Genomic DNA, 50067 nt, shown 5'->3' with positions numbered 1-50067 from the left:
GGCGGGCCGCGGGGGGCGCCCCCCGCCCCCCGCCCCCCCCCCCCCGACCAGCCGAACCGGCCGAGCTGGCACTGAAGGGTCCCTCAGAGCGGCTGAGACACCCATGAACGCCAGCCGCAGAGATCCACCGCGCTCCGACGGAACACCCCGCCGACGCGAAGCCCTCCATGAGCGGATATCGACCACCGGAACGAGTGTTGCCGATACCCGAAAACCCTTAACTGCGCGGCCTCGGCCCCTATCCCGTGAACTGTGTCAGCACGTTGGTTATGCCGCCGGTGATGAAGAGGAACACGGTCGGGATGATGAGCAGATAGCCCATGATGAGTCCGGCGACCGCCATGCCGTAGCCGCTCTTCGACCCGTCCTTCGTCTCGCGTAGTCCGAGATGCCCGCACACGACCGCGGCGATGCAGGGCAGGCCGCAAACGCAGAACCCTCCCATCAGGCTGATTATCCCGAGAATCAGCGACGCGATCGCATAGACCGACGATGGCGGCGACTGGACTATGACCACCTGTGGTGGTTCGGCACCGGGAGGCGCCCAGCCGGGCGGTGGTGTCGACTGCGCGTGGGGTGGTGGTGCCGACTGCGCCTGGGGCGGCGGGAAAGGGGCGGAGCCCGGTGAATCCGTGCCGGGCATCGGGCCGACGTTCCGGTGGATGATGGCGTTGATCTCCGCCGGGCTGATCCCGTACCGCTGGGCGATGTCGTCGATGCTGTGGCCAGCGCCGAAATCCGCGACGATGCGGTCTTCGAAGTCGGGCTGGTCGTTCGTCGACATGAGGGGAAGGTACCGAAACCGGCCCCGGCTTTCGGCCTTTCGGCGAACCGAGTGACCAGCGGTGTCACCGTTTCACGGGAGGCCGCCGGTGGCCTCTGGTGCTCCCGTCGTCTCACACTCCGTCGCCGGTGGTGCGCCTTTCGATCTGTGCTGCCTCGGCACGCTCACCGGTGTTCCAGAGCAGCCGTTCAGCCGGGTCGGCACGTGTGTCACGGCGCGTGAGCGCGGTCGGTCCTCACGAGGGCAGCCGGGCGCGGAGGTGGTGCAGGTGGGTTCGTTCGGCGGGATCGTGAGTCAACGCGATGGCGTGGTCGAAAGCGGTCATGGCCTCGGGGAAGCGGCCGAGGCGGGTCAGCAGGTGGGCGCGTGTCGTGGCGGCCGGCTGGAAACGATGGGCGGGTGGGCCGGCCATGGTGAGGAGATCGTCGAGGAGGGCGAGGGCGGCGGCGGGGCCGGTGACCTCGGCGGTGACGGCGGCCAGGGCCACCGCGCCGCCGAGGGACGGGGCCAGCTCCTGTAAGTGCTGGTGGAGATTCAGCAGCGTGGGCCAGTCGGGCGGGGCGGACGCGGTACGGGCGCAGTGGACGGCCTGGATGGTGGCCTCCAACTGGAACCGGCCCAGGTGCGACAGGGCGTGGGCGGCGCGGAGGTGGGCGTGCGCCTGGGCGATCAGGGTGGTGTTCCAGAGGGACGGGTCCTGTTCGGGGAGCGGGACGAAACGGCCCTCGGCGTCGACGCGGGCGGGAGCGCGAGCGGCGGAGAGCTGAACCAGGGCGGCCAGGCCGTGGGCCTCGGGATCGTCCGGGGCGAGCGTGGCCAGGACCTCGGCGAGGTGCACGGCCTCGGAGGGCAGCTCGCGTGGCTGCGGGGCGGTGGTGGACCAGTCGATCACATATGCGCCGTAGACGGCCTCGAGGACGGCAGCCATCCGGGGCGGTAGGCCGGCGCGATCCGGGATCCGGAACGGGATACCGGTCAGCCGGATGCGGCGCTTGGCGCGGACCAGGCGCGTGGCCATGGTGGCGGTGGGCATGACGAAGGCGCGGGCGACCTGCTCCGCGGTGTAGCCGAGCACCGTGTTGAGCATCAGCGGCGTGTGTACCGTGCGGTCGATCGCCGGGTGGGCGCAGACCATCATCAGCTCGAGGCGGCGGTCGGGGATGGCGTCCAGGTCGAGGTCGTCGATGTGGACCGGGGAGTGGCGCTCGATGTCCAGGGTGGTGGTACGCCGCTGCTCGGCCGACTTCCACCAGTCGCGCAGGCGGTTGCGGGCCACGGTGAGTAGCCACGCATCCGGATTGTCGGGTACGCCCTGATGCGGCCAGGTGCGTACGGCCCGCTCGAAGGCGTCGGCGAGTGCGTCCTCGGCGGTGGGCAGGTTGCCGGTGGCGGACGAGAGCAGGGCCAGGAGCCGCCCGTAGCTGTCCCGGGCGGCTCGCTCGGCACCACCCGTCAGCGTGCCCATGCTCCGTCGAGGAAGGATGTGGCGACCGGGCGGATCTCCATCGTTCCCCACTGAGAGCCGGGGCACTTCTCGGCCCAGGCGATGGCGGCGTCCAGGTCGGGCAGTTCCAGCAGGAAGACACCGGCCAGGGCTTCCTTCGTCTCGGCGAACGGCCCGTCCTGGACCTGTAGCGTGCCGTCACGCCGGGTGACGCTGGTGGTGCCGTCGGTGGGGCGCAGTACGTCGGCGGAGAGCAGGACGCCTGCCTTCTGTAGCGCGTGGGCATACGCCCCGAAGGCCTGCTGAGCCTCGGCGACGGCCTCCTCGCTGAGCTCGCCGGCGGCCGGTTCACGGTAGTGCATCAACAATGCGTAGCGCATGACTCTTCTCCTCCTGTGCGAAGTGTGCCGCTTGCACAGGGATGACGAGCGGCCCGCCCCGGAATCGTCAACCTCTTTCCAGTTATCAAAGAACTTTTTCCGCGTACGCGAAAAGGGGTTGGAATCCCCTCCGGAGGCGATCAGCGCAGGCCGGCGGCGAGTAGCGCGAACGCGTCCGTCAGATGCTGCACGTGGGCGGCGGCGATCGTGTCAGCGTCGTAGCCGGCGAGCTGGCGGCGCATCGTGGCGGTGGCGACCGTGCGGTACGTGGCGACCAACAGGGCGGCATGCAGGTGGGCGTCTCCGGAAAACCGCGGGTCGTCGCGGAGGGCCGTGGCCAGATCCGACTCTATCTCGTGCTCGAAGGTGCGCAGCCGGGCGAGGAGCGCGGGCGAGTGGATGACCGTGCGGAGGAACGGGGCGACGTCGGTGTCCAGGCCGGACAGCGGGTGGCGTTGGGCGGCCATGTCGAGAGTGGCCCGGCGGAAGGCCTCGACGACGGTGGTGCCGGTGGGGCGCTCCTGAACGATACCGCGGACCAGGGCGACGACGTCGGGCAGGCGGTCGAGAAGCAGGTCCTCCTTGCGTTCGAAGTGGGCGAAGACGGTCACTTTGGAGACGCCCGCCGCTTTGGCCACTTCGGCGATCGTGACCTGGTCGAAGCCGTGCTCCAGGAAGAGGGCGGTGGCGATCTCGGCGATGCGTGCCCTGGTTTGTGATCCACCTCGGTCACCTCGATTTGGCATATTGCCACGCTACCTTGACCGGCTATGCTGACCGGGTAAGTTTACCGAGTAAGGCATGGAGGGTGTCGTGGATGTAGTCGTCATCGGAGCCGGTCCCGCGGGTCTCCTCGTCGCGGGTGAGCTGGCTCTGCACGGAGCGGAGGTGATCGTCCTGGAGCGGCTCGGCGAGCCGGATCCGACCATCAAGGCGGGCTCTATCAACGTGGCGAGCGCCGAGTTGCTCGCTCGGCGGGGCCTGCTGCCGGCGCTCGAGGGGATACAGGAGGGACTTCTCTCCAAATTGGGAGGTGGTGGCATGCGTGGCCGGCTGGCGGCCCAGAGGTTCCCGGTGGCGGGGCACTTCGCGGGGATGCTGTTCCGGCCGGATCTGGTCGACCAGGGCGATCCGGTCCTGACCGCGCACGCCGGGGTGGCCGGCGCGGTGCTGGTGCCGCAGTTCGACCTCGAGCTGGTGCTGGGCGAGTGGTGCGCCGAGCTCGGGGTGGAAGTCCGGCGGGGTATAGAGGTGCGAGGCGTGCGGAGCCCGGAGGGAGAGAGCGCCGTCGTCGAGACGAGCGCGGGCGAGTTCACCGCGGACTGGGTGGTGGCGGCGGACGGTGGGCGGAGTGTGGTTCGCAGGCGGCTCGGTGTCGGGTTCGAGGGGACGCCGCCGACGCTGGTGGGCTATCAGGCGATCACGGAGATGGAGGATGCGAGCGGGCTGAGGCGTGGCTGGAATTGGACGCCACGAGGGATCTACGCATATGGGCCGGTGCCGGGGCGCATCCTGGTGGCCCGGTTCGGCGAGCAGCCGCCGGACCGGGAGGCGCCGGTCACGGTGGGTGAGTTGCAGGAGGTGGTTCGTGAGGTCACCGGGGTCTCGGTGACGATCACCGGGTTGCGCGGGCGGGCGACGCGGTGGTCGGACAACACGCGGCAGGCGGTCTCCTATCGGCACGGGCGGGTGCTGCTCGCCGGGGACGCCGCCCACGTGCACGCGCCGTTCAGTGGGCAGGGGTTGAATCTCGGTCTCGGTGACGCTGTCAACCTGGGGTGGAAACTGGCGGCGACCATCCCAGGGGTGGGCACCCGAGGGGTTGCTCGACACCTATCAGTCCGAGCGTCACCCGATCGCGGCCGGGGTGCTCGACTGGACACGGGCGCAGGTGGCGCTGATGCGCGGCGACGAGCAGACGGGGCAGCTACGGGCGGTGATGGCGGATCAGCTGTTGACCGTGCCCGGAGTGATGAACCGTCTGGTGGCGCTGACGGCCGGGATCCTGCAGCGCTACGACGTCGCGGAGGACGCCGACGTGCCGGTCGGGACCATCGTGGGCGGCCTGTTCGATCACGGCCACGACGGCGGGTTCGTGCTCGTCGATCGGACAGCCGAGGGCAGCCTCTCCACTGTCAAACCCCGGTTTGTGTACGCGCATGAGCCGCGTACCGGGGAACCGAGCATCCTGGTCCGGCCGGACGGGGTGATCATCTGGGCCGCCATCTCGGACGACGAGGACACCCGTGCCCGGCTCGACAGGGCGCTCGCTCGGTGGGCCGGCAGCGGGGCAGACGCGGAGAGGAGGACTGCGGTTAGCTTCCCGGCATGACGGAACCCTGGTCCTTCGCCACAGCACGCATGCACCACGCGGAGCTCAATCGCGTCACCGAAGGTAGGCAACCACTCGCTAGAGGCTACCTGGAGGGCTACCAGATCGAGCGGTAAGCCAGGAATGCCAGGAAGGCGGCGAACAGGCCGGCGCCGGCGGCCTCGGTGCCGAGACGGAAGACGGAGGTGACCTTGGCGCGGCGGAAGAAGATCCAGGCCGGGGAGACGATCACGTCGACCAGGAGCATGAGGGGGATGAAGAGGAAGACCGAGAACGAGATGCCCCAGGCGAGGTCCTCTGCGGTCGGCGAGACTCCGGTGGCGACGCTGTAGCCGAGGAGGTACGCCAACATCACCAGCGGGATGGTCAGGACTGCCCACCCGGTAGCCACTGCATAGGAGCGCCAGAAACTGATCACTCAGCGACCTTAGTGATCCAATTGGATGGGTGTCGTGGGCCTTTGTGCCCAATGCCCGTCCCGGAAAAGCTGGGCCCCGAAGAGGCGGCCGCCATGGTCGTCACGGCGTCGCTTCGGCTACGGCGGTTGCCAGGTGCAGGCGCGCGGCAGATACGGAGCCAGCTCAGGGCGGAGCCAGCTCAGGGCGGAGCCAGCTCAGGGCGGAGACAGCTCAGGGCGGAGGACGATCCAGGACGGAGAATGGTTGACGATGGAGATGGTCACGGGCGGCGCTGGGAGATGGCCTCCTCGACGGCCAGCATCGCCTTCGGGGGGTGAGGGCTGAAAGGGCCACCGGCGGTCACCATCAGTTGGCAGGGGATGACCTCGAACGTCTCGGTGCCGCAGTGGACACGGAGGAACCAGCGTTTCGATGATGCGTCCCGTTCCACCGCGGTGATCTCGGTGAACGGGACGCGGTGGGCACGGAGGTACCACTGCTGGGTGATGGCCTCGTCGTCGACGATGGTGCGTACGCGGAAGCCGAGCGCCAGGAAACCGATGATCGGGGAGATCAGCAGTAGACCGGTGTACGCGCTCGCCACACTGTTGATGCTGGGTGAACTGATTGCCGTCGCCGCCATACGGACCGCGCCGGAACCGAAGATCAGAAGGAGGAATGAACTCCAGCCGAGCCAGGGCAGATGCCGGTAGGTGGCCGGAGGCATGCGGTGGGTGGCCCGGGGCATACGGGTCAGCGGGCCGGGCTGACTCTCGCGCGGAAGTCGGAGAGCGTTACCGTGGCCGCGTTCAGGCCCTCGACCGGGAAGATGGCGATGTCGGCCTCGTCCTCCTCGAGCTGAGGGAGCCACTCCTTCAGGAAGACCTTCAACGGGATGCGGATGGCCTCCTCACCCGGCTCGTCGCCCTCGTTCTCCAGGCGGGCCACCGTGGCGTGCGGCCAGATCGGCAGCAGGTTGCGGCGGCGGGCGTCCTCGGTGAAGAGGATGTCGCCCTCGTCGCCCCATACCCAGAGTGCGCCGTTGTTGATGATCGCGTCGAAAGTCGTGGCCACCCGCGCGGCGTCGTCCAGTTGGCGAAGCCGTTCCGCCTGCCCGCGCGCGATGTCGTCCCGTGCCACGTGTCCTCCGATGATCAGATCGCCTGCCGCGGCCTGCGCCGCCGCCTCACTCGATTCTCATCGTACGGGTGAGCAAACCCGGCCCTCGCGGGTGATCAGCCCAGCGCGTCATCATGCGGGCGCTGGGCGCCTTCGGCTGGGCGCCTTCGGCTGGGCGCCTTCGGCTGGGCGCCTTCGGCTGGGCGCGGATCAGGTCAGCGCGTCGCGAGGGGCGGTGGTGAGGCCGCGGGCGTGCTGCTCGTCGAAGCGGGTGGGGCCGAGCGCTTCGAGGGCTGCCGCGCGGACCAGGGCCAGGTCGGCGGCGTCGTCGGGATCCGGGACCTGGCCGAGCGCCGCGAACGCCGCGTCGGTCACCCCGACAAGAAACGCTGCCCGTTCCTGATCAGTCTCGACGGCGGGAAGGGAAGCCGTGGAAAGAGAGGCCTCTGCGGAGGCGAGCGCGGCGTAGGCCAGGCAGACGTAGGGCACGAAATCGGTCCAGCCCTCGTGGAAAACCCGATCCCGGCCGGCCGTGAAGAGGTTCCGGGCTGCCCCGATGTTGCCGAGCTTCAACTCGCAGAAGGCGAGGTTGTGGTATTCCGAGTTGACCGTGAGCGCGTTGCCGAGGGCCTCGTTCAGGGCGATGCTCTCGCGGTACAGGTCGCGGGCGCGGAGCAGGTCGCCGGAGATCCGGGCCACCGCGGCCAGCATGTGGCGGGGGCGTTCCTCCAGCGCGCGGTCGCCGGAGTCGAGGGCCACCTCCAGGGCCTGCCCGGCCAGCTTCTCACCGGTGGGCAGGTCGCCGCCGCGGATCGCCACCCGGGCCAGGCTGTACAGCGCCTCCACCTCGCCCGCCGGATCGCCGGCCGCGCGGGCCCGCGCGATCTCGGCCTCGCTCATCCGGACGACGACCTCGTTCTCGCCACGCCGGAACGCCGAGCGCACCTCGTCGCTGAAGCCCATCCCATGTCCCCTCGACTGACTAAGTATTGACGCTGAACTATATTCATTCCTAGGCTGGCCGCATGATCGGCCGTCGCCTCGTCGCCGTCGTCGTGCTGCTTCTCGCCGGCGTCGTGCTGCCCACCCCATCCGCCTCCGCGGCCACGGCCGTCGAGATTACCGTCGATGCCGCGGATGTCGCCGCCGGGAACGTCAACGGGCTGACCTTCAAGGGGTTCGGCGTGCTGAGCGCCAACAGCACCAGCGCTCTGCTCCTGGACTACAAGGCCCAGCACCCCGAGGCTTACGTACGGCTGCTCCGCGTGCTCTTCGGTGGGGCGCATCCGGTGATGAGCCATGTGAAGATCGAGATGGGTGACGACCGGAACAACTCGACCGGGTCGGATCCGGCGACCAAACGGTGGGCGGACGAGCCGGCGAACGTGGCGCGGCACCCCGGGTTCCAGCTCGCGGCGGACGCCAAGAAGGTGAACCCGGACCTCAAGGTGAGCATCCTGCGCTGGAACGCGCCGAAGTGGGCGGACACCAACGACAAGATCTACGCCTGGTACAAGGAGACGATTCTCGCGGCGTACCGCACGTACGGGTACATGGTCGACTACGTGAACCCCGGCGTGAACGAGGCGGCCGCGGACCTCACCTGGACGAAGGCGTACGCCAAGAAGGTGTTGACCGATGATGTTGACTTTCAGCCCGGGGAGGCGGAGCTCTATCACCGGATCAAGGTGGTGATCTCGGACGAGGCCGGGATCGGGAGCTTCGGCGGCGCGCTGACCGGGGACGCGGACCTGCTCAGCGCGGTGACGGCGGCGGGATATCACTACAACACCGACGATGACAGCGCCGGGAACTTCACGCGGCTGGCCGAACAGTACGACAAGGAGGTCTGGAACAGCGAGGCGCAGGCGACGTTCAGCAACTCGGCGTTCCGGCCGAACAACAACACGGCGGATCCGAGCGTGGCGGGGACCGGGCTGGGCGGCTCGGGCAGCGCGCTGGAGATGGCGAACACGATCGTCAAGGGATTCGTGAAGTCGCGGCGGACGCACTTCATCTATCAGCCGGCGATCGGCTCGTTCTATGAGGGCGGACAGTACTCCTACAAGGAGCTCATCTCGGCGCGCGACCCGTGGTCAGGGTGGATGCACTACGACGCGGGACTCGCCGTGCTGCAACATTTCAGCAGTTTCGCCACGACCGGCTGGGAGAACGACACCAACACCGCAGGCATCTGGCGGGTGGTGCCGCAGGCGAGCGCGTCGACCGCCACCGGCACCAATCCCGTGGTCGGGCGCAACGGGCTGCCGGACTACCTGACGATGGCCGCGCCGGACGCCTCGGACTTCTCCACGGTCCTGGTCAACGACTCTGAGTACCCGGCCACCTACACCATCACGCCGACCGGTTTCGACCTCGGCACCGATCCGACCCTCGCGGTCTGGCAGACGAACGCGGCGGCCGGTGGGCAGGCGTTCAACGCCGGGTACAAGCGGCACGTCGCGGACATCGCCCCGGGCGGCACGGTGACCGTGGCGCCGTACTCGATCGCGACCGTGACCTCGCTCGACGTCAGCCACGACCCGGAGTGGACCGCACCGCTGCCGGTCGAGGGGAAGCGCACCGTGCTGGACGCGGACCCGAAGCACGGGACGCTCTGGGCCGACGACTTCGACTACGAACAGGGCTTCGTCGACGAGCGCGGTGGCGACACCGGTGCGATCCCGCTCTACACCTGGGACCGGAACGGATCATTCGAGGCGGTCACCGAGGACGGGAACCGGGTACTGCGCCAGCAGGTGGACCGGGACGTGACCGGGGTCGGTGGCGCCTGGAACAACGCGGACCCGATCACCGGGGTCGGCGACCTGCGCTGGACCGACTACCAGACCTCCGTCGACGTGCGCTTTGACCGAGAGGTATCAGCGGACAACTATGCCGCGATCGGCGCCCGGTCGACCGGCGGTAGCGCGTCGCACAGTCTCGCCGGGACCCCGTACGCGCTGCGCCTCGGCTCGGACGGGGGCTGGCAGTTCCTGCGTACCGGAAGTGTCACCGCGAGCGGAGCGGTCAGCGCCTTCGACGCGGCCGCGTGGCACCACCTCGCGATCCGGGTGACCGGGGCGGACGTGACCGGTTTCGTCGACGGGACCCAGGTCTTCGCCTGGGCCGACCCGAAGCCCTTCCTCTCCGGGCGCGTCGACCTGGCCAGCGGTTTCCACTACACCAGCTTCGACAATCTGCGGGTCGAGCGGGTCTCCGGGTACCCGCCGTACTACAGCGAGCTGCTCGACAACCTGGAGATGACCGATCTGGCCCAGGTACCGAACACGAAGCTCGTCTACGCCGGGACGTGGCAGCACAGCAACGGGCGCGGCATGTACGAGTACCAGCGCTCGGCCTCGATCACCAAGACCCCCGGTTCGACGCTGACCTACACCTTCTCGGGTACGGGCCTGGACCTGCTCGGCGTGAACGACGGCACGGCCCGCCTGACGGTGACCGTGGACGGCGTGGTGACCGGAACCGATCTGGCGACCCGGGTGTCCACGAACTACCAGCAGACGTTCGGCCTGCGGGGTCTCGCGTGCGGCCGGCACACGGTGACCGTCGAGGTGACCTCGGGAACGCTGCTGGTCGACGCGGCCGGTGTGCTCGGCACACCGGCCCGGTAGTCCGCCGGAGTGCAATTCCGGAAATAGGCATTCCCGTGACGAGGGGGGTGCGTGAAACCCGCGTTCCCCCGATCAAGGAAATGACCAGCGGAGGTTCCGCCGAAAGGCGGGTGAACCGCTCCGGACGGGCGACCCGGAACGAGGAGCGCGGCAGATCGGTGCGCGTTTTCCGGTCTTTTTAGACTCCATAATGATGGCAGCTCTTGAAGGTGTTTCGCTTCACACGGACGACGGGCGGAGCCGTGACGCGACAGACGCCGCCCGGCAGGGACGGGCCGGGGAATGAGATGGACCGGCCGGTTCCTCAAGGACTGGCGATCGGCGCTGCTCGGCGTCTACTGGGTGGGCGCGCTCATCGGAACGGTCGCGAACGGCATCCAGATCCTGACGGCCGGCCGGGCGACCACCGAGGGCCTCGTGATCGCGGCGTTCATCATCTTCGCCGCGGCGCTGCCCCTGGCGTATCAGATCGGGCGGCGCACGGGCGGGGCCGCCGTGCCCCACGATGACCTCCTCGGCCAGGTGAAGGACGCGGACAACACTCGACGCGTGCTGGGTGGAACGCTCGGCACCTATCGGCCCTACTCCGAGGACTGGCGGATCATCTTCGACATCGGCGAGAGCAAGGGTGACGACACCGTCGAGGAGATCCACACCACGAGGCCGTATCTCGCCGAACGCGTCTACTGGTGTCTGTTCGAGGCGTTCAACCGTGGGCGGGACCACCAGCTCGGCTGGGAGGACATCGACCTGCACGTGACCCGGCCGCCGGCCAGCACGGGGGAGCCGCAGCAGGTCAAGGTGGTGAAGCTGGACGGCAAGTCCGTCCCCCGGGCGCTGATCACCTTCGCGCCGCCGCACCACGAGGTGACCTGGATGGCGAGCTACCGTGCGCCGGGGTACTGGGATCCGCTGCGCCAGTCCGCGCACGTCCAGTACTTCGAATGGCTGCCGCCGGCGGTCGGCCTGGACGAGGACGGTGACCGCCGCAGCCCGGTCGGGTCCGCGGTCTTCGTCTTCCGGGTGCCGAACGGGGTGGGGACGCTCGTACCGCAGGGATTGCCGCCCGGGGTCACCTTCCGGGAGAAGCCGAACGGCCTGGCCTCGATGCGGGAGTACGAGTTCTCCGTCGCCGCCGAGACCATCGCGCAGGCCATGGAGCCGATCGGCTGGAACCTGCGGCTCAAGCGGATGAGTCTGGCGTGATGGTCACGTCGGACGCGTTCCGGGAGAAGGTCCGGCGACTCGCCGGGGCCGCGTCGGCGCCGACCTGGGCCACCGCGGGGACCGTGGCGGCCCTCAACCTGATGCTGATCGTCGGCGCCAGCGTCGGGTTCCGCACCACGTCCGTGGTCGTGGTGCTGATCGCGCTGATCGTCGTCGCCGGGGTACACACCGGCCGGTCGGCGAGACCGCCGGCGAGCCGGGGTCACTCCGCTCTGAATCGACCGGAGGCCGTGCGACCCGGGTCGGAGGCCTTCGACGAGGACCTCGAACTCGTCATCCACGTCGGGCTCGGGGCCGAGGGCGACCGGGTCGTCGAGCACCGGGTGACCCGGCGCCGGCACGCGCACGCCATCGGTTACCGGAAGCTCACCTTGATCTCGGCGTACGTGGGGTCGGACACCGAGGAGGTCTCGGTCGTTCCGGAGCTGACCGTGCACGATCAGGACATCAAGGCGGACTGGCTGCCGTTGGACATCACCGGCCGGGGCGCGGTGATCTTCATGCCGCCCGTCTTCGTTCCGGTGCTCCGCTGGGAACTCGGCTATGCGGTGCCGAACGGGATCTGGAATCCCCTTCGTGAAGTCGGTATCGACAATCTGCGGTACGATCTGCGCACTTTCCCGATCCGCCGATTCACCGTTCGGTTCGTGATCCATCCACGGGCGAAAGCATTCGTGGTGCGCGAGCGCAATCGCCTGGGCACCATGCGTGACGACGAGTGGGACGCGAATGGCAATCTCGTCGTCTGCTGGCAGGCGGAGGATCCGGCCGTGCAGACCCGCTATGAATGGGATCTTCGCGCGGAATGGCAGTAAATCTTGATAACCTCGCTGCGGCAGAAGCAAACGTTATCGAGGGCGTACATCATGATTGCAACCGGAAGCGTGACGGGCCGCGGCGGAGAAGGATCCGGCGGGTAGGCGTCATCGCGCATCGCTCTCGAAAGGCCGGTGCTGGTCCGGGCGGACGGGCCACCGGCCTTTCGTGTACCCCGGGCGCGGTGCCGGGGCGGTACCGTCACTGGCGTGACTGACGAGCCGGAGGCGTTCTATCTGCCGGTCGGGGACGGGGAGTTCGAGTCCACCCCGGCGACCGCGAGCCCGTGGGACGAGGAGATGCAGCACGGTGGGCCGCCCACCGGGTTGCTCGCCCGGGCGGTGGAGCTGACCCGGCCCGATCCCGGGATGCCGATCGCCCGGCTGACCGCCGACTTCCACGGGGCCATCCCGCAGGGCCGGGTGCGGACCGAGGCGCGGATCGTGCGGCCGGGCCGGCGGATCGAGATGGTCGAGGCGGCGCTCTCGGTGAACGGGAAGGTCGCGGTCACCGCGACGGCGTGGCGGATCAAGAGCGACCGGGAGGCGACCGCGGGGCAGGCGAGCACCGCGACGCCCCCGCCGCTGCCGGACGCGCAGCCGCCGGTCGTGATCCCCGGGGTCAGCCCGTCGTGGGGGTACGGCCGGGCGCTGGAGTGGCGGTTCGTCGAGGGGTCGTACGCGGAACCCGGCCCGGTCAGCCTCTGGGCGCGGGTCCGGCTGCCCCTGGTGGCGGGAGAGAAAACGGTCGGGGAGGGGCCGTCGACGGTCCAGCACCTGGCCGTCCTGGCGGACTCCACCAACGGGGTGTCGGCGGAGCTGCCGTTCACCGAGTGGTTCTTCATCCCGCCGACGGTGACGCTGACGATCGCGCGGCCGCCGGAGGGGGAGTGGCTGCACCTGGCCGGCCGGACCACGATCACGCCGCACGGCACCGGGGTGGCCCAGGGTGAGATCTCCGACGAGCGGGGCCTGGTCGCCCTGGTCGGTCAGCCGTTGCTGGTGGCGCCGCGCGGCTGAGGCTCGGGCCCGGTGACCGCCGGCGTCTCGGGCGGCAGGAGCACCCGGTCGCCGATCGTCATCCCGGCGTCGGCGGGTTCGTCCGCGCCGGTGGGTGCGACCTGGAGTGCCCAGGTGCCGAAGGTCGCTCCGGCGACCAGGCCGAGCCCGGCTTTCGTCTTCATGGTCCGGCCTTTCGCGTCGGTGGTGGCGGACCCCTCCAGGTTGACCACGGCCGGCGCCCACGGGTGACGGAACCGTGCGCGCATGGGCCGTTCGGCTGAATCTTCCGTCCGGAGGGCCGCGATGTAGCCGTCCGCGAGACAGCGTCGTCCTCTCCGAAACTTCCGGAAACAAAACGAGGCAGTCTGGGGCATTCGATACCCTTAAATCCCTATACATGGGATGACTGGGAGCGTGACCAACGTAAACGGCACGTTGAGATTTCCGGAAGCCGGGGCTATGTTCCGATCGATGAGATTCAATCTTCGAGGAGGGCCCTGATGAAGAGACTTCTGGCCGCGTTCGCCGCGCTGGCGGCGATCGTCCTCGGCGTGGCGCTGCCGTCCTCGCCCGCGGCCGCCGCCTCGCTGCAGGAGATCACCGGCTTCGGCACCAACCCGACCGGCCTGCGGATGTACCTGTACGTCCCCGACCGCCTCGCCGCCTCCCCAGGCCTGCTGGTGGCCGTGCACTACTGCACCGGCTCCGGGCCCGCGTTCTACTCCGGCACCGAGTTCGCCTCGCTCGCCGACACGTACGGCTTCATCGTGATCTACCCGTCCACCACCCGGTCCGGCAACTGCTACGACAACTCCTCCGCGAGCGCCCTGACCCACGACGGCAACAGTGACCCGGTCGGCATCGTCTCGATGGTGAAGTACGTCCAGGCGAACTACGGCACCGACGTGGACCGCACCTTCGTCACCGGCGCCTCCTCCGGCGGGATGATGACCAACGTCCTGCTCGGCGACTACCCGGACGTCTTCGCGGCCGGTTCCGCGTTCATGGGCGTGCCGTTCGGCTGTTTCGCCGCCACCGCGGGCGATCCCACCGATCCGGCGAACCAGGCCGGCTGGAACAGTGCCTGCGCCAACGGCCAGGTCGTCAAGACCGCGGCGGAGTGGGGCGACGCGGTCCGGGCCGCGTACCCCGGATACACCGGCCGCCGCCCGCGCATGCAGGTCGTCCACGGCACCGCCGACACCACGCTCTACTACGCCAACTTCGGCGAGGAGATCAAGCAGTGGACGAACGTGCAGGGCGTGAGCCAGACCCCGGTCCTCACCGACACGCCGCAGTCCGGCTGGACCCGCACCCGATACGGTTCCAGTGACACGCAGGCCCCGGTCGAGGGCATCAGCGTCGCGGGCGTCGGCCACTCCCTGCCCCTCTCCGGTCAGGCGAAGCTGGCCATCTCCTTCTTCGGCCTCGACACCACGTCACCCACGACCTCACCCACCGCATCGCCGTCCACCACGTCCACCACGGTCCCGCCCTCCGGCGGCTGCGCGGTGACCAGCGCGATCAGCGCGTGGAACACCGGCCTGACCAACAACGTGACGATCACCAACACCGGCACCACGACGATCAGCGGCTGGCGTCTCGCCTTCACCCTGCCCACCGGCCAGACCATCACCAACGGCTGGAACGCCACCTACAGCCCCACGTCGGGAACGGTCACCGCGACCAACGTCTCCTACAACGGCACCATCGCGCCCGGCGCCTCGGTCACCCTTGGCTACCAGGCCACCCACACCGGCAACAGCACCGCCCCGACCGCGTTCACCCTCAACGGCTCCGCCTGCGGATAGATCAAAATCAGGATGTCGTAGCGGGGTGGTGGGTACAGACCGTCGCTCCCGCCGAGGGCCCCTGCGGGCCGGGCTGGCCGCTGGCGCGTCCAGGACGCCCGGCCCTCCCGGGCGACCTGCGTGCGTGGTCACGCCCCCTCCGGCCGCAGTCTCCGCCGTCGCCCGGGGGACCGCATCGAGGTGGCCGGCGACGGTGTCACCGCCTGACTCCGGGCGTACCCCCGAGGAAGCCGGCGCCGGAAGACGTAGGTCTCCCCGCGCCCGTGGGTCAGGCGGAGCCGGTGGGGAGGCCCGCCCAGCCGTCGAGGGAGAAGGGCCGGCCCGCGGTGATCTGGGCCAGGGCCGCGGCGGTGTACGGGACCGTGTCGGCGGGTGGCGCGGACGGGTCGGCCCAGACCAGGCGGGCGCACTTGTGCGGCTCGCGGGGGATCGCCGAGCCGGTGTTCGCGCGCTCCATCAGCAGGACGTGGCCGTCGGCCCGGCACCGCAGGACGTGGCCGTCGGCGATGCTGCGATGGCGATCGGCCATCAGGCGTCGCCGAGGTACGGGTCGGCCCAGGCGCTGATCACGCGGGCGGCGCGCTGAGGTTGTCCGGGAGTGGTCAGCAGGTGGTCGGAGCCCTCCAGGGCGATGAAGCTGCGCGGGTGCCGGGCGGTGCGGAAGATGCGGCTGGCGTTCTCGACACTCACCGTGGCATCGGTGGGTGAGTGCATCACCAGCAGGGGCAGACCCAGCGCGACCACGTGGTGGTACAGCTCCGCCTTGCGGAAGTCCTCCACCAGGCTGCGCTTGAGGATCAGCGCCTTACCGCCGATCAGCCACTCGGCGTGGCCCTCCTCGAGGACGCGGTTGACGACCGCCTCGTAGTGCCGCTCGACGTTCTTGGGCTCGAACGGGGCGCCGATCGTGGCGACCGCGCGGACGCTCGGGATCCGGTTGGCGGCGGCGATCACCGCGGCGCCGCCGAGCGAGTGGCCGACCAGGATGTCGGGGGGTGTGCCGCGTGCGGTCAGGAACTCGGCGGCCTGGACGGTGTCGTCGACCTTCACCTCGAAGGAGCCGTCACCCCAGTCGCCCTCGGAATCGCCGAGCCCCAGGTTGTCGAAGCGCAGCATGCCGATGCCCTCGGAGGCGAGCTGCTTGCAGGTCCGGGAGGCGGCGGGGGAGTCCTTGCTGAGCGCGAAGCCGTGCGCGAACACTCCCCAGCCCCGCACCGGCTCGGCGGGCGGGTCGATGAGACCGGCCAGTGCGGGCCCGCGGCTGCTGGCGAATCGGACGCGCTCGGCCATACCGCCGATCCTAGAACCGGGCCGGCGCGGAGCCGGGCCTGATCTAGACTTTTGTGCCGCTCGGCACGTTGGGGGATGGGATGGCGCGGAGGCAGATCGAGGTCGTCCTGGGGGACGACCCCCTACCTGTGTCGCTTCCGGCCGGTATCGACCGTTATATCCGTAAATTTCCGGTTGTCGGGCGAGACTCGCTGCGGTTCCTCTGGCGGGACGGGGCGGTCTGGCTCGCCGTACACCTGATCCGGGAGGGCGGGGACCGGATCGTCGTGCGCGCCGCCGAGGCGGATCTGCCGCGCGGCGTGACCGCTCGCGAGGTCGACGTGCTCACGCTGCTGGCGCTGGGGCTGACCAACCACGGCATCGCGGACCGGCTGGGCACCAGCGCCCGCACCGTCTCCACGCAGATCGAACGCCTCCTCGACAAGCTGGACCAGGCGACCCGGGGCGGCCTGGCGGCGCTGGCGGTCGACACCGGGCTGCTCTGCCTGCCGCTGCCCGGCGGTCCGGCCGAGGACGCCCCCGCGATCGGGATCGTCGAGCTGGAGGCGGCGGTGTCGGGTCGTCCGGTCACCCCGCCGAAGCGGGTGTCGCCGCGCTACCCGGGCAGGAAGCCGCTGCGGGTCGGCGTGCTGCTGCCGGTGGCGGCCGCGGCGGCGGACGGTGCCGAGGTGCTGCGGGGGGCCACGCTCGCCGTGGAGGAGCTCAACGGCGTCGGCGGGGCGGCCGGGCGGCGACTGGAGCTGGTCACCGCCGAGGTCGACGTGTTCAGCCGGGACAGCGTGCAGACCGGTCTGGCCGGTCTCTTCGGCGCGGAGGTGGACGCGATCACCACCAGCTACGGCAACGGGCAGGACGCCGCCGACATCGCGATGGTCGCCGAGTACGGGCGTCCGTTCCTGCACACCGCGACCTTCGACGAGCAGGTGCGGTTCGCCGAGTCCGATCCGCAGCAGTACGGCGCCGTGCTGCAGACCTGCGCCTCCGAGACGTACTACGGCGCCGGCCTGATCCGGCTGCTGACCGAGCTGGAGGCGCGATCGCTCCTCGCGCCCCGCAACCGCCGCCTGGTCAGCATCGAGGCGGACACCATGAGCACCCACGTCACCACCGAGGGGTTCGTCGCGACGGCGGGCCGGGCCGGATGGTCGCTGGCCGAGGTGATCCGGGTGCCGGTGGGCGCGGCCGACTGGCCCGCGGTCGTACGCCGGCTGCAGGACCTCGACCCCGAGGTGGTGATGCTGACGCACTTCCTCGCCCAGGAGGTCACCGCCTTCCAGCGGGAGTTCCTCGGCAGCGGCCTGGAGTCACTGGTGTACGGCGTCTACGGCCCGTCGATCCCGGACTTCCAGCACTCGATCGGCCCCGGCGCCGACGGGGTGATCTGGTCGACCACCACCGGGACGTACGACGACGTGCTCGGGCGCCGGTTCCGGCACCAGTTCGCGGCCCGGTTCGGCCGGCACGCCGGGTGGTCGCAGGCGGGTGCGGCGTACGACCAGGTGCGGCTGCTGGCGGCGGCGTGGGCGGCGACCGGGGTACGCGACGCCCGCGAGGTCGTCGGCTACCTGCGGCACTGGCCGCACCGCGGGGTCAACGGCGTCTACTACTTCGGCGAGTCGAGCCAGTCGACGCTGTCGTACCCGGACGTCACCCCGGACCCGTCGATGGGCCAGGCCCACATGATCTACCAGATCCAGGACGGCCGGCACCGCCCGATCGCCCCGGAGCCGTTCGGTTCCGTCGCGACCTTCCGGTTGCCGCCGTGGCGTACCTCCGCGCCGTCGGGCTGAGGCGCGCCTCTCAGGATCGCGGCCCGACCGGTGCCGGCCGCAGCACGTCGAGCACCAGGCGCCACGCGTTCGTCGGGAGGAACGCCCAGGCCCACAGGAACGGTTCGACGACCAGGCGCATCAGGCGTGCCCGGTCGGTGTCGAGGCCGAAGCCGTCGACGTGGTCCAGGTACTGGGCGATGTTGCCCGGGAAGACCGCGACGAGGAACGCCGTCATCACCAGGCCGGTCAGAGCCCGCCAGCGGCGCAGCACGACGACGGCCCCGCCGATCAGGATCTCCAGTACGCCGGAGACCAGCACCACGGCGTCGGGTTCGGCGGGGAACCACGACGGCACCTGAGCCTGGAACTCGGTCCGCGCGACGGTCAGGTGGGTGATGCCCGCGAAGAGCAGCATCAGCCCCGCGGAGACCCGCAGGGCGGCCGCGAACCAGCGCTCCCGCCGCCCGGACGCGGATCGGGCGGCCTCGAGGAATTTGTTCACGTGTGCAAATTATCAGACGTCGAGGGTGGGCACCATCGATCGCCGAAGGGGGTCGCGCCCTATACGACCGCCGTGCGGACGCCGTGCGGACGCCGTGCGGTCGCTCTGCACCTGTCGCCCGGCCGCCGCAGGGACCGCCCTACGCCTGTCGCCCGGCCGCCGCAGGGACCGCCCTACGCCTGTCGCCCGGCCGCCGCAGGGCCGCCCTCGATTCCGGCGGCGGCGAAGTCGGCCAGCCGTTCCACGAAGGCGGCGTCGAGCCCGGCGCCCGGTGCGCCGCGCACCCCGCCGACCTGCTCGGGGCTCACCAGCAGGGCGAGGACGGAGAAGACCGCGATGCCGACCCGGCTGGCCACCTCATGCCGGTCGCGGTCCGGCAGCACCCGCGCCGCCACCGCGGCGAGCAACTCGTCCAGCTTCGGCCCGCCGCTGACCGCGGCCACCCAGGAGGGGTCCTCCGCCAGTTGCAGCCGCGCGATGATGCGCATCCAGCGCAGGCCGCCCACCGGATCGGCCTGGATCAGGGCGACGGCCGGCAGCAGCACCGCCTCGACCAGTTCCCGCGGCGCGACCTCGCCGTCCCGCTCCAGCAGCGCACCGAGGCGGCGGCCGATGTCCTCGCCGACGAGGGTCATCCGGCGGTCGACGACCGCGGCGACCAGGGCGGTCTTGCCGTCGGGGAAGTGGTACGCGAGCGCTCCGGGCGCCACACCGGCCTCACGGGCCACGGCCCGGGCCGACACCGGGTCCAGGCCCTGCTCACCGAACATCCGCTCGGCCACCGCCACCAGCCGGGCGCGGACGTCGACGTCGGTGCGCGGGCCCCGCCGCCGCCCGGGACCGAGGTCGGGGCCGGTCGTCACACGCCCAGTCTATGCATCCCACTCCCCGCCCTCGCGCACCAGCCGCACCGGTTCAGCTGGTCCTCACGGGTCCCTCACCCGGCCGAAGGCACCCGCCAGCACCCGCCAGCACCCGCCAGCACCCGCCATGACCGTGCACGAGCGTCGGCCGCCTGCTCCTGGCTGGCTCAGGGGTGTCTCGACGGCTCCGAGGCACCCCCTGGTCAATTCCGGCGGGATCGTCACCGGTGGGGTCGCGGGGTGGGCGTTCTCGGTCATGGTCCGGGTTGGGGGTTATCCACAGCCGGGGTTTGTCCACAGGGCCCCGGGCCAAGATCACCGTTTTCTGCCACTGTTCCGTTAGGGATGGGGGTTTCCCCCGGTTGGGGTGGGCCCCGTCTGGCCGGACTTGATCAACATTTCATGATCAACTGCGGTGATGATCTTGGTGGCTGGCGTTCTGGGGTGTGTCGGCGGGCTTGAGTGACCCGTGAGCGCCAGCTTTCCCGGCGTGGCTGGCGTTCACGGGTCTCTCGGGCGCCCGAGACACCCCTGACCACCAGCCGACCGGCCTGAGACACCCCGGATCGCCAGCCGACCGGGGCCGAGGCACCCCGGATCGCCAGCCGGACCGGCCGAGGCGCCCTGGACGGCCCGGCCCACCGCCTGCGGGCACCGCCGCCCGGCGGGCCCGCGACCGAAACCTGGCCGACCGAAACCTGGCCGACGGAATCGGCGATCCACGGGCGGCGAGTGTTTCGGACGGGCACTCGCCGCGGGATCCGGCGTCCCACTCGTGCGGTCCAGCATCGACCAGCAGGGTCACCCCTGGACGCCAGCCAAGAGCTGACGCCAGCCAAGAGCTGACGCCGGCGCGCTGGGCTGGGGGCGGGTGGGTGGGGTCAGGCGATCGCGGTGCCGCCGTCGACCGGGATGATTGCCCCGCTCACGTATGTGGCGGCCCCGGAGGCGAGGAACAGGCAGACCCGGGCGACCTCCTCGGCGGTGCCGATGCGGCGCAGCGGGACCCGGCTCTCGAAGAACGCGGCGGCGGCCGAGGGGTCGTCGGTGAGGCTGGTCATGGCGGTGGCGATGACGCCGGGGGAGACGGCGTTCACGCGGATGCCGTATGGGCCCCACTCGGCCGCGAGTTGCCGGGTCAGCGAGACGATCGCGCCCTTGGACGCCGAGTAGGCCGCGCTCGGCTCGTGGGCGTCGCCGCGGACCGCACCGAGACTCGACATCAGCACGATCGAGCGATCGCCGGGCTGGTCGCGCATCCGGCGGGCGGACTCCCGGGCCACCAGGAAGGAGCCGCGGGCGTTCACCCGGAAGACCCGGTCCCAGGACTCCGTGGTGTCGTCCAGTGTCGGGTGGACCTGGTAGACGCCCGCGGAGTGGACGACCGCCGTCGGGCCCTCCGGCCACACCTCGTCCAACTGCTCGAACGCCGCGAGCGTCGACCGCTCGTCGGCCAGGTCGGCGGTGAGTACGGCGTCCAGGCCGTCCCGCGCGGGGACACGGTCGAGTCCGGCGACCTGCCAGCCTCGATCGAGGGCCTCCCGGACGACGGCCGCGCCGATCCCGTTCGCGGCTCCGGTCACCAGCAACCTCATGACACCCGGCAACCTCATGACACCCGGCAGACTCATGAGGCCAGGATCCCGCCGTTGACGTTCAGGGTCTGGCCGGTCACGTACGCCGCGTCCGGGGAGAGCAGGAACGCGATCGCCGCGGCGACGTCCTCCGGTGTCCCGTGCCGGCCGAGGGGTACCCGGGAGCGGTGCGCCTCGATCTGGTGCTCCAGCGTGGTGCCCTCCGCCGCGGCGCGGAAGATCATCTCCTCGCGGTGCATCTCGGTCATGATGTAGCCCGGCGCGACCGCGTTCACGGTGACGTCCGGGGCCAGTTCCAGGGCGAGGGCGTGCATCAGGCCGATCACGGCTCCCTTCGAGGCGATGTACGGTCCGGCGCCGGGCACCGGTTGCTGGGCGAAGACGGACCCGAGCACGACGATCCGCCCCGATCCGCCGGCCCGCAGCAGGGGTGCCGCGGCCCGGGCGCAGCGCAGCGTGCCGCCGAAGTTCACGTCGACCACGTGGTCGACGGCCGGGGCCGGGGTGTCGAGGACGGGGGTGGAGGGTCCGCCGACGCCGGCGTTGGCGACGAGGGCGTCCAGCCCGCCGAACCGGTCCCGGACGGCCGCGACGGCCCGGGTGACGTCGTCGTCCGAGGTGACGTCGGCGACGATGCCGAGGGCGCCCAGCGACGCGGCGGCGTCGAGCACGTCCCCGGTGCGGTCGGTGAGGCCGACGTTCCAGCCGTCGGCGGCGAGCCGTTGCGCGGTGGCCAGCCCGAGACCCCGCGCGGCGCCGGTTACCAGTGCGGTCCTCATCGCAGGCTCGCAGCCAGGTCACCGGCGGTGGAGAGGGCGAGGCCGGAACGCCCGCGCGCCCAGGTGAGGAACTCGCGCAGCATCCTCAGCCGGGACGGCCGCCCGATGATCTGCGGGTGCATGGTCAGCGTGACGAGCCCGCCGAGGTCCCAGATCGCCGCGGCCTCCTCGCGCCAGATCGCGGCGACCTCGCCGGCCGAGCGGATGGTCTTGTCCCAGGAGGAGGTGTCGAACCAGAAGTGCGGGGCGTCGTCGAGCAGCCAGTGCACCGGCAGCTCGACCAGGTCGTGCTCCGCGTGCCGGTACGGGTGCACCGCGTCCATCATGTTGGACGAGTACGCGAAGCCGTGCCGCTGGAGCAGCCCGAGCGTGCTGGACCCGAAGTCCCAGGACGGCGAGCGGTACCCGGCGACCCGGTCGGTGTGCCGGTGCAGCGCGGTGAGCCCGTCGACGATCTCGGCCTCCTCCTGCTCCGCGGTCATGGTGTGCGGGGAGCGGTGGCTGAAACCGTGGTGGCCGATCTCGAAGCCGCCCGCCGCGATGGCGTCCACCGCGTGCGGGTGCCGTTCGGCGTCCCCGCCGCATACGAAGAAGGTGGCCGGGACGTCGAGCTCCCGGAACATCGCGAGCAGCGCCGGCACCGCGACCTGGACGCCGTACCGGGCCTGCGAGAGGACACCCGGACGGCGGGCGTTCTCCGGGTCCTCGGCCAGCCACAGCTCCTCGGCGTCGAAGTCCACGGTGACCACGAGCTGAGCCGCGTTGTGCACGTCCACGGGCATCTCCTCATCCATGATCGAAAGGGGGTCGGCCTCGCAGCGTGCCAGGGCCGGGCCGTTGCGCGCATGCGTCGTCCGACGTACGTGAAATGACGGATTGACCAGGCATGCACCTGGCCGGAAGGTGTCTCGGATCACCGGATCTGTCGAAAGGAACGGCGAGGATGTCTGTCTCGTTGACCTCACCCCCATCGCTACGGCGCGTCCTCGGCCTGCCCTCGCTCGTCCTGTTCGGGTTGACCTACATGTCGCCGGTCGCCGTGTTCACCACCTACGGACTGGTCCAGCAGCAGACGAACGGGCATCTGCCGGCCGCGTACGTGGTGGCGACCGTGGCCATGCTGCTCACGGCGCACAGCTACGGCCGGATGGTGGCGGCCTTCCCCGCCGCCGGATCGGCCTACCGGTACGCCCGCAGCGTCTTCGGCCCGCACCTGGGCTTCCTCTCCGGCTGGACGCTGATGCTCGACTACCTGTTCCTGCCGATGGTGAGCTTCCTGCTGGCCGGGATCTACCTGAACTCGCAGTTCCCGGGCGTACCCGGATGGACCTTCAGTCTGGGTCTGCTCCTGATCGTGCTGGTCCTCAACGTCCTGGGCGTGAAGGTGCTCAGCGGCGTCTCCGCGATCGTCATGGGCATCACCGCGGTGGTCATCGGGATCTTCGTGGTGCTGGCGTTCGGGCACAGCGCGGCCCCCGCCGGTGACGCCCTGACCTCGTTCCTGCCGGGTTCCTCCGAGGTCTCGCTGATCCTCGGCGGTGCGGCGATCCTGGCCTTCAGCTTCCTGGGCTTCGACGGGGTCTCGACGATGGCCGAGGAGGCCCGCGACCCGCGGCGGACGGTGCCCCGCGGCATCATGCTGGCCACCCTGATCGGCGGCCTGCTCTTCATCGTCGTGGCCTGGTCCGGCAGCCTGGCCCACCCGTCCACGGACTTCGAGAACGTCGACGCGGCCGGGGTCGAGCTGATGGTCGCGCTCGGCGGCAAGGTGTTCAGCGGGATCTTCGTCGCCGTCTACGTGCTCGGCTGCTTCGGCTCGGCCCTGGTCTCGCAGGCCAGCGTGGCCCGCATCCTGTACGCGATGGGCCGCGACCGCCTGCTCCCGGCACCGCTCGGCCGGGTGCACCCGCGCTGGCAGACCCCGGTCGTCGCGCTCGTCCTGGTCTCGGTCGTCGGCCTGCTCTCGCTGGTGCTCAGTCTCGAACAGGCCGTCGTGATGATCAACTTCGGTGCGCTGGTGGCCTTCTCGGTGGTCAACCTCGCGGTGATCAAGCACTACCTGATCGACGAGCGGGACCGTACGCCGCGCTCCCTGGTCATCAACGTGCTGATCCCGGCCCTGGGCTTCGTCTCCACCGCCTGGCTCTGGACCGGGCTGACCGGCGAGACGTTCGTCGTCGGCTTCGTCTGGGTCGCCGTTGGCCTCGCCTACCTCGCCGTCACCACCCGCCTCTTCACCCGCCCGCCGGCCGAAGTCGACTTCTCCGAGTGAGCGACCTGATCGTCACCCGCGTCCGCGTCCACGACCGGCCCGGCGTCACCGCGCTCGCGGCGCGCGACGGCGTCATCGTGGCGCTGGGCGGCGAGGCCGAGGCCCGGCGCGCCGTCTCGCCCGGCGCCGAGCACCTGGACGGCCGGGGCGGGACCCTCACCCCGGGCCTGATCGACTCGCACGCCCATCCGCACCACGCCGCCGGTCTGGCCGGGGCCGTCGACTTCGGAACCGTCCACACCTGGGACGACTTCCTGGCCCGGCTGCGCGCGCTGGCCCGGCGGCACCCGGACTCGTGGCTGCACGTCTGGAATCTGGATTACGCGATCTTCGCGGGTCGGGCCATCCGCGGCGGCGACATCGCCGATGCCACCTTCGGGCTTCCGGTGTACGGGCTGTTCTTCGACGGGCACACCGCGATCGCCTCGCCGAGGGCGCTCGAATTGGCCGGTGTGACCGGAAGGGAACAGTTCAGCGACACCTCGGTCGTGGTCGTGGACGAGCATGGCGTGCCGACCGGGGAGCTCAAGGAACGGTCGGCCTTCCAGTTGGTCGCCGCCCATCTGCCCCCGGTCAGCCGGGAGCAGGCCCGGGCGGCGGTGCTGGACACCATGCGGCGGATGGCCGCGACCGGGCTGACCGGCGCGGTCTCGATGGACGGCACCCGGGCGAGCCTCGACCTCTTCGAGGACATCGACCGGACCGAGGGCCTGCCGATCCGGCTGCAGACCGCGCTGACCCACCGGCCGCACTTCGGGGCCGACGAGATCGCCGACATCGTCGCCCAGCGCGACCGGCACGGACGGCGGTGGCGCACCGGGCTGATCAAACTCTTCCACGACGGCGTGATCGACACCGGGACCGGCTGGCTCTACGAGCCCGACACCCTCGGCGACGGCCTGGCCTCCTTCTGGCCGGATCCGGCGCGGTATCGCGAGGTGGTCACGGCGTACGCGAAAAAGGGTTTTCAAATCGCCACGCATGCCATCGGGGATCGTGCGGTGGGTGAGACCATCGACGCCTATCTCGCGGTCGGGGTGCGGACGCCGGCCGGTGCGCCGCACCGCATCGAACATCTGGAGACGCTGACCGATAACGATCTGCGGCGGGCGGCCGGGGCGGGGATCGCGGTCTCCATGCAGCCGCTGCACATGCAGTGGCGGCACGAGGACCATTCGGACTCATGGGCGCATCGGCTGGGGCGGGTGCGCAGCGCGAGGGGTTGGCGGGCAGCCGATGTGCTGCGCGCCGGCGCTCTGCTGGCGCTCGGGTCCGACTGGCCGGTGGCGCAGTTCGATCCGCGGATCGGGATGGCCTGGGCCGTGCTCCGGAGGGAACCCGGACGGCCGGACGCGCCGGTCTTCGACGGACACCTGAGGCTGACCAGGGAGGATGTCCTGCACGGCTACACCCGGGCAGCCGCCGACGCGATGGGGGACACCCGGGTGGGACGGCTGGAGGTGGGCGCCCTCGCCGACCTCACGGTCTTCGCCGACGATCCGGCCTCCGTCGACGGCGACACCCTCGCGAGCCTTCCCGTGGTCGGCACGGTGGTCGACGGCGAGGTGGTGCACCGGCTCGCGGGATATTGATCGCTGTTGTCATCATGGGCGGATGCCGCGACATGACCCGCCGAACCGCTTCACCGCGGCGCCGACACCGTGGCGATTCGTCGTCGGCGTCGCGGCGCTCACGCTGGTCCTGCTCTCCGCGGGCGTGTCGATGGCCGTCGGCGTGTTCGTCGTCAAGTTCGGCTCGGCGGCCAAGGCGCAGCACCTCGCCCGGGAAGGTGCTGCCGTCGAGGCGGTCCTGAGCGGCTACCGGGAAGGGCGGAGGCTGTCCTCCACGGTCTGGCTGACGTACGAGTACGCGGGCGGCGCCTATCGCGTTCAGGTGGAGTGCGACGACCGCGAGCGGTGCGACCCGCAGTACAGCCGCACCCTGGCGATCCGGGTGGACCCGGCGGACCCGGGCGAGCTGGTCACCGTCCTGGGCGCTACCGACGACTCCACCAGCCTGCTGAACAGCTGGGTCCGGCTCGTCCACGCCGCGATCGTTATCGCTTTCGGCGGCGTCGGCGCCTACCTCTGGTGGCAGCTGCACCGTCAGGCCCGCGCGGAGCGGCGGACCTCCACGTTCCGGCGGCAGTGAGGGCGGTCGCCGGTCTGCAGGGCCGGGTGCGTGGCGCGCGGTGGCTCCTGCACCCGGGCCCGCTCAACCAGCGTTGCGACAGGAAGGGATCAGTGCGGGGAACTCTCCCCGAGTGGAGCCACCAACCCCGGCCGCCGGTCGTCCGATGGACGCCGAGGCTGGGCCAGGCGAGTCCATCTGTGCATCTCGTCCCGCTCGATTGCGTGTGCGGCGTCGCGTACGGTGCGACCGTGACGAACCGGATGAGAGCGTCCTGGCCGGACATCGTGGCCGCGATCGTCGTGGTCGCCGTGTTCTGGGCCGGGTCGCCGCTCGGGGTGGTCCTGGCGCTCGCCACCGGGGCGGCCATGGTCGCCCGGCGGCGGGCACCGCTGACGGCCACCCTGGTCGCGGGCGTCGCCACTCTAACCGGCACGCTGCTCGGCGTCTGTCAGGACCCGATGCTCGCCACCGCCTGGTGCCTCTACCCGCTCGCCGTCGAACGGGCCGCGCGCACCCGCCTGGTCGCCGCCGTGCCGGTCGGCCTCTTCGGGGCGTTGGCGCTGGTCACCGGCGTACCCGAAGATGGTCTCGGTGAACGGCTCGTGGTGGCGGTCGCCGCGCTGAGCGCGGCCTGGCTGCTCGGCCTCGCGGTGGGCCGGCAGATGGCCGCCGCGCGGGAGGCCGAACGGGCCCGCGTGCAGCTGGCCGTGGCCCGCGACGTGCACGACGTGGTCGGGCACGCGCTCGGCGTGATCGTGGCCGAGGCCGGGGTGGTCCTGAGCCTGCCCGACGTCCGGGAGGACGAGTTGCGCGAGACGCTGACCGCCGTCGAGTGCCATGCCCGCACCGCCCTGGCCGACGTGCAGGGACTGGTCCGTACGCTGCGTACCGACGGCGCCGCACCGGGCACGGAGGACCTTCCGGCGCTCTTCGCCGCCGTGCGCGCCGCCGGGGTACGCCTGGAGACGACCGTCGACATCGGCGAGTTCGACCATGCGGCGACGCTGTTCCGGATCGTCCAGGAGGCGCTGCACAACGTGGTCCGGCACGCGCCCGGCACGACCTGCGCGGTGGACGTGAGACGAGAGAAGGGCGAGGTGACCGTGCTGATCCGCGACGACGGCGGGGCGGGAGCGGTGCCCGCGTCACCCGGCAGCGGCCTCGGCCTGACCGGCATGCGGGAGCGGGCCCGGCTGGCCGGCGGCAGCGTGACCTGGGGCGCCCGTCCGGAGGGCGGATTCCAGGTCCGGGCCAGCTTGCCCCTCGCGGGTGACCGATGATCTCGGTCTTCCTCGCGGACGACGACCCCGGGATCCGCGCCGCCTACCGCAAGCTCTTCGAGCGCACCGAGGGCTTCCGGTTCGCGGGCGAGGCCGCCGACGGCGACGAGGCCGCCCGGCTGGTCGCCCGGCGCGGTCCGGACGTGGCCCTGCTCGACGTGCAGATGCCCGGCACCGACGGTCTGACGGCGGCCCGGCGCATCCTCGCCACCGGCGAGACCCGGGTGATCATGTTGACCACCTTCGACCTGGACGAGTACGTCCACGAGGCGCTCACCCTCGGCGCGTCCGGCTTCCTGCTCAAGAACGTCACCCCGCCCGAGGTGCTGCGGGCGGTGCGGACCGTCCATGAGGGCCACGCGATGCTCGCGCCGGAGGTGACCGCCCGCCTGCTGGAGCAGTTCGCGCCACGGCGTCCGGTGCGGCGGCACCCGTTCGCCGGTCAGGTGCTCTCCGCCCGGGAGCTGGAGGTGATCCGGCTGGTCGCCCGTGGCCGGTCCAACCAGGAGATCGCCGACGAGTTGTTCCTGAGCGTGGAGACGGTGCGGACCTATCTGCGCCGGATGTTCGCCAAGCTCGGCGTCCACGACCGGACCCGGCTGGCGGTGCTGGCCCACCAGGCCGGGCTGTTGTGACTGTCTCCTTCCGGGGGACGCGCCGGGATCGGCGGGACACGCAGGCTGAGGCCATGATCGAGATCACCGGGCTGACCAAGGGCTACGGCGCCACGGTCGCCGTCGACGACGTCGGTTTCACCGTACGACCGGGCCGCGTCACCGGCTTCCTCGGCCCCAACGGCGCGGGCAAGTCGACCACCCTGCGGATGCTGCTCGGACTCGACCACCCGACCAGCGGCACCGCGCTGATCCACGGTAGGCGCTACCGGGACCTCCGCTTCCCCCTGCGCACCGTCGGCGCCCTGCTCGACGGCGCCGGGGCGGTGCCCGAGCGGCGGGCGATCGACCACCTGACCTGGATCGCGCAGAGCAACCGGATCCCGCGCGGCCGGGTGCGGGAGGTGCTCGACCGGGTCGGCCTCGCGGACGCCGCCACGCAGCGGGCCGGCCGGTACTCGCTGGGCATGACCCAGCGGCTGGGCATCGCGGCCGCGCTGCTCGGCGATCCGGAGATCCTGGTCCTCGACGAGCCGGTCAACGGCCTGGACCCGCAGGGCATCCGCTGGGTGCGGTCCCTGGTGCGGGAGTACGCGGACGACGGCCGTACGGTGCTGCTCTCCAGCCATCTCATGAGCGAGACCGCCGACATCGCCGACGACGTGGTGGTCATCGCCCGGGGCCGGATCGTCGCCGACGGCACCCTGGAGCAGGTCACCGCCGGTCACGACTCGCTGGAGTCGGCGTTCTTCGAGCTGATCGCGTGATGGGCGCGCTCGCTGCCGTCCGCGCTTCCGTCCGCGCCGAGTTCACCAAGATCATCACGATGCGGTCGGTGTGGATCGCCACCGCGGTCATCCTCGCCCTGCATCTGCTGATTCAGCGGGCCAACCTTGGGAGCAACACGGCGGCCGTCACGGCGATCACCCCGCAGGGCACGATCGAGATCTTCACCGGCGACCCTGAGCCGGCCCGCGGTGCGCTGCTCGACCTGATGGTCGCCGGCTCCTTCCAGATGGTCCTCTTCCTGCCGGTGCTCGCCGCGCTCATCGCCGGCCAGGAGTTCCGCTCCCGCCAGCTGGACCGCACGCTGCTGGCGGTGCCGCACCGGGGCCGGCTGGTGATCGCCAAGACAATCGCCGCCGCCGGCTTCCTGACGGTGGTTGCGGTTTTGATCGCCATGATCAGCATCTTTTTCCTGTACGCAGCAACCCGGGCCTGGGACCCGGGCCTGGCGACCAGCGCCGACGCGCTGTGCGGACAGGCGGGATTCCTGGCCCTCGCGGTCCTGACCGGCCTGGTCGGCCTGGCGTTCACGATGCTCGGCCGCGGTACCCTGGCCGGGATCGGCGCGACCGTCGTGCTGACCGTGCTGACCATGACCCGGCTCCTGGCCCGGCTGTCCCCGGCCCTGGACGCGATGCTGCCGCTCAGCGCGGGCCGCAACCTGCTGCTGAACCCGGCCCAGAACACCCTCTCGTCCGGCCCCGCCCCAGCCCTGATCGTGCTGCTGCTCTGGCCTCTCGTGACGCTGACCGCGACGGGGATCGTGCTGTACCGCCAGGACGCCCGATGACCGGCCTGCTGACCGCGGAGCTCACCAAGATCCGTACGCTCCCGGCCGTCTGGCTCGCCCTCGGTGTCGCGCTGCCGTCCGGCGTGCTGCTGGGCCTGCTGACCGGCGCGGGCGGCTCGGTCTCGATCGGCGCGCCCGGCCTGGTCGCGCTCGTCCCGGCGTACGTGCTGGTGGCGGTCCCGGCCTTCGCCGGCGGCAGCGAGTACCGCCACGGCCAGCTGCGGCTGAGCCTGCTCGCGGTCCCGTCCCGCGGCCACCTCTTCGCCGCGAAGCTGCTGGCGAGCACGGCGGTCACGGTGGCCCTCGCGGTCATCGTGGCCGCCCCCGGCTACCTGCTGGAGCGCGGCGTGTCGGCCACCGCCGCCGGCCTCGGGGCCCGGATCCTGGCCTACGTCCTGCTCGGCCTGATCGGATTCGGACTCGCCGTGCTCACCCGCAGCGCCGTCACCTCGATCGGCGCGCTCGTCCTGCTGCCGGTCCTGGTCTCCACCACCCTCGGCGGCCTGGCACCCGGCCTCGTCCGGGTGCTGCCGCACGAAGCTGTCCTCGCCTTCCTGGGCCTGACCACCGGGCTGCCGCACCCGCTGCCCGCCCCGGCCGGCCTGGCGGTGGTGGCAGCCTGGGCCGCGCTGATGGTGGCCGTGGCCCGCTCGGCCACCATCCGGCGCGACGGCTGACCGTTCACGGTTGTGGGTAGCCGGCCACCAGTTCGGCACCGATCCGGGACAGCTCCGCGCGGACCTCCGGTGGGGAGAGCACCTCCACGGTGGAACCCCAGCCGGCGAGCGTGCGGGCGATGTCGCGAGCGGTGGGCGCGCCGACCCGGACCCGGACGCGGCCGTCGTCCAGGGTCTGTCCCGGCCGGCAGTGCCGTCCGAAGTGCTCCCGCAGCACCCAGAGGAAGCGCTCCGGGATCAGCAGCTCGGCCCACGTGCGGGAGCGTCGTTCCTCCAGCGCCTCGACAACCTCTGCCCAGGCCGTACCCAAAAGGAAGTCGCTCGGTCTTGTGAAGGTCTTGCCGTTCGGGGTGAGGTCGGTGAGGCGATCCAGTCGGAAGGTGCGGCGGCCCTGGTCGGTGCCGGCGAGCAGATACCAGACGCCGTCCTTGTCGATTAGTCCCCACGGGTCGGCGTCACGGGGTCTGCCCTGGTAGGCGAAGGTGACCTGCTGCGCGCCGATGACCGCCTCCTGCAGACGCCGGACCGTCTCGGGCGGGTCGGGCCGGCGAGCACCCCACGGATCCGGGTCGATCAGGGTGGCCCCGGTGGCGGCCTGCGCGCCGGTGCGGTAGGTCTCCGGGAGCGCCCGCAGCAGCTTGCGCAGCGCGGCCTTCACCTCGGGCGACGACGACGCGGCGGGGCCGGCGAGCAGGAACAGGGCCCGGGCCTCGGGCTCGGAGAGGCCGCTCAGATCGGTGCGCGCGCCGCCGACCAGCTGCCAGCCTCCGTGTCGGCCGGGCTGCGGATAGACCGGTACCCCGGCCGTCGCCAGCGCCTCCAGGTCACGGCGGGCGGTGGCGACCGAGACCTCCAGCTCGGCGGCGAGTTCGGCGGCGGTGACCCGCCCCCGGGTCTGCATCAGGAGGAGGACGGCCACGAGACGGTCGGCGCGCATGGGGTCATCCTCCCGGGAAAAGTACTCAGGAGATGCACACTTTACGTCCGACGATGAGGTCATGACTGCTTCGACGACACTGCGCGGGATCACCACCGTCACCGCCTTCGCCGACGACCTCGCCGCGGCCCGGACCTGGTACACCGAGGTCTTCGGTGCCGAGCCGTACTTCGTGCGCGAGGGCGCCTACCTGGAATGGCGGATCGGCGACTATCAGCAGGAGTTCGGCCTGCTGAACACCGGGTTCGCCCCGCACCGGCCCGCCGCCGGGGCGATCGTCTACTGGGCGGTGGACGACGCCGGCGCGGCCTACCGGCGGCTGCTGTCGCTGGGCGCGACCGTGCACGAGGCGCCGACCGAGCGCGGCACCGGGTATGTCACCGCGTCCGTGTTCGACCCCTTCGGCAACATCCTCGGCGTGATGCGCAACCAGCATTACGACGACGTCCGGTCCCGCTCCGGACTCCGGAGCGGGACCGTCCAGTCCGGTTAACGGATCTCGTCGGGGCCGAGGGTGATCGCCGCCGCGCGCAGGTTCTCCTCCAGGTGGGCGATGCTGGACGTGCCGGGGATCGGCAGCACGTTCGGCGCCCGGTGCAGGAGCCAGGCCAGGGCGATCTGGGCCGGGGTGGCGTCGTGCCGCCGGGCCGCCTCGTCCAGGACGCCGCCGGGCTTGGCGAGCTCGCCGGTCGCCATCGGGAACCACGGGATGAACGCCATGCCCTGCTCCCGGGCGTAGTCGAGCACGTCCTCGGCGGCGCGGTTCGCGACGTTGTACATGTTCTGCACCGACACGATCGGCGCGACCTTCTGGGCGGCCTTCAGCTCGTCGACGCTCACCTCGGACATGCCGATGTGCCGGATCTTGCCCTCCCGCTGGAGGGTGAGCAGCTCGCCGATGCTCTCCTCGACCGGCACCAGCGGGTCGATCCGGTGCAGCTGGTACAGGTCGATACGCTCGACGCCGAGGCGGCGCAGCGACATCTCCAGGGCCTGGCGCAGATACTCGGGACGGCCCAGCGGCGGCCACTCGTTCGGGCCGGTGCGCAGCACGCCGCCCTTGGTGGCGATGACCACCTCATTGCGGTACGGGTGCAGCGCCTCCCGGATCAGGTCCTCGGCGACGAACGGCCCGTACGCGTCGGCGGTGTCGATGAGGGTCACCCCGAGCTCGACCGCCCGGCGCAGCACGGCGATCGCCTGCTTGCGGTCCCGGGGCTCGCCCCAGTAGCCCTCGCCGACGATCTGCATGGTGCCGTAGCCGAGCCGGTTGACGGTCAGGTCGCCGCCGATGGTGAAGGTGGTGCTGTCGGATGTCATGCCATTGATCGTGGAAACTTCGCGGCCGGCCATCCAGACCCGCTTCTGCCTACACCTGCCAGGTACAGGCACGGCTGTCCGTGGACGCGCATACTTCATGGTCATGGACGTACGATCGCCGCTCGGCGAGTTCCTGCAGGCCAGGCGATCCCAGATCAGCCCCGCCGACGTCGGGTTGCCCCGGTACGGCGATCGCCGCCGGGTGTCCGGCCTGCGCCGCGAGGAGCTGGCCATGCTCGCCGGGGTCAGCGCCGGCTACTACACCCGCCTGGAGCAGGGCCAGTCCCTCAACGCCTCCACCGAGGTCCTCGACGCGATCGCCACGGCCATGCGCCTGAGCCCGGCCGAACGAGACCACCTGCACCTGCTCTCGGCCACCGCGCCCCGCCGTCCCCGCCCGTCGTCTCCGCCCGACGAGGAAGCCGATGCCGCCCTGCGCACCCTGCTGACCGCGATGCGCGATGTGCCCGCCCTCGTCGTCGGTCGCCGTAACGACGTCCTCGCCTGGAATCGTCCCGGCCACGCCCTGCTCGCCGGCCATCTCGACGCCGACGCCCCGGACAGCCCGGAGACCCGTCCCAACATGTCCCGGATGGTCTTCCTCGACGCCCATACCCGCGCCCTCTACCGCGACTGGGCCGGCAAGGCCCGCGCCGTCGTCGGCAACCTGCGCATCATGACCGCCCATCATCCCGGCGACGCCGGGCTGGCCGCGCTGATCGGCGAGCTGGCGATCGAGAGCACCGAGTTCGCGACACTCTGGGCCGACCACCCGGTCCTGCCGTGCGGCCGCGACGTCTACGAGCTGACACACCCCCTGGTCGGCGACCTCACGGCGACCCAGCAGACGTTGCGCGTCCCCCAGACGCCCCATCAGTCCCTGATCACCATCACCGCCGAGCCGGATTCCCCCTCCTCCGCGGCCTTGACGATGCTGCTCCAGCTCTGCGCCGGCCACAGGTAGGTGTGACGGCATCACGGTTGCTGGAGATGGCGCCCGCGACCGCAGATCATGTCATCGCTTTTCTCGTTGACGCGGAAACGCTGACCCACCCGGACACCCCGATCTTGGTGGTCAAACTCGACGACAACGTGGAGGGCCTGACTGACGAGGGCAAGGGGCCGCGGTACGGAGCGACGTTCCGCGTCGTGCCATCCGAGATGTGGTCGGTGCAGAACAACCTGCCGATCGCCAACATGGCCTGGGAAGAATTCGCCGACAACGTGGACGGCGATGGCATATTCCGTGGCTTTGAGTAACCGGAAACCGGCAGCTGCCCCTTCCGCTCTTTAAGCGCCGCGCCTGCGGATCCGAAAGGGAAGAAATGTCGCGTACCGATAAGGACGGTCCCTGGCATCGGCGGAGCGGCCTTCGGCTTCTTGTGGGAGGCGGAGGGCCGCCGGGCCAGTTCATCAGGGATTACTGGACCAGCCGGGAACGGCAGGTCGTGCGGATCGCGTGCCAGGAGGCTGCCAAGGAGCATCGCGAGAACGGGATCGCCGAGACTCTTCCGAGTGTTCGGCAGCACCGCCACGGCGCGCAGTGGGTCTGGTGGTGATCCGCGGCGGTCGGCGCTATGTCGCGGCGACGGTGCGGAGGTCCTGGTGGGCGGTGGCCAGCAAGGTGGTGAAATCGGTGTCGTCGCCGAGGATCCAGCGAGTGGTGGCCAAGCGGAGGATGGCCGTGCCGATGTCGGTGGCCAGGTGGGCGGTCTGCTCGTCGTGGCCGCGGTCGATCAGGGCGGCGACCAGCTTCTCGGCGAGGGTCACCATTTTGATCAGTTCGCGTTCGCGCAGCGGTGGGGTGGCGGCGATCACCGTGGCGCGTTCGATCAGGAACTCGCGCGGGCGTAGCACCTGCGGTGTGGCGGCGAAGGCTGTGAGCAGGGTCGGCAGCGCGCCGAGGCCCTCCGGTGCGGCCTGGATCGCGGGCAGGTAGCAGGCCTCCAGGTCGTCGCCGCCGAAGAGGACCTCGCGCTTGTCGGCGAACCAGCGGTAGAAGGATCGCTCGGTCAGGCCGGCCCGCTGTGCGATCTGCGCGACCGTGGTGCGGTCGTAGCCCTGTTCGCGGAACAGGTCCAGCGCGGCGCGTTCGAGGCGTCCCCGTGTGTTGCCCTCCCACCGTGCCATGCCCCGATCATAGTGACGACAGTTTCTGTCGTCACGGTGTACCGTGCATGACGACAGAAACTGTCGTCACTTTCAAGGGGACAACCATGCGCGCACTGCGTTTCCACTCGTACGGCGAACCGGCGGACGTGCTCCGCCTCGACGAGACGGCGACGCCGCCCGAGCCCGGCCCGGGCCAGGTCCGGATCGCCGTCGAGGCCTGCGGGCTGACTCCCGCCGACTGGGCCATCTGCGGCGGCCTGCACGCCGGTGAGCTGCCCCGCGGCATCGGGCTGGAGGCCGCCGGCACCGTCGCGGCGCTCGGTCCCGACGTGACCGGCGTCGCGATCGGTGACCCGGTCTTCGGGCCGACGGTGTACACCGGAGCGTCGGCGGGCGCGGCGGACCAGGTCGTGCTGCGAACCTGGTTCCCGCGTCCCGCCGGGCTGGGCGCGGTCGAGGCGGCGGCGCTACCGATGGCGGTCGAGACCGCCTACCGGGGCCTGGCGGCTCTCGGCGACGTCGCCGGGAAGAGGGTGCTGATCAGCGGCGCGGGCACCACGATCGGGTTCGCGGCGGTGCAGATCGCGGTCCGGCTCGGCGCGCGGGTCGTCGCCAGCGCCGGTAAGACGTACGCCGATGCTCTGGAGGGCTTCGGCGCCGAGGTCGTACCGTACGGCAAAGGTCTGGGAAAGAGGGTCGGCTCTGTCGACCTGGTCCTGGACACCGCGCCGGTCGGCGTCATGCCGGAGCTGCTGACCACCGTGACCGACCCGGCGGACATCGTCACGGTGAGCGATTTCGCCGCGCTGAAGGACCTGGGCGTCCGCAGCACCGACATGAACCTGCGCTACGACGTCCTCGGCGAGTACGCCGCCCTGGCCGCCGCGGGTGGGTTCACCGTGCCGATCGCCGGGACCTACCCCCTGGAGAGCTGGCGCGAGCCCCTCGCGATCAGCCGCTCGGGACAGGCCCGCGGCAAGCACGTGCTCATCCCCTGACGGAGGGGGATCACGTCGCGCAGCTGGGCCCGGGTCGCCACGCCCAGTTTCGGGAACGCGTTGTACAGGTGACTGGAGACGGTGTGGGCGGAGAGGAACAGCACCGAGCCGATCTCCCGGTTCGTCATCCCGGCCGCGGCGAGCCGGACGACCTCCCGTTCCTGACCGGTCAGGCTCGCCTGGCGGGAGGGTTTCGCCGCTCTTGGCGGAAATCGATCAGCGTCTTGCTGAGTGGGAGCGCTCCCGCTTAACATCGGCGCAATCGCACACTGACGTCCCGGAAACCCATCCCCCACCGTCTTCACCGCCGTCTTCCCCAACGTCGAAGCGGTTCGACGGGCGTCCGTGTGAATCCCCCGAGAGATCGGATGGACCATGCGCAGACGTACTCTCGCCCTCTCGCTCGCCGCGACCGCGGCCCTCACTGCCGCAGCCGGAGCGGTCACCGCGCTGCCCGCCTCCGCGGCCGCCGGGTGCACCGTCGCCTACACCGTCACCAGCTCGTGGCCGGGCGGCTTCGGGGCCAACGTCACCGTCACCAACCTCGGTGACGCGCTCAGCTCCTGGACGCTGGTCTGGTCGTACACCGGCGGCCAGACCGTGACGCAGGCCTGGAACACCACGCTCACCCAGAGCGGCACGCAGGTCACCGCGAAGAACGCCTCCTACAACGGTACGGTGGCGACCAACGGGACCGTCTCCTTCGGCTTCAACGGTGCGCTCACCGGGACCACCAACCCGGCGCCGACGGCGTTCACCCTGAACGGCACCGCCTGCACCGGCGCCGTCACCAACCCGACCACATCGCCGACCGCCTCGCCGACCAGCTCGACCGGGACCGGCGTACCGTCCGACGCGGTCTGGTCCGACTCCGGTCAGTGGGCGTCCTGGACCAGCGGCAGCTACACGCTCTACAACAACATCTGGGGCTCCGGCGCCGGCACCCAGACCATCTGGGCCAAGTCACCGGCGAACTGGGGCGTGATCGCGAACCACCCGCGGACCAGCGGGGTGAAGTCGTACCCGAACGTCAGTCTGACCCTGAACCGGACGCTCAGCTCACTCTCCACGCTGAGCAGCTCGTTCAACGTGACGGTGCCCAGCGACGGGGACTACACCACGGCGTACGACATCTGGGCGAACAGCCACGCGTACGAGGTCATGATCTGGACCAACCAGGCCGGCGCGGTCGGGCCGATCGCCGAGTCCTACGACTCCAACGGCGCGGTGCCGACCGCGTCCGGCGTGACCGTCGGCGGGCACACCTGGAACGTCTACCGCGGCTCGAACGGGGCCAACGCGGTCTTCTCGTTCGTCCGGACCAACACGAGCTCCGGCACGATCGACGTCCTCGCCGTCCTCAACTGGCTGCGCACCAACGGCTGGTGGGCCGACGTGACGGTGCAGGAGGCCCAGTTCGGCTTCGAGATCACCGGTACGGCGGGGGAGTCCGCGTTCACCGTGAACAACTACTCGCTCAGCTACAGCTGATCCATCGCGGTCACGCCACTCTCTCAGCGGCGTGACCGCGCCGCTTCTCCGCGGCGTGGCCCGCGATCAGCGGGTCAGGCTCTGCGGGCCGAGGACCGAGAGCAGGGCCAGTGCGTCGGCGTCCCGGGAACCGCGCGGGGCGGAGTAGAGCACGACGTACTGGTCCCGGTCCGGCAGCACCAGGGTGTCGCACTCGACGGTGACCGGGCCGACCGCCGGGTGGTGGAACGTCTTGGTGAGCATCGCGGCGGGCTGCACCTCGTGCTGCCCCCACAGCCGGGCGAACTCGGCGCTCTCGGTGAGCAAATCGTCGACGAGCCCGGTGACCAGCGGATCGGACGGATAGCGGGCGAGCGAGGACCGCAGCCGCGCGACCACGCTGTGCCGGAACTCGGTGACGTCCTGGACGCCGTAGAGGGTGGGGCCGGGCCGGAACGCCTTGCGGGCCAGGTTGCGGTCCCCCGGGGCGAAGTCCTCCATCAGCGCGGCCGCGAGCTCGTTCCAGGCGAGCACCTCGAAGATCGCGGACGTCACGAACGCGGCGGTCTGCGGAAGCCGGTCGAGCAGCGCCAGGATGCTCGGGCGTACGTCCCGCCGGTGCAGCCCGGAGCGCAGCGGGGCGGTCCCGGCGAGCAGGTGCAGATGATCGGATTCGGTCTCGGTCAGGCGTAGCGCCCCCGCGATCCCGGCCAGCACCTCGGCGGACGGCCGGGGCGCCCGGCCCTGTTCGAGCCGGACGTAGTACTCCGTGGAGATGTGCGCGAGCACCGCCACCTCCTCGCGGCGCAGCCCCGGGGTCCGGCGCCGCGGCCCCGCCGGAAGACCGGCGTCCTCCGGCCGGAGCCGTTCCCGGCAGTGCCGGAGGAATGCCGCGAGCGCCTGCTTGTCCATGCCCCGAGTGTGCCCGCCGCGCGGCCGCCGATCGTAGTACCGTCTGTGCCTGCCTCCCGCCGGCCATCGCGACCATCGTGGTCGGCATGACAGACACCACCGATATCCGTCCGATCGGCCTGCTCACCGGCAAGGTCGTGGTCATCACCGGCGCCAGCCGGGGCATCGGCGCGGCCGCCGCCCGGCTCTTCGCCCGGGAGGGCGCCGCGGTCGTGCTCGCCTCCCGCGGTGTCGAGGCCCTGGAGAAGATCGTCGCGGAGATCCGCGCCGACGGCGGCACCGCCGACGCGGTCGCCCTGGACCTCGCCGACAGCGCGAGCATCCGGGCCGCGGTCGATCGCGCCGGGGAGTTGCACGGCCGCCTCGACGGCGCGTTCAACAACGGCGCCGCGATCCAGCGGCCCGGCCCGCTCGACACCACCACCGACGAGGACCTCGACGGGCAGTACGCGGTCAACTTCCGCGGTCACTGGACCGCGATGACCGCCGAGGCCGCGCTGATGCGCCGCACCGGCGGCGGCGCGATCGTGAACACCTCCAGCATCGGCAGCCGCCGCGCGAATCCGGCGCTTCCCGCGTACGGCGCGATGAAGCGCGCCCTGAACAGCATCACCGAGACCGCCGCGGTGACCTGGGCGCCGGAGGGCATCCGGGTCAACGGGATCACGCCCGGCGGGACGGCCACCGAGATGATCGACGCGTGGGAGGCGGCCACCCCCGGCGTGCTCGACCGGATCCGGACGTCGATCCCGCTGGGCCGGATGGCCGAGCCCCGCGAGGTCGCCGAGGTGGCCGCCTGGCTGCTCAGCGACCGCGCCGCGATGGTGACCGGCGCGATCATCCCGGTCGACGGCGGCGCGGGCGCCTGAGCGGGTTCTGTTCGGTGACCGATGTCGATAGCGTCGGGGTATGCCTGAGCTGATCGCGCCGACCGTTAGCCTGCACAGCGCCTTCCTGGAGTGCCACGAGGAGTGGGGGCCCGGCCTGCACGAGGACGGGTTCGGGCTACGGGACGGTGACGACGTGCGTACCCCGGAAGGGTTTGCGGTGTGGGTGGGCCGGCGTCTTCGGCTGGACCATCCGAGCAGCGCGCCGTGCCCGGAGGAGCAGCACTGCACCGCGCGGTGGATCGTGGAGGACGGCCGGATCCTCGGCGGGATCGCCCTGCGGCACCGGTACGACGACGACCTCGGCCAGATCGGCTACGGGATCCGCCCGTCCGCGCGCCGCCGCGGCCTGGCGAGCTGGGCGCTGGCCGCGATGCTCGGCGAGGCACGGGCCCGGGACATGGAGCGGGTCCTGGTCCCGTGCCTGGCGAACAACGTCGCGTCGGCCCGCACGATCGAGCGCAACGGCGGCATCCTGGAGTCGATCCGCCACTTCGAGGATTTCGCCGTACGCCGTTACTGGATCACTCTGGACTGGTGAGGCCGGTGGTCCCTACGGCGCGAGCAGATCCCGGTGCTCCCGGGTCCACTCGTATGCTGCCCGCACGGCATCGGCCACGCCCGCATCCCGGAGCCGGACCATTGCGGGCTCGCCCGCCGCGGCGGCCGTCTCGATGCCGGAGCGGCACCGATCCTGCCACCACAGGACCGTGTCGATCAGGGCGGACCGGTCCGCCAGCCCGTAGGCGTCGGCGACGACGCGGACCAGCGACGCCGCCTCCCGGGCGTCCCGGACACCGGGCCCGAGACCGACGAACTGCCAGCAGACGTGCGCGACATCGTTGATCCGCTCGCCGGGCGCGGCGACCACCTCGCTGACGAACCCGCCGTCCAGCGCCCGCTCCGCGGACGAATCCGACACCGCTCACCTCATCCCACGGATCAACCGGAGGCGCTCTACCCTACGGCCAGTGCGTCGAGGCGGGCGACGGCCGCCGGAGGAAGGGCGAGGTCCGCGGCTGCGAGGTTCGCGTCCCGCATCCGGCAGACCGCCGACGAGCGCGCCGAGTTCGAGCGGTCCCTCGTCGCGGACCTGCGGGCGAGCACCGGCCGCTATCCGAACGACCCCGAGCTCGGCGCGCTGGTGACCCGGCTGCTGGGTGTTCCGCGGTTCCGGGAGCTGTGGGATTTGCGCGCGGTCGCCGAGCACGAGACCGCGCGCAAGACCGTCGAGCATCCGCAGGTCGGCGACATCGCCATCGACGCCTACGTGCTGACCACCCAGGGCACCGACCTGCGGATGGTGGTCAGCACCCCGCGACCGGGCACCGACGCGCGCGGCAGGCTCGACCTGGCCGCCACGATCGGCGTTCAGGAGATGCGGGTGAGCAGCCCGGGCCGGTAGGGCAGGAGCCCGTAGTCACCGCCGGAGCCGGGGGCCCGGCCCTGGTAGAGCAGCCGCAGGTTGCACGGGTCGACGGTCATCGTCTGGTCGGCGCCGGTGCGGACCAGCTCACCGTGGCTGATGTCGTCGGTCCAGGTGGCGCCGCTGTTGGCCTTGCCCGCGAACGGGTTGCTCTCGGTGGCGGCCTGCGCGGTCCACGTCCCGCCGAGGCTGGTCGCGGTGAACGACCGGAAGTAGCGGCCGTTGGCCCCGATCGCCTCGACGATCATCAGGTACTGGCTCTGGCCCTGGACCTTGTAGACCTGCGGCGCCTCGAACAGGTTGTTCGTGGTGTCGCTCATGACGATCGTCGAGGTGGTGCCGAAGGTGCCGGGGAAGTTGCCGATCGGCATGCTCGCCCGATAGATCTTGCCGTTGTCCCCGGCGAAGAAGAGGTACATGGTCGTGCCGTCGCCGATGACGGTCTGGTTGATCGGCCCGGTGCCGGAGCCGCTGATCGTTCCGGAGAAGAGCGGCTGCGCGGCCGACCATCCGTTGGCGTTGGCCGGGTCGCTGGAGGTGCGGTAGGAGAACGCGGTGGCGCCCCACTGATAGGTGAGCACCCAGACGCCCTTCGGCGCGAAGTAGAAGAGCGTGGGCGCCACGGTCGCCGAGGTCATGGTGTTCTGGCTGGCCGAGCCCATGTCGGACCAGTTCGTGAAGAGCCCGAAGTTCATCGACCCCCAGGTGGTGCCGGTGTCGTGGGTGGTGGCGTAGACGAGGTTCTGCCCGTTGTAGGGCACCGTGGTGAAGTCCTTGAGCGACACCCAGCCCGACTTGGGGGTGGCCAGCGCGCCGGTCGACGACCAGCGGTAGGTCGAGGGCAGGGCGCAGGCGGCGGCCGCGGGTTCGCTCACCGCGACGGCTCCGCCGCCGGCGAGCAGGATCATCGCGGCGATTCCGGTGCGCCACCATGCGCGGCGCGTCCAGGTGATTGCCATGAGAGCTTCTCCCAACCTTTCTCGGGTACGGGTACGGAACGCCGGTCAGGGCGTGGTCAGGTCGAAACGGTTGACGGTGACCGCGCCACCCAGGGCACTGGTGGCGTAGTCGAAGATGCCGAAGCGGTAGCCCGTGAAGAACCGCCAGTCGTCGGTCAGGGTGAACGGCGGCCCGAGGGTGGTGAAAGCGCCGCCGTCGGTGCTGTAGGAGAAGGTGGCGGTGCGGCCCGCACCCGGGCGGACGTCGGCGCTGACCCGGAGCCGGATCCGGCCGCCGGTCACCGTGGCGCCGGCCTGTTCGGTGCCGGTCCCGGTGGTGCTCCAGTCGGTGGTCGACATGGTCAGCCCGCTGGTCATCGAGACCCGGGTGACGCCGTCGTCCCGGCGCACGCCGATCCAGGCGGACCGGTCCCGGAGCATCGCCAGGCCGGCCCGGTCGCCGTCGGCCATCCGCGAGTAGTCGAGCTCGATCGTCGCGGTGGAGGCGGGTCCCGGAATCCGGTGGGTGAGGGTGTTGCGGGCGTCGTAGAGGTCGCCGGTGACGGTCGCGGTGCTCAGCCGCAGCCCGTCGCCGACGGTGAACCGGCTGGTGTCGGGGTTGTGGTTCCACTCCCACCGGGGTCCGAGCATGGTGCCGGTGAAGGTGTCCGGGCCGCTCATCGGGGCGACGGTCCGGGTGGTGGTGATGGCCGGTTTCGGGTAGGTGGCGCCCCAGGCGCCGTTGACGGTGGTCAGGACCGGCCAGTCGTCGTTCCAGGTGATCGGCGCGAGGGTCGGCACGCGCCCGCCGGGGTAGGCGTCGGTGAACGCCATGTACCACCAGTCGCCCGCCGCGGTCTGCACCAGGCCGCCCTGGTGGGGCACCCCGCCGCCGGAGATCGGGCCGGGCAGGTCGAGCAGGACCTGGCGCTGCTCGTACGGTCCCCAGGGGCTGGTCGAGCGGAGCACGTACTGGCCGTTCGCGGGCCGGGTCAGCCAGATGTAGTAGTACGCGCCGCGCCGGTACATCCGGGAGCCCTCGAGGGTGCCGATGCTCGACGGCGTGGTGTAGACCGCCTGCGTCCGGACCTGCGCGGTCAGATCGGGGGAGAGCTGCGCGACGCTGATCGTCCCGTTGCCGTAGGCGACGTACGGGGTGTCGCCGTCGAAGAGCAGCCCGGCGTCGTAGTAGCAGGTGCCGAGCCGGGCCCGCTTGCTCCAGGCCCCGTCGACCGCCGTGGCGGTGTAGACGTAGGTGCGGTTGAACTCGGTGCACCCCAGCCAGTAATAGGTGCCGTCACTCGGCCGGTAGTTGAACGCCGACGCCCAGATGCCTTTCACGTACGCCCGCCCGCCGGAGAGGTCGTACGCGGCGCTGTCGAAGTCCAGCCGTGGCACCGAGCGGCCGGCGTACTCCCAGTTCACCAGGTCGTAGGAGCGCAGGATCGGCGCGCCCGGCGAGTAGTGCATGGTCGACGCCGAGTAGTAGTAGGCGTCGCCGACCCGGATGACGTCGCCGTCGGCGAAGTCCTGCCACACGACGGGATTGGTGAACGTCCCGGCGTCGAGATTCGTGGCCGATCCATTTTCGGGGACGGTCGACGGAATGGCGAGAACGGCGGCCAGGACGAAGGCAAGACGGTTTCGCATAGTCATCTCCGCACCGTTTTGGGAGCGCTAACATTCGTGAACCGATGTTGCCAGACGATTACGGTGAATTCAAGGACGTCACTGCATTGGCTCGATATAACAGAAACGGGGAAACGATTTTCGCGCGACGCGAGAATATTTTCCGAGGCTTTCTGTTATGCCGGATCGGGCGGGGGAGTCGCCTCAGTCGGCGAGGGGCGGCCGTACCCGAAAGGAACTGTCGGCGCGGAAGGCCGCGCCGGCGACGGCCTGATCGACCCACAGGTCGTCGTTCCGGTGACGCAGGAACCATCCGGGGTAGTTGGCCGATTCGAGGGTCACCGACCCGGTGGCGGCACCCGCGCGGGGGCAGAAGGTGGCGTCGCCGCGGAACAGCGCGGTGCCCTCCTCCTCGGCGACCCGGATCCGCCAGGAGGAGTGGCGCAGGTAGCGGCCGTCGGCGGTGCGGAACGAGAGGCAACCGGGGTCGGCCAGGCCCGCGACGGCCTGGAAGGTCGCCTGCCGCCGGGCGGTCGTGGTGTTGGCCGGGGTGACGGCGGTGAGGACCCCGACGGTGCCGGCCGCGGTGACGTAGCGCCCGGCCGCGTTCACCGACTCCAGCGAGACCGGCCCGGCGCGCAGGAGCGTCGTCCCGCTGGTGGGGGCGCTCGCCGGTGCGGTGCTCCGGCTGGGTGACGTCGTCGCCGGGGCGGCGACGGGCGGCGGCGTGGTCGTCTCCGGCGTGGACACCCGGACCGTGGTGACCGTCGCTCCGACGGCCAGCGCCCCGGCGGCGACGGCGGCGATCACCGGGTGGGCCGCGGCGCCGAGCAGTGCCGCCTTCGTCGCGGTCGTGGCCGTGGCGGCCGCCGTCGCCGCGACGCCGCCGCCGTGCTCGGCCAGGACCGCGCCGGTCAGCGTGGTGGGCGCGGGCAGCAGGATCAGGCTCGGCAGGAGGTGATCGGTGGGCGTCAGCCCGTCGGTGACCCCGGTGCAGGCCGGGCAGGTGCGGATGTGCCGGGCCGCGCGCTTGCGCCACCGTGGTCCGGGTACGGTGTCCCATCCCGTCAGCGCCGCACCCAGCCCGGGGCAGGGCGGCCGGGCCCGCAGGGCGGCCACCACGGTCCGGCTCAGATCGAGCTGCCGGCGCATCCGCTGGATCCGGACGCCGGCGTGCGCCACCGTCACGCCCAGCGCGGACGCCAGCTCGGCGCGGGTCATCCGCCCGGCGACCTCCAGCCACCAGAGCGCCAGCAGCGACCGGTCCGCGGCGTCGAGCCAGCGCCCCGCCTGCCGCACCTGGCGGCGCTGGGCGGAGAGCTCCAGTTCCCTTTCCGGTACGCCGTCGGGCCCGGCCTCGGCCGCCTCGTCCAGCGGGGCCGTCCGCTCGGCGGCCCGCGCCACCCGGTCCCGGTGGGTGCTGATCTGACGCAGCGTGATCGCCGCCAGCCAGGGCCGGAAACTCTCCGGCGTCCGCAGCGCCGGCAGCTTGCGCAGGGCGCGCACCATGACGTCCTGGACGACGTCGTCGACGTCCACATCATCGTCGAGCGCCTGGCCGACCAGCGTGTACACCATCGGCAGACAGTCCGCGACGAGCCCCTCCAGCGCGGCGCGATCCCCGCCTCGCGCGGCCCGAACCCGCTCGGCGCCGTCCGCGCGCATCCGCTGTCACCACCTGTGCTTGTATCGATGACTGCCACTGCGATCCGGTCCTCGACTGTGAACGACGGGATCGATGGCGTCAACGGTCCCGGCAACGCCATGCGCTGCCGGGACCCGTGCCCTGTTCGGTCAGGAGACGTTCGCGTCCGGGTAGGCCCGGACCCGGTCAGGCGGTGACCAGCTGCTGCCAGGCGGTGTAGCCGCCGAGGAGGTCGGTGGTGTCCGGGTGGCCGGTGGCGCGCAGCAGGCTGGCGGCGACCGAGGAGCGGTAGCCGCCAGCGCAGTGCACCACGACCGGGCTGTCGGTGGGGATCTCGGCGGTGCGGCGGGGGAGTTCGGCGAGCGGGATGTGTACCGACCCGGGGATGGCGCCCCGCTCGCGTTCGGCCGCACCGCGCACGTCGAGGATCAGCGGCGGGCGCGCGTCGTCGAGGGCGGCGCGCAGCTCGGTCGCGGTACGCCGCACGGCCGGAGTGAGGTCCGCCGCCATCCGGGGCAGGGTGGCGTCGGGGTCGTCCAGGTAGCCGAGTACCCGGTCGAAGCCGATGCGGGCGAGGCGGGTGACGACCTCCGGCTGGCCGACCACGAGCAGGGTGTCGTCCGGCCGTGCGACGGTTCCGGCGGTCTCGGCGAAACGGCCGTCGGCCGGGATGTTCAGCGCGCCGCGCAGGTGTCCGGCGGCGAACTCGTGCGGGTCGCGGGCGTCGATCACGATGGCCCCGGCGGCGCGTGCGGCGGTGAATGCGTCGACGGGGAGTGCCCGGGGCGGGGTGGTGTGGTCGAACAGGTCGCGGGTGCGGCGGTTGAGGTCGGCGTCGAAGGCGAAATAGCCGGGTGCGGCCGGCTGACCCGCGGTGACCAGGGCGAGGAACCGGTCGACGGGCATCGGGGCGCAGGCGTAGTTGGTGCGGCGCTGCTCGCCGATGGTGGACTGTCGGTCGGGGGAGAGGTTCCGTCCGCAGGCGGAGCCGGCGCCGTGGGCGGGGAAGACCCGCACCTCGTCGGGGAGGCCCATCAGACGGCGCTGCACGCTGTCGTGGAGCATCCGGCCCAGCTCGTCGGCGGTCGTTCCGGTGGAGGCGAGCAGGTCCGGGCGGCCGACGTCGCCGATGAAGAGGGCGTCACCGGTGAGGACGCCGTACGGGACGGTGTCGGCCGCGTGCTCGTGGACCAGCACGCTGATCGACTCCGGGGTGTGGCCGGGTGTCTCCATGATCTGCAGGGTGACGTCGCCGAGGCTGATCCGTGCGCCGTCGGTGAGGCGGCGGATCGGGTACTCGGTCGAAGCGCGGTGGCCGTACCCGATCCAGGCGCCGGTGGCCGCGGCGACCTCCAGGTGGCCGGCGAGGAAGTCGGCGTGGAAGTGGGTGTTGATGACGCCCTCGATGCGCAGGCCGTGGGTCTGGGCATCGGCCAGGTACTCGCCGATGTCGCGGCGCGGGTCGACGAGCACGGCGCGGCCGGTGCCCTCGTCGGCGATCAGGTAGGAGGCCTGGGACAGGCAGTCGAGGTAGTACTGGGTGAAGAGCATGGATCACTCCTTCAGATGTTGGTGATGACGACGAACGCGGCGACGGCGAACACCAGCCAGGCGAAGGCGCGCTGCAGGTGGGTGGTGGGCAGGCGTCCGGCGATCCGTCCGGCGGTCAGGGAACCGGCGACGGCGGCGAGGGCGAACGTTCCGGTGACGCGGTAGTCGAGAGCGGCGTCGCCGGCGTGTGCCACGAAACCGGCCGTGGCGTTGAGCACGATGACGACCAGGGAGGTGGCCACGGCGGCGGGCATGCTCAGGCCGAGGGACAGGACCAGGGCGGGGGTGACGAGGAACCCGCCGCCTACGCCGAACAGGCCGGTGAGGAAGCCGACGGCGAGCCCGGCGGCTACCGAACGGGGCAGGCAGCCGCGCCAGTCGACGCCGCCGCCGGGCAGGGCGCAGGCGCCGCCGGGCTCGTCGCGGGCGCGCAGCATCCGGATCCCGGCGACGACCATCAGGGCGGCGAAGCCGAGGAGGACCAGACGCGGGTCGAGCAGGCGGTTGACGGCGGCCCCGGCGAAGGCCGCGACGGCGCCGGTCCCGCCGATGATCCCGGCGATCCGCCAGCGCACCAGCCCGGCGCGGAGCCGGGGGAGCAGGGCGGTGGCCGAGGAGAGGCCGACGACGAGCAGTGAGGTGGGTACGGCCGCCGCGAGGGTGAGCCCGGCGCCGTAGACGAGCGCGGGGACGGCCAGGATCGAGCCGCCACCGCCGAGTAGGCCGAGCAGTACCCCGATGACCAGGCCGAACCCGAGGGCGGAGATCACGGCTGGTCAGCGACGGTTGTAGGGCAGCGCGGCCAGGAGCGTGCCCAGGGCGCAGGTTCCGGTCAGTGCGGCGACGGCCAGTCCGCCGCCGACCAGGGCGGCGAGCCACTTGGCCGGTTCGACGACGGTGCTGGCGAGGACGGCGGTCACCACGAGGCCGCCGGCGACCAGGCGGACCTGGCGGTCGAGGTCCCAGCGCGGGGCTCCGGTGGTGACCGGAGCGCCGAGGGCCTGCCAGGCGAGGATGCCGCCGGTGAGCACCCGGGAGTGCGGCAGTCCGGCCGCGGCCCGGGTGGCGCGCTGTCCCGAGCGGCAGACGAGCACCACCCGGTCGTCGGGGTCGAGGCGCAGCGCGCCGAGCGGCATGTTGACGGACCCGAGGATGTGCACGGCCGCGAACTCGGCCGGGGTGCGCACGTCGATCATCCGGGGCGCCTGGCCGTTGGTGATCAGGTGGTGCAGGTCGGTGGCATCGATGGTCGCCGGTTTCTTGGTCATCTGTTGACTCCTCTCGGTGCATACCCCGGGGGGTATGTGGAAGGCAGAATGCGGCCGAGGCCGCGGGGTGGTCAGGAGAAAGGGGGCGGGGCGGGTCAGGAGAGGGCGAGGAAGAGCTTCTCCAGCTCCTCGTCGGTCATCGGCGGCTCCTCGCCGCGCGCGTGAGCGGACTGGCACTCGCGCATGCCGGTGGCAATGATCTTGAAGCCGGCCCGGTCGACGGCGCTGGACACCGCGGCGAGCTGGGTGAGGACCCGTTTGCAGTCCTCACCGTTTTCGATCATCGCGATCACCGCGCCGAGCTGCCCCTGCGCTCGCTTCAACCGGGTCAGCGCGTCCTTCAGCAGGACCGGGCTCATCTCCATGACGACCAGCATACCCCAGGGGGTATCAGTCGGCGTTGTGCCGCGTACCCGAAAGAAGAATCAACGAAGCTCGGCGGCCGGCAGACGGCCGCCCTTGCGCTCGAGTTCGGCCACGCGGCTGCGGAGACGGTCCAGCTCGGCGAGCTCGGCCGGGTCGAGGCCGGGCATCGCCGCCGGAGCGGGCACCGACGCGGCGTCGATCTCCATGGCCAGGTCGTAGAGGACGACGTGCTCGTGCTCGTTGCGCTGCCGCTTGATGTGGTACATCGCGACGTCGGCCTGGTGCAGCAGCTCCTGGCCCTCGATCAGCCGGTCCGCCGTCGTGATGCTCACGCCGATGCTGGCGCCGACGCGCACCCGCTCGCCGGCCGCCGTGAACGGGGCCGCGCAGGCCGCCACGATCGACTCGGCGATCTGCAGCGCGGTGGCGGTGTCGTTGACCTCGGGCAGGATGACCACGAACTCGTCGCCGCCGAGCCGCCCCGTGGTGTCGCCGGAGCGGACGCTCGCCCGCAGCACGTCGCCGAAGGCCACCAGCAGCTCGTCGCCGGCGGCGTGCCCGAGACGGTCGTTGACCGGCTTGAACCCGTTCAGGTCGATCAGCAGGACCGCGGTGGGCCGGCCGGTCCGGGTGCTGCGCTCGACCGCCCGGTTGAGGCGGTCGTAGACGGCGACCCGGCTGGCCAGGCCGGTCAGGGCGTCCCGGACCACGAAGTCGTGGTTCTCCCGCAGCGCGATGACCTGCCGTCCGGCGATCGCGCCGGTCAGCACCAGCGCGCCGGCGATCAGGCCGATCCAGAGGCCGGGCTGCGAGGTGAGGGCCGCCGCCATCAGCACGCCGTAGCCGAGTCCGAGGGCCAGGTACGGCAGGATCGTCGGCCGCCGGTGACCGGCCGCCGCGGTGACCTGAACGTCCCGGCCGACGCCGCGCCGGTGCAGCAGGGCGGCGGTGGTCAGCGACAGGATGCCGGCGTGCTGCAGGATGTCGATCGCGGGCATGGAGGGGACGACGTCGTGCCGGGTCAGCACGTATCCGACGGAGATCACGCCGATCCCGAGCGCCACGTTGCCGAAGAGCAGGAAGGTCAGCGGGTGCCGAGGGGTGGTCACCCCGCCGCGCATCATCACCGCGCAGACCACGAAGATGATCACGAGGTTCAGCACCGGCTGGGTGATCGTGATGGTCCGCGGCGAGCCGAGCGTCGAGTGCAGCGCCGGCGCCAGGACCAGGAACCACAGGGCGATGAACCCGCCGCCGCACACCGCCGCCATGTCCAGCCCGAACCGGATCCGCGCCGCCCGGGTCATCGCCCGGACCGGGAACGCCAGCAGGCACGCGAGCATCGGCGCCACCTGCACCGCCCAGGTGATCGCGGCGGCCAGCAGCACGCCCGGCTTCGGCGGATGCCCCGGCCCACCGCTGAACGCGGCGAAGAACAGGACCTGAACGACCAGACCCAGCACCCAGTACGCCCCGAGCAGCAGCCACGGCCGTCGTTCCCGCCGGGTCATCCCGCGCTGGAACGCCGTACGGGCCGTGACCACCAGAGCGAGCACCTGCAACAGCGCGAGGTCGATCGTGTTGATCATCCCGTAGAACGGCAGCCGGCTGATCGAGACCATGAACGCCGCGTTCACCAGCAGCACCGCGACCGGCCACAGCGGCAGCCAACGGGGACCTCGCATCGTCACGTCTTCTCCCCGTCACCGCTCCGGCCCACCCCGACATCCCTCCCGATCGGCCCGGACCGCACCCGATCGAGGGGAACAGCGATTGCCACCTGGTTGCCGACCCGGAGAAACACGGTGCGGAGACGGCGCATCAGCCGCGACGAGCGGTGCGATCAGGTCGGTCTCACACGTGCGCTGTGGGTCAGGCCGCCGCCAACTCGGGCAACAGCCCCTCCCAGGCACGGACCAGAACCTGGGCGGTCAGCATCCGGATCTTCGGCCAGTCCCGGACGAGGAGGTCGCGGTTGATCCATCGGGCCAGGTCGGCGCGCTGGCCGTCACCGATCAGCGTGGTGTACAGGGTCAGGCGCCGGGGTGCGTTCTCGACGTCGAAGGCCGGAACACCGGACCAGAAGATCCGGTTCGGGAGTTCGACGACGCCGGTGCGTGGACCGGTGAACTCATCCCAGGTCGGGATCCGGTCGGTCATGTCCTCGGTCCGGGCCAACCTCTGATTGATACCCACCCGCAAATTCTGGCACCGGGACTGTACAAATAACGGTGTAACTCCTGATCAAGGAGACGCATCTGATGACCATGACAACTGACGCCGTGGATACTGCCGCGGTGGCGAAGAA

52 protein-coding genes and 3 pseudogenes are annotated in these 50067 nt (G+C 71.2%); 24 read left to right on the top strand and 31 right to left on the bottom strand.

Translation table 11 applies throughout. The annotated features are described in order from the left end of the window. Positions 1–238: 238 nt before the first annotated feature. From AB0M08_RS19150 to AB0M08_RS19135, 4 genes are all read right to left on the bottom strand, one after another. On the bottom strand, positions 239–784 hold the full coding sequence (locus AB0M08_RS19150) for a DUF4190 domain-containing protein (RefSeq protein ID WP_364494627.1): 546 nt from the start codon (positions 782–784) through the stop codon (positions 239–241). A gap of 235 nt (positions 785–1019) precedes the next feature. Further along, the gene (locus AB0M08_RS19145; protein WP_364494625.1) at positions 1020–2249 is read right to left on the bottom strand and encodes a DUF6596 domain-containing protein; all 1230 of its coding nucleotides are present in this window, start codon (positions 2247–2249) and stop codon (positions 1020–1022) included. Then, a complete protein-coding gene (locus tag AB0M08_RS19140; RefSeq protein WP_364494622.1) occupies positions 2237–2608 on the bottom strand; it encodes a YciI family protein in 372 nt (123 codons plus the stop codon). Before AB0M08_RS19140 ends, AB0M08_RS19145 begins: the two co-directional genes overlap by 13 nt. Before the next feature lie 140 nt (positions 2609–2748). Continuing rightward, a complete protein-coding gene (locus tag AB0M08_RS19135; RefSeq protein WP_364494619.1) occupies positions 2749–3354 on the bottom strand; it encodes a helix-turn-helix domain-containing protein in 606 nt (201 codons plus the stop codon). Between the two features lie 55 nt (positions 3355–3409). Between AB0M08_RS19135 and AB0M08_RS19130 the strand changes: the two are divergent. Further along, positions 3410–4363 (top strand): annotated as a pseudogene (locus tag AB0M08_RS19130) (FAD-dependent oxidoreductase); the annotation flags it as partial. Positions 4364–4430: 67 nt separating this feature from the next. Beyond that, complete coding sequence (locus AB0M08_RS19125) at positions 4431–4940, top strand: hypothetical protein (RefSeq protein ID WP_364494616.1); 510 nt, start codon at positions 4431–4433, stop codon at positions 4938–4940. Between the two features lie 97 nt (positions 4941–5037). On the opposite strand, the gene AB0M08_RS19120 is transcribed toward AB0M08_RS19125, so the two are convergent. The 4 genes from AB0M08_RS19120 to AB0M08_RS19105 form a co-directional block, all read right to left on the bottom strand. Continuing rightward, positions 5038–5358 (bottom strand): hypothetical protein, encoded by a 321-nt coding sequence (locus AB0M08_RS19120; protein ID WP_364494613.1) that lies wholly within the window; start codon positions 5356–5358, stop codon positions 5038–5040. Positions 5359–5618: 260 nt separating this feature from the next. Beyond that, positions 5619–6065, bottom strand: a complete 447-nt coding sequence (locus tag AB0M08_RS19115; protein WP_364494610.1) for a hypothetical protein — start codon at positions 6063–6065, stop codon at positions 5619–5621. 26 nt (positions 6066–6091) lie between these two features. Then, positions 6092–6478, bottom strand: a complete 387-nt coding sequence (locus AB0M08_RS19110; protein WP_364494607.1) for a DUF2750 domain-containing protein — start codon at positions 6476–6478, stop codon at positions 6092–6094. Positions 6479–6667: 189 nt separating this feature from the next. Then, a complete protein-coding gene (locus AB0M08_RS19105) occupies positions 6668–7420 on the bottom strand; it encodes a tetratricopeptide repeat protein (protein ID WP_364494604.1) in 753 nt (250 codons plus the stop codon). Between the two features lie 62 nt (positions 7421–7482). Between AB0M08_RS19105 and AB0M08_RS19100 the strand changes: the two genes are divergently transcribed. From AB0M08_RS19100 to AB0M08_RS19085, 4 genes are all read left to right on the top strand, one after another. Then, on the top strand, positions 7483–10092 hold the full coding sequence (locus AB0M08_RS19100; protein ID WP_364494601.1) for a sugar-binding protein: 2610 nt from the start codon (positions 7483–7485) through the stop codon (positions 10090–10092). Between the two features lie 282 nt (positions 10093–10374). After that, a complete protein-coding gene (locus tag AB0M08_RS19095; RefSeq protein ID WP_364494598.1) occupies positions 10375–11298 on the top strand; it encodes a hypothetical protein in 924 nt (307 codons plus the stop codon). Beyond that, a complete protein-coding gene (locus tag AB0M08_RS19090) occupies positions 11295–12134 on the top strand; it encodes a hypothetical protein (protein WP_364494595.1) in 840 nt (279 codons plus the stop codon). The genes AB0M08_RS19095 and AB0M08_RS19090 overlap by 4 nt, the downstream gene beginning before the upstream one ends. A 210-nt stretch (positions 12135–12344) precedes the next feature. Next, on the top strand, positions 12345–13154 hold the full coding sequence (locus AB0M08_RS19085; RefSeq protein WP_364494592.1) for a thioesterase family protein: 810 nt from the start codon (positions 12345–12347) through the stop codon (positions 13152–13154). On the opposite strand, the gene AB0M08_RS19080 is transcribed toward AB0M08_RS19085, so the two are convergent. Then, positions 13124–13402: a hypothetical protein gene (locus tag AB0M08_RS19080; protein WP_364494589.1), complete on the bottom strand. Its 279-nt coding sequence runs from the start codon at positions 13400–13402 to the stop codon at positions 13124–13126. The genes AB0M08_RS19085 and AB0M08_RS19080 overlap by 31 nt on opposite strands. 234 nt (positions 13403–13636) lie before the next feature. Between AB0M08_RS19080 and AB0M08_RS19075 the strand changes: the two genes are divergently transcribed. Continuing rightward, entirely contained in the window at positions 13637–14947 is a 1311-nt protein-coding gene (locus AB0M08_RS19075; RefSeq protein WP_364494587.1) for a PHB depolymerase family esterase, read from the top strand. Between the two features lie 268 nt (positions 14948–15215). Here AB0M08_RS19075 and AB0M08_RS19070 read toward each other — a convergent pair whose 3' ends face one another. Continuing rightward, positions 15216–15476, bottom strand: a complete 261-nt coding sequence (locus AB0M08_RS19070) for a hypothetical protein (protein WP_364494585.1) — start codon at positions 15474–15476, stop codon at positions 15216–15218. Next, a complete protein-coding gene (locus AB0M08_RS19065; RefSeq protein ID WP_364494582.1) occupies positions 15476–16237 on the bottom strand; it encodes an alpha/beta fold hydrolase in 762 nt (253 codons plus the stop codon). The genes AB0M08_RS19070 and AB0M08_RS19065 overlap by 1 nt, the downstream gene beginning before the upstream one ends. A gap of 80 nt (positions 16238–16317) precedes the next feature. On the opposite strand from AB0M08_RS19065, the gene AB0M08_RS19060 reads away from it, so the two are divergent. Continuing rightward, the gene (locus AB0M08_RS19060; RefSeq protein ID WP_364494579.1) at positions 16318–18027 is read left to right on the top strand and encodes an ABC transporter substrate-binding protein; all 1710 of its coding nucleotides are present in this window, start codon (positions 16318–16320) and stop codon (positions 18025–18027) included. A 10-nt stretch (positions 18028–18037) separates the two neighbouring features. On the opposite strand, the gene AB0M08_RS19055 is transcribed toward AB0M08_RS19060, so the two are convergent. From AB0M08_RS19055 to AB0M08_RS19035, 5 genes are all read right to left on the bottom strand, one after another. Continuing rightward, positions 18038–18511 carry a hypothetical protein gene (locus AB0M08_RS19055; protein ID WP_364494577.1) on the bottom strand — a complete coding sequence of 158 codons (474 nt, stop codon included), beginning with the start codon at positions 18509–18511 and terminating at the stop codon, positions 18038–18040. 173 nt (positions 18512–18684) lie between these two features. Beyond that, positions 18685–19374, bottom strand: a complete 690-nt coding sequence (locus AB0M08_RS19050) for a TetR/AcrR family transcriptional regulator (RefSeq protein ID WP_364494574.1) — start codon at positions 19372–19374, stop codon at positions 18685–18687. 881 nt (positions 19375–20255) lie between these two features. After that, positions 20256–20969: an SDR family NAD(P)-dependent oxidoreductase gene (locus AB0M08_RS19045; RefSeq protein ID WP_364494572.1), complete on the bottom strand. Its 714-nt coding sequence runs from the start codon at positions 20967–20969 to the stop codon at positions 20256–20258. 32 nt (positions 20970–21001) lie between these two features. After that, positions 21002–21748: an SDR family oxidoreductase gene (locus tag AB0M08_RS19040; RefSeq protein ID WP_364494569.1), complete on the bottom strand. Its 747-nt coding sequence runs from the start codon at positions 21746–21748 to the stop codon at positions 21002–21004. Further along, positions 21745–22542 carry a polysaccharide deacetylase gene (locus tag AB0M08_RS19035; RefSeq protein WP_364494566.1) on the bottom strand — a complete coding sequence of 266 codons (798 nt, stop codon included), beginning with the start codon at positions 22540–22542 and terminating at the stop codon, positions 21745–21747. The genes AB0M08_RS19040 and AB0M08_RS19035 overlap by 4 nt, the downstream gene beginning before the upstream one ends. 149 nt (positions 22543–22691) lie before the next feature. On the opposite strand from AB0M08_RS19035, the gene AB0M08_RS19030 reads away from it, so the two are divergent. The 8 genes and pseudogenes from AB0M08_RS19030 (at position 22692) to AB0M08_RS18995 (ending at position 30300) form a co-directional block, all read left to right on the top strand. Beyond that, complete coding sequence (locus tag AB0M08_RS19030) at positions 22692–24020, top strand: APC family permease (protein WP_364494563.1); 1329 nt, start codon at positions 22692–22694, stop codon at positions 24018–24020. Continuing rightward, positions 24017–25612 (top strand): amidohydrolase family protein, encoded by a 1596-nt coding sequence (locus tag AB0M08_RS19025; protein WP_364494560.1) that lies wholly within the window; start codon positions 24017–24019, stop codon positions 25610–25612. Before AB0M08_RS19030 ends, AB0M08_RS19025 begins: the two co-directional genes overlap by 4 nt. A 22-nt stretch (positions 25613–25634) precedes the next feature. Next, positions 25635–26171 carry a DUF3592 domain-containing protein gene (locus AB0M08_RS19020; RefSeq protein ID WP_364494557.1) on the top strand — a complete coding sequence of 179 codons (537 nt, stop codon included), beginning with the start codon at positions 25635–25637 and terminating at the stop codon, positions 26169–26171. A 230-nt stretch (positions 26172–26401) separates the two neighbouring features. After that, positions 26402–27433 (top strand): sensor histidine kinase, encoded by a 1032-nt coding sequence (locus AB0M08_RS19015; RefSeq protein WP_364494555.1) that lies wholly within the window; start codon positions 26402–26404, stop codon positions 27431–27433. Next, positions 27430–28068, top strand: coding sequence for a response regulator transcription factor (locus AB0M08_RS19010; protein ID WP_364494552.1), 639 nt, complete (start codon positions 27430–27432; stop codon positions 28066–28068). Before AB0M08_RS19015 ends, AB0M08_RS19010 begins: the two co-directional genes overlap by 4 nt. 53 nt (positions 28069–28121) lie before the next feature. Beyond that, positions 28122–28745: pseudogene (locus AB0M08_RS19005) on the top strand (ATP-binding cassette domain-containing protein); the annotation flags it as partial. A gap of 68 nt (positions 28746–28813) precedes the next feature. Further along, a complete protein-coding gene (locus tag AB0M08_RS19000) occupies positions 28814–29623 on the top strand; it encodes a hypothetical protein (protein ID WP_364494550.1) in 810 nt (269 codons plus the stop codon). After that, positions 29620–30300, top strand: a complete 681-nt coding sequence (locus AB0M08_RS18995; RefSeq protein ID WP_364494547.1) for a hypothetical protein — start codon at positions 29620–29622, stop codon at positions 30298–30300. The genes AB0M08_RS19000 and AB0M08_RS18995 overlap by 4 nt, the downstream gene beginning before the upstream one ends. Before the next feature lie 4 nt (positions 30301–30304). On the opposite strand, the gene AB0M08_RS18990 is transcribed toward AB0M08_RS18995, so the two are convergent. After that, positions 30305–31237, bottom strand: a complete 933-nt coding sequence (locus AB0M08_RS18990; protein ID WP_364494545.1) for a WYL domain-containing protein — start codon at positions 31235–31237, stop codon at positions 30305–30307. 61 nt (positions 31238–31298) lie between these two features. On the opposite strand from AB0M08_RS18990, the gene AB0M08_RS18985 reads away from it, so the two are divergent. Beyond that, on the top strand, positions 31299–31730 hold the full coding sequence (locus AB0M08_RS18985; RefSeq protein ID WP_364494542.1) for a VOC family protein: 432 nt from the start codon (positions 31299–31301) through the stop codon (positions 31728–31730). Here the strand turns inward: AB0M08_RS18985 and AB0M08_RS18980 are convergent. Then, positions 31727–32557, bottom strand: coding sequence for an aldo/keto reductase (locus tag AB0M08_RS18980; RefSeq protein ID WP_364494539.1), 831 nt, complete (start codon positions 32555–32557; stop codon positions 31727–31729). The genes AB0M08_RS18985 and AB0M08_RS18980 overlap by 4 nt on opposite strands. A gap of 103 nt (positions 32558–32660) precedes the next feature. Here AB0M08_RS18980 and AB0M08_RS18975 point away from each other — a divergent pair, with 103 nt between their 5' ends. Together AB0M08_RS18975 and AB0M08_RS18970 are read left to right on the top strand one after the other, a co-directional pair. After that, positions 32661–33521, top strand: coding sequence for a helix-turn-helix transcriptional regulator (locus tag AB0M08_RS18975; protein ID WP_364494537.1), 861 nt, complete (start codon positions 32661–32663; stop codon positions 33519–33521). Positions 33522–33547: 26 nt separating this feature from the next. Next, a complete protein-coding gene (locus AB0M08_RS18970) occupies positions 33548–33817 on the top strand; it encodes a hypothetical protein (RefSeq protein WP_364494534.1) in 270 nt (89 codons plus the stop codon). Between the two features lie 315 nt (positions 33818–34132). On the opposite strand, the gene AB0M08_RS18965 is transcribed toward AB0M08_RS18970, so the two are convergent. After that, a complete protein-coding gene (locus AB0M08_RS18965; RefSeq protein ID WP_364494531.1) occupies positions 34133–34687 on the bottom strand; it encodes a helix-turn-helix domain-containing protein in 555 nt (184 codons plus the stop codon). Positions 34688–34773: 86 nt separating this feature from the next. Between AB0M08_RS18965 and AB0M08_RS18960 the strand changes: the two genes are divergently transcribed. Further along, on the top strand, positions 34774–35667 hold the full coding sequence (locus AB0M08_RS18960) for an NADP-dependent oxidoreductase (RefSeq protein WP_364494528.1): 894 nt from the start codon (positions 34774–34776) through the stop codon (positions 35665–35667). Here the strand turns inward: AB0M08_RS18960 and AB0M08_RS18955 are convergent. Beyond that, entirely contained in the window at positions 35586–35921 is a 336-nt protein-coding gene (locus AB0M08_RS18955) for a helix-turn-helix transcriptional regulator (RefSeq protein ID WP_364494525.1), read from the bottom strand. The two genes, AB0M08_RS18960 and AB0M08_RS18955, sit on opposite strands and share 82 nt — an antisense overlap. A 121-nt stretch (positions 35922–36042) precedes the next feature. Between AB0M08_RS18955 and AB0M08_RS18950 the strand changes: the two genes are divergently transcribed. Then, positions 36043–37158, top strand: coding sequence for a cellulose binding domain-containing protein (locus AB0M08_RS18950; protein WP_364494522.1), 1116 nt, complete (start codon positions 36043–36045; stop codon positions 37156–37158). 66 nt (positions 37159–37224) lie between these two features. Here AB0M08_RS18950 and AB0M08_RS18945 read toward each other — a convergent pair whose 3' ends face one another. Continuing rightward, positions 37225–38049 (bottom strand): helix-turn-helix transcriptional regulator, encoded by an 825-nt coding sequence (locus AB0M08_RS18945; RefSeq protein WP_364494519.1) that lies wholly within the window; start codon positions 38047–38049, stop codon positions 37225–37227. An 86-nt stretch (positions 38050–38135) separates the two neighbouring features. On the opposite strand from AB0M08_RS18945, the gene AB0M08_RS18940 reads away from it, so the two are divergent. After that, complete coding sequence (locus AB0M08_RS18940) at positions 38136–38918, top strand: SDR family oxidoreductase (RefSeq protein WP_364494517.1); 783 nt, start codon at positions 38136–38138, stop codon at positions 38916–38918. A gap of 40 nt (positions 38919–38958) precedes the next feature. After that, positions 38959–39477 (top strand): GNAT family N-acetyltransferase, encoded by a 519-nt coding sequence (locus AB0M08_RS18935; protein ID WP_364494515.1) that lies wholly within the window; start codon positions 38959–38961, stop codon positions 39475–39477. Positions 39478–39489: 12 nt separating this feature from the next. Here the strand turns inward: AB0M08_RS18935 and AB0M08_RS18930 are convergent, their stop codons facing one another. Beyond that, positions 39490–39858: a hypothetical protein gene (locus tag AB0M08_RS18930; RefSeq protein WP_364494878.1), complete on the bottom strand. Its 369-nt coding sequence runs from the start codon at positions 39856–39858 to the stop codon at positions 39490–39492. On the opposite strand from AB0M08_RS18930, the gene AB0M08_RS18925 reads away from it, so the two are divergent. Next, positions 39766–40341, top strand: coding sequence for a hypothetical protein (locus AB0M08_RS18925; protein WP_364494512.1), 576 nt, complete (start codon positions 39766–39768; stop codon positions 40339–40341). The two genes, AB0M08_RS18930 and AB0M08_RS18925, sit on opposite strands and share 93 nt — an antisense overlap. Here the strand turns inward: AB0M08_RS18925 and AB0M08_RS18920 are convergent. The 9 genes and pseudogenes from AB0M08_RS18920 to AB0M08_RS18880 form a co-directional block, all read right to left on the bottom strand. After that, positions 40308–41207: pseudogene (locus AB0M08_RS18920) on the bottom strand (non-reducing end alpha-L-arabinofuranosidase family hydrolase); the annotation flags it as partial. The gene AB0M08_RS18925 and the pseudogene AB0M08_RS18920 sit on opposite strands and share 34 nt — an antisense overlap. A 159-nt stretch (positions 41208–41366) precedes the next feature. Continuing rightward, positions 41367–42950 carry a glycoside hydrolase 43 family protein gene (locus AB0M08_RS18915; RefSeq protein WP_364494509.1) on the bottom strand — a complete coding sequence of 528 codons (1584 nt, stop codon included), beginning with the start codon at positions 42948–42950 and terminating at the stop codon, positions 41367–41369. Positions 42951–43133: 183 nt separating this feature from the next. Beyond that, positions 43134–44594 carry a sigma-70 family RNA polymerase sigma factor gene (locus AB0M08_RS18910; RefSeq protein WP_364494506.1) on the bottom strand — a complete coding sequence of 487 codons (1461 nt, stop codon included), beginning with the start codon at positions 44592–44594 and terminating at the stop codon, positions 43134–43136. A gap of 166 nt (positions 44595–44760) precedes the next feature. After that, the gene (locus tag AB0M08_RS18905) at positions 44761–46125 is read right to left on the bottom strand and encodes a rhodanese-like domain-containing protein (RefSeq protein ID WP_364494503.1); all 1365 of its coding nucleotides are present in this window, start codon (positions 46123–46125) and stop codon (positions 44761–44763) included. Between the two features lie 11 nt (positions 46126–46136). Beyond that, positions 46137–46895: a sulfite exporter TauE/SafE family protein gene (locus AB0M08_RS18900; RefSeq protein WP_364494500.1), complete on the bottom strand. Its 759-nt coding sequence runs from the start codon at positions 46893–46895 to the stop codon at positions 46137–46139. 6 nt (positions 46896–46901) lie between these two features. After that, positions 46902–47393: a rhodanese-like domain-containing protein gene (locus tag AB0M08_RS18895; protein WP_364494497.1), complete on the bottom strand. Its 492-nt coding sequence runs from the start codon at positions 47391–47393 to the stop codon at positions 46902–46904. Positions 47394–47488: 95 nt separating this feature from the next. After that, positions 47489–47758, bottom strand: a complete 270-nt coding sequence (locus AB0M08_RS18890) for a metal-sensitive transcriptional regulator (protein WP_364494494.1) — start codon at positions 47756–47758, stop codon at positions 47489–47491. 60 nt (positions 47759–47818) lie between these two features. Continuing rightward, positions 47819–49444, bottom strand: a complete 1626-nt coding sequence (locus AB0M08_RS18885; RefSeq protein WP_364494491.1) for a GGDEF domain-containing protein — start codon at positions 49442–49444, stop codon at positions 47819–47821. A 187-nt stretch (positions 49445–49631) separates the two neighbouring features. Beyond that, positions 49632–49955: a hypothetical protein gene (locus tag AB0M08_RS18880; protein ID WP_364494488.1), complete on the bottom strand. Its 324-nt coding sequence runs from the start codon at positions 49953–49955 to the stop codon at positions 49632–49634. Positions 49956–50067 lie beyond the last annotated feature (112 nt).

The sequence above is a fragment of the Actinoplanes sp. NPDC051851 genome (assembly GCF_040681165.1).
Taxonomy (GTDB): domain Bacteria; phylum Actinomycetota; class Actinomycetes; order Mycobacteriales; family Micromonosporaceae; genus Actinoplanes.
Note: the sequence above shows the minus strand (reverse complement) of the source record. Positions and strands in the feature narration are given on the sequence as shown.

Excerpts from the sequence above, each read along its gene's own strand:
- AB0M08_RS19150 (WP_364494627.1), bottom strand. The coding sequence starts at position 784 with ATGTCGACGAACGACCAGCCCGACTTCGAAGACCGCATCGTCGCGGAT.
- AB0M08_RS19145 (WP_364494625.1), bottom strand. The coding sequence starts at position 2,249 with ATGGGCACGCTGACGGGTGGTGCCGAGCGAGCCGCCCGGGACAGCTAC.
- AB0M08_RS19140 (WP_364494622.1), bottom strand. The coding sequence starts at position 2,608 with ATGCGCTACGCATTGTTGATGCACTACCGTGAACCGGCCGCCGGCGAG.
- AB0M08_RS19135 (WP_364494619.1), bottom strand. The coding sequence starts at position 3,354 with ATGCCAAATCGAGGTGACCGAGGTGGATCACAAACCAGGGCACGCATC.
- AB0M08_RS19115 (WP_364494610.1), bottom strand. The coding sequence starts at position 6,065 with ATGCCTCCGGCCACCTACCGGCATCTGCCCTGGCTCGGCTGGAGTTCA.
- AB0M08_RS19105 (WP_364494604.1), bottom strand. The coding sequence starts at position 7,420 with ATGGGCTTCAGCGACGAGGTGCGCTCGGCGTTCCGGCGTGGCGAGAAC.
- AB0M08_RS19100 (WP_364494601.1), top strand. The coding sequence starts at position 7,483 with ATGATCGGCCGTCGCCTCGTCGCCGTCGTCGTGCTGCTTCTCGCCGGC.
- AB0M08_RS19095 (WP_364494598.1), top strand. The coding sequence starts at position 10,375 with ATGAGATGGACCGGCCGGTTCCTCAAGGACTGGCGATCGGCGCTGCTC.
- AB0M08_RS19080 (WP_364494589.1), bottom strand. The coding sequence starts at position 13,402 with ATGCGCGCACGGTTCCGTCACCCGTGGGCGCCGGCCGTGGTCAACCTG.
- AB0M08_RS19075 (WP_364494587.1), top strand. The coding sequence starts at position 13,637 with ATGAAGAGACTTCTGGCCGCGTTCGCCGCGCTGGCGGCGATCGTCCTC.
- AB0M08_RS19070 (WP_364494585.1), bottom strand. The coding sequence starts at position 15,476 with ATGGCCGATCGCCATCGCAGCATCGCCGACGGCCACGTCCTGCGGTGC.
- AB0M08_RS19065 (WP_364494582.1), bottom strand. The coding sequence starts at position 16,237 with ATGGCCGAGCGCGTCCGATTCGCCAGCAGCCGCGGGCCCGCACTGGCC.
- AB0M08_RS19060 (WP_364494579.1), top strand. The coding sequence starts at position 16,318 with ATGGCGCGGAGGCAGATCGAGGTCGTCCTGGGGGACGACCCCCTACCT.
- AB0M08_RS19045 (WP_364494572.1), bottom strand. The coding sequence starts at position 20,969 with ATGAGGTTGCTGGTGACCGGAGCCGCGAACGGGATCGGCGCGGCCGTC.
- AB0M08_RS19040 (WP_364494569.1), bottom strand. The coding sequence starts at position 21,748 with ATGAGGACCGCACTGGTAACCGGCGCCGCGCGGGGTCTCGGGCTGGCC.
- AB0M08_RS19035 (WP_364494566.1), bottom strand. The coding sequence starts at position 22,542 with ATGGATGAGGAGATGCCCGTGGACGTGCACAACGCGGCTCAGCTCGTG.
- AB0M08_RS19030 (WP_364494563.1), top strand. The coding sequence starts at position 22,692 with ATGTCTGTCTCGTTGACCTCACCCCCATCGCTACGGCGCGTCCTCGGC.
- AB0M08_RS19020 (WP_364494557.1), top strand. The coding sequence starts at position 25,635 with ATGCCGCGACATGACCCGCCGAACCGCTTCACCGCGGCGCCGACACCG.
- AB0M08_RS19010 (WP_364494552.1), top strand. The coding sequence starts at position 27,430 with ATGATCTCGGTCTTCCTCGCGGACGACGACCCCGGGATCCGCGCCGCC.
- AB0M08_RS19000 (WP_364494550.1), top strand. The coding sequence starts at position 28,814 with ATGGGCGCGCTCGCTGCCGTCCGCGCTTCCGTCCGCGCCGAGTTCACC.
- AB0M08_RS18995 (WP_364494547.1), top strand. The coding sequence starts at position 29,620 with ATGACCGGCCTGCTGACCGCGGAGCTCACCAAGATCCGTACGCTCCCG.
- AB0M08_RS18990 (WP_364494545.1), bottom strand. The coding sequence starts at position 31,237 with ATGCGCGCCGACCGTCTCGTGGCCGTCCTCCTCCTGATGCAGACCCGG.
- AB0M08_RS18985 (WP_364494542.1), top strand. The coding sequence starts at position 31,299 with ATGACTGCTTCGACGACACTGCGCGGGATCACCACCGTCACCGCCTTC.
- AB0M08_RS18980 (WP_364494539.1), bottom strand. The coding sequence starts at position 32,557 with ATGACATCCGACAGCACCACCTTCACCATCGGCGGCGACCTGACCGTC.
- AB0M08_RS18975 (WP_364494537.1), top strand. The coding sequence starts at position 32,661 with ATGGACGTACGATCGCCGCTCGGCGAGTTCCTGCAGGCCAGGCGATCC.
- AB0M08_RS18970 (WP_364494534.1), top strand. The coding sequence starts at position 33,548 with ATGGCGCCCGCGACCGCAGATCATGTCATCGCTTTTCTCGTTGACGCG.
- AB0M08_RS18965 (WP_364494531.1), bottom strand. The coding sequence starts at position 34,687 with ATGGCACGGTGGGAGGGCAACACACGGGGACGCCTCGAACGCGCCGCG.
- AB0M08_RS18960 (WP_364494528.1), top strand. The coding sequence starts at position 34,774 with ATGCGCGCACTGCGTTTCCACTCGTACGGCGAACCGGCGGACGTGCTC.
- AB0M08_RS18955 (WP_364494525.1), bottom strand. The coding sequence starts at position 35,921 with ATGTTAAGCGGGAGCGCTCCCACTCAGCAAGACGCTGATCGATTTCCG.
- AB0M08_RS18950 (WP_364494522.1), top strand. The coding sequence starts at position 36,043 with ATGCGCAGACGTACTCTCGCCCTCTCGCTCGCCGCGACCGCGGCCCTC.
- AB0M08_RS18945 (WP_364494519.1), bottom strand. The coding sequence starts at position 38,049 with ATGGACAAGCAGGCGCTCGCGGCATTCCTCCGGCACTGCCGGGAACGG.
- AB0M08_RS18940 (WP_364494517.1), top strand. The coding sequence starts at position 38,136 with ATGACAGACACCACCGATATCCGTCCGATCGGCCTGCTCACCGGCAAG.
- AB0M08_RS18935 (WP_364494515.1), top strand. The coding sequence starts at position 38,959 with ATGCCTGAGCTGATCGCGCCGACCGTTAGCCTGCACAGCGCCTTCCTG.
- AB0M08_RS18915 (WP_364494509.1), bottom strand. The coding sequence starts at position 42,950 with ATGCGAAACCGTCTTGCCTTCGTCCTGGCCGCCGTTCTCGCCATTCCG.
- AB0M08_RS18910 (WP_364494506.1), bottom strand. The coding sequence starts at position 44,594 with ATGCGCGCGGACGGCGCCGAGCGGGTTCGGGCCGCGCGAGGCGGGGAT.
- AB0M08_RS18905 (WP_364494503.1), bottom strand. The coding sequence starts at position 46,125 with ATGCTCTTCACCCAGTACTACCTCGACTGCCTGTCCCAGGCCTCCTAC.
- AB0M08_RS18895 (WP_364494497.1), bottom strand. The coding sequence starts at position 47,393 with ATGACCAAGAAACCGGCGACCATCGATGCCACCGACCTGCACCACCTG.
- AB0M08_RS18890 (WP_364494494.1), bottom strand. The coding sequence starts at position 47,758 with ATGGAGATGAGCCCGGTCCTGCTGAAGGACGCGCTGACCCGGTTGAAG.
- AB0M08_RS18885 (WP_364494491.1), bottom strand. The coding sequence starts at position 49,444 with ATGCGAGGTCCCCGTTGGCTGCCGCTGTGGCCGGTCGCGGTGCTGCTG.